Raw genomic sequence first — 55765 nt, forward strand, 5'->3', positions numbered from 1 at the left:
CTGGGGCAGCGGGTGCCGGTCTCGGCGGTGCTGCGGCGCGTGGCCCGGCCGCTGCTGACCGACCTGTTCGCCGCCACCAGGGCGACCATCCACCTCGCGGTCCTGGACGGCGCCCATGTGCTGTACGTCGAGAAGGTCGCCGGTGAGGCGAACATCCACACGCACTCCCGGGTGGGCGGACGGCTGCCCGCGGCGTGCACGGCCACGGGGAAGGTGCTGCTCGCGACCTGCGCCGACGGGGAGGAACGCCTGCGCGGGCTCGCGGCCACCGGCTGGCCCCGCCTGACGCCGCGCACGGTCGGCACCCTCGACGAGCTGCGGCGTCAGCTCACGGTCATCAGGGACCGCGGCTACGCCGTCGAGAAGGAGGAGATCCTGCTGGGGTTCAGCAGCATCGCCGTGCCCGTCATGGGCGTCGAGGGCGCGGTCATCGCGTCCGTGTCGGTCACCGTGCCGCTGTCGCGCCTGGTGGAGCGCAAGCTGCTGCCCGACCTGCACGCGACCGCCGCGGCCATCTCCCGCGCCGTCGGGCGCCGGGCCGCCGAACCGGGCCGCTGACCTCACCCCGCACCCGCCTCAGGCGCCGGCGACAGGTGCGCGAGCAGCTCCGCCACCCGGCCGGCGATCGCCTCGGCGCGCTGGGGCGAGCCGTACAGGGCGTGCTGCAGGGCCAGGCCGTCGAGGGCCGCGCAGACGAGCGCGGCCCAGTGCCCGCCCGGGTCCTCGATCCGAAGGCCGCTCAGGGTGGCGGCGATCTCCCGCATGCGGTGGTCGTACACGGTGAGGGCCGCGCCCCGGCCGTCGCCGCCGCGGATCGCGTCGAGCACGAGGTCGAACCGGAGCAGCCGGTCCCCGTCCAGGCTCTCGACCAGCCCGCGGGCGACGTCGCCCGCGCACCCGGCGGTGAGCGGGCCGCGGCGGGCCTCGCGCAGGGCCGCCAGCTCCAGCGCCTCGGCCAGCATCGCCTCCCGGGTGCCGAAATGGTGGCGGACGAGGCCGTGCGACACCGAGGCCCGCGCCGCCACCGCGCGGTAGGTGACCATGTGCGGCCCCTCACTGCAGGCGATGTCGATGGCGGCTTCGAGCAGCCGGGCGCGTGCGGACGTGTCCGGCGAGGGCTCCGCCGATCGGGTGCCGTTCACCCGCTCTCCCTTCGTGCGCCTGACACCGGCCGGGCCGGCGTGTGCGTCGTGGGACAGGCCACTATGCGGACGCGCCGGCACCGGCGGCAACGGGCGGGTTCGGTCAGCGGACCGCGTCACCGGCGAGCTGGATCGGCGTTCCGGTGGCGTACGCCTCCAGGAGCGCGGCCGCCGCCCTCTCCACAGTCGTCATGGTCAGAACGCGCCGCGCATCCAGCGGGCCGACACCTGCGCGCTCTCGTACGGGTCCGCGATGTCGGGACGGTCCACCTCCACCATCAGCCAGCCGTCGAACCCGCCGGGCAGGTTACCGAGGATGCCGGTCAGGTCGAGCTCACCCCGGCCCGGCTCGGTCCAGAGCCCGGCGAGCACGGTCCTGCGGTAGTCCCAGCCCTTCTCGCGGCCTTCGGCGGCCACGCTGAGCCTGCAGTCCTTCACGTGCACGAACGGGATCCGCTCGGCGTAGTCCCTGACGAACCGGCCGACGTCGGCGCCCGCCCACGCCAGGTGCCCCGTGTCGGGCAGGAACCCGAGCCGCGCCGGCTCGATGGCGTCGAGCACCGCCCGCCCCTCCTCCTCGCTCTCGATCCACGTGCCGACGTGCGGGTGCAGGCACGGCCTGACGCCCTCGGCGAGCATGGCGTCGGAGATCCGCCCGATGAGCGCCGTCAGCGCCTCGACGCGGGACGGGTCGGCGTCGTGGGCCTGCCCGGGGTTGAGCACGCGCGGCGCCTCCTTGGTCATGCCCAGGCCGAGCCCGATCTCGGTCAGGCCCAGCTCGGCCTGCCGGTGGGCGACCTCGGCGGCCGCGGCCACGACGGTGTCCTCGTTGCCGTCCCTGCCGTCCGACCGGCAGGGAAAGTAGCCGGGCGCGAGCGACAGGCCCACCTCGCCGAGCAGCGCCTGATAGCGCTCCACGCTCCATCCGGCGGGAACCTCGGACATGACCACGTCGAACCCGGCCTCCTTGATCTGCGACAGCAGCTCCTTCGGCTCGGGGGCCTTGGACGGGTCCAGCCAGCCGTCGTCACTGGCCATCCACTGGATCGGGTTGAGCGCGAGCTTCGGCATGGGGAAATCCTTTCGGTAGGTGATCTCAGGACGTGAGGGCCGGCTCACCGGCGAAGTGACACGCCGCCCGCTGGCCGGCGGCCGTGGGCATGAGCCGCGGGTCGACCTCGGCGCAGATCGTGCGCTCCGGGTTCGCCAGCGGGCCGACCGGGCACCGGGTGCGGAAGCGGCAACCGGACGGCGGGTTCGCGGGGCTCGGCAGGTCACCCGTCAGGACGATGCGCTCGCGTGTACGCGCGGACACCGAGGGGACGGGGGACGACGACAGCAGGGCGGCGGTGTAGGGGTGCTGGGGGTCGCCGTAGACGTCGGCCGCGTCGCCGTACTCGACGATCCGGCCCAGGTACATCACGGCGACGGTGTCGCTGAGGTGCCGGACGACCGACAGGTCGTGCGCGATGAACAGGTACCCGAGCCCGAGGTCGTGCTGCAGCCGCTCCAGCAGGTTGATGATCTGCGCCTGGATCGACATGTCCAGGGCGGAGACCGGCTCGTCGAGGATGAGCGCGCGCGGCTGCCGGGCCAGCGCGCGGGCGATGCCGATCCGCTGGCGCTGGCCGCCCGAGAACGCGTGCGGGTAGCGGTCGAGGTGCTCGGCGCGCAGCCCGACCTGCTCCATCAGGGAGCGCGCCGCCTCCTCGCGCTCCCGCCCGCCGACGCCCCGGAACGCGAGCGCCTCGGTCAGCGACTGCCGGATGGTGCGGCGCGGGTTCAGCGACGCGTACGGATCCTGGAACAGGTACTGCACCGAGGCCCGCACCCGCCCCAGCTCCTGCTCGCGCATCGCGCTCACGTCGGCCCCGTCGACCAGGACGGACCCGTCCGAGACCCGGTTGATGCCGACGATGCTGCGCGACAGCGTCGACTTGCCGCAGCCGCTCTCGCCCACGAGCCCGAGCGTGCGGCCGGCGTGCACCGACAGGCTCACCGAGTCGACCGCGTACACCGGGGGATCGCGGCGGAGCAGCCCGCGCCGCCGCGACCCCACGTCGACCCGCAGGTCGCGCACCTCGAGGACGGGTGCGGTGGCGGGGACGTCCGCCCGTTCGGCACGGGCCGGCGGGGCCGCGCCGGTCGCGCGGACCGACACGTCGGTGGTGCCGCGCTGGGCGACGAAGCAGGCCGCCGCGTGACCGGCGGCGCCGATCTGGAGCAGCTCCGGCGGCTCGTGGTCGCAGCCCGGCTCGGTGAAGGCGCACCGGGGGGCGAAGGGGCAGCCGGGAGGCAGCGCGGCGGGGTCCGGGGGAGCCCCCGGGATCGCCGGCAGCGGCTGCCCGATCCGGTCGTCGTCGATGCGCGGCATCGCGGCCAGCAGCGCCGCGGTGTAGGGGTGGCGCGGACGCTCGAAGACCTGTTCGACGGTGCCCTTCTCGACCGTGCGGCCGCCGTACATGACCACGACGTCCGTGCAGAGCTCGGCGACCACGCCCATGTCGTGGGTGATGATCGCGACGGCGATGCCCAGCTCGGTGCGGAGCCTGGCGAGCAGGCGCAGGATCTGGGCCTGGATGGTCACGTCGAGGGCGGTGGTCGGCTCGTCCGCGATCAGCAGCGCGGGGTCGTTGGCCAGGGCGATCGCGATGACCACGCGCTGGCGCATGCCTCCGGAGAACTGGTGCGGGTAGTGGTCGATCTTCGTCCGGACGTCGGGGATGCCGACCTGGTCGAGCAACTCGATCGCGCGCCTGCGCGCCGCCTGCCGGCCGGTGCCGTGCACGGTCATGGCCTCGACGATCTGGTCGCCGACCGTCATGACGGGGTTGAGCGCGGCCTGCGGGTCCTGGAAGACCATCGCCACCTCGCTGCCGCGGCGGCGTCTCATCTCGCGCTCGGGCAGCGCGAGCAGGTCCTCCCCGCCGAGCAGCACGGACCCGCCGACGACCTCGCCCGGTGGGCGCAGCATGCGCATGATGGAGCGCGCCGTCACCGACTTCCCCGAGCCGGACTCGCCGACGATGCCCAGCACGTCGCCCGGATGGATGTCGAAGCTGACGTCGTTGACGGCCTTGACGCCGCCGTTCCGCAGCCGGAACTCGGTACGCAGGCCCTCGACGCGCAGCAGCGGCGCGCCCTTGCCCGTCGTCGGTTCCGGCGACTCGGTGGCCGTGGTCATAGGTGGTTCACCGTCTTGTCGGGCGTGTCCGGCATTGATGGAGGTCACCGGCGGTTCACCGCCTCGTTGAGCGCGTCCGACACCAGGCTGAAGCCGATCGCGACCAGCAGCAGGAGCAGGGCGGGGCCGATGATGTAGGTCGGCGACTGGGTGACGAACCGCAGGCCGTTGTTGAGCAGCACGCCCAGCGAGGGCGTCGGCGGCTGCACGCCGAGCCCGACGATGCTCAGCCCCGCCTCGATGTAGACGCCGACGACCATCCAGACGGCGGCGTTGACGACGGCCGCGTCCATCGCGTTGGGCAGGACGTGGCGGACGAGCAGGTGTCCTCGTGAGACACCGAGCACGCGGGCGGCCAGGACGTACTCGCGGTTCTGCTGGGCCAGCCAGGCGCCGCGGGCCAGGCGACCGGCGGTGGGCAGGCCGCTGATCAGGATCGTGAGGAAGAGGGCGTTCCAGCCCGGCTCGAGGATCGTGACCAGGCAGATCCCCAGCACCAGGCCGGGAAAGCCGATGATCACGTCGAGCAGCCGCTGCACCCCGTCGCCCAGCCGTTCGGAGATCGCGCCGCTCAGGCCGAGCAGGGTCCCGATGGCCATGCTGAGGGGGACCGCGGTGAGGATGAGGCTGAGGTCGATGCGCAGGCCGTAGACGCTGCGGACGAAGATGTCCCGGCCGAACTCGTCCACGCCGAAGATGTGCGCGCCCGAGATCCCGGTCAGCGCCTCGCGGCCCTGCTGGTCGTAGCCGCCGGGAAACAGCACGGGAGCGAGCAGGGCGGCCGCCGTCATGATGACGAGGATCGCCGACCCGATCACGCCCTTCGGCGTGCGGAACGCCGACAGGTAGCGCGCCAGGGTCGGATTCAGCCGCCGGCGCGCCCCGACGGCGGCCAGTGGAACGTCTGCCATGCCTACTCTCCCAACTTGATCCGTGGGTCAAGTGCCGCCAGCACGACCTCGGTGAGGATCTGGCAGATCACCGCCACGAAGACGACGCCGAGGATGAGCACCTGCAACACGGTGAAGTCACGCGTCTGCACACTGGACACGGCGAGCTGGCCGAGCCCGTTGCGGTTGAAGATGGCCTCGATGATGACCGCGCCGGCGAGCAGGTTCCCGATCTGGAGCCCGACGGCGACGACCGCGGTGCCGATGCTGTTCCTCAGCACGTGCCGGACGGTGATCCGGGCCGGCGACGCGCCCTTGCTCAGGGCGAGGTCCACGTAGTCCTCGTTCCTGGCGGTGAGCATCTCGGCCTGGAGCAGCCGGGCGACGACCCCCGCCGGGGGCAGCGCCAGCGCGATCGCCGGCAGGATGAGGAACTGGAAGCCGATCACCGGATCCTCCAGGAAGCCGACCTCGCCGCTGACCGGCAGCCAGCGGTTCAGCACCCCGAACGCGAGGATCAGCGCCAGCGCGGTGAGGAAGGACGGCACGGCGATGAAGAAGCTGTTGACCAGGTCGAGCACGGCCCGCACCCACCGGCGCCCGGTCGAGCTGACCAGGATGCCCATGACCGTCCCGAACACGATGACCAGCAGCGTCGCGAGCACGGCGAGCTCGACGGTGCTCATCAGCCGGTCGCCGATGAGGCTCGCGACGCTGCGGCGCAGCAGGTACGACTGGCCGAGGTCGCCCTGGAGCAGACCGGTGATCCAGTCCCAGTACTGGAGCACCAGCGGCCGGTCCAGACCGAGCTGTTCCCGGATCGCGGCGATGTTGGCCTCGGTCGGGTCCGTGCCGGCCAGGGTGACGGCGACGTCCCCCGGCGCCAGGCGAGGCAGGGCGAAGGCCACGACCGAGCTGGCGACGAGCACGAACACCAGCGAGGGGACCTTGCGTATCAGGAACCGGACCATCGTTCTTGCCTACCGTTCGCTCACTTGGACAGCCCGGCCTGGCCGAGATCGAGGAAGCCCATCTGGGTCGAGGTGATGCCGCTCACGGCCTCCGCGCGGACCGTCAGGGTGGGCCGCGTGACCAGCGGGAGCACGAACGCCTGGTCGGCGAAGTACGCGCTGTGCGCCTTCAGCGCCTTCTCCTGGTCGGCCGCGGTGCTGGCGCGGGTGACCGCGGTGACGAGCTCGCTGTACTCGGGGCTCTTGAAGTGCGAGAGGTTGTCCTCCGCCAGCAGCTCCGGCCGGCTCACCACGGCGCTCGCCGGTGACAGGCCGTTGCTGTTCTGCATCAGGAACGCGGGCGCGCCCATGTCCCTCTTGGCGATCCGCGCGTCGTAGTCGGCCGCGGTCAGGACCACCGGCTTGGCGTCCAGCCCGATGGCCGCCAGGTTGTTCTTGACGATCTGGAAGACGCCGGTGGCCTCGGGCGTGTTCAGCGTGACCATGTCGAACGAGGTGTTCTTCACGCCCGCCTCGGCCAGCAGTTGCTTGGCCTTGTCCGCCTGGAAGGTGTACTGCTTGGCCTGCGCGGCGTCGTACCCGATCGTGGAGGTGCGCCACGGGAGGTTGGTCGCGTCTGCCTGGCCGCCCTCGACCTGCTGTTTGATGCGCTCGCGGTCGATCGCGTAGTGGACCGCCTGGCGCACGGCCTTGTTGTCGAACGGCGGCTTGGTCACGTCGAACCCGAGCGCGATCGCCGCCCCGCCCGACGTCACGAGCTCGAAGCCGGGCTGCTGGCTCAGGGTCCTGGCGTCCAGCGCCGCCATGCCGACGCCGTAGTGGACGCGGCCGCTGCGGATGGCGGCGACCATGGCCGTCGGGTCCTTGATGAGGGTGATCTCGATGGTGTCGACGTGGGTGTTCTGCGCGTCGCGGTGGCCGGCGTACTTGGCGAGCTGCAGTTTGCCGCCCGGTGTCCACGACTTCCAGGTGAAGCGTCCCGTGCCGTCCACCTTCGTGCCCGCCGCGTAGTCGGCGTAGGTGTCCTTGTTCTGGATCGGCATCGTCTCGAAGAGGTCGAAGATGTTCGGCAGCGGACGCTTGAAGGTGAGCGACAGCTCGTGGTCGCCCTTGGCCGCCATGTCGGTGATCTGCGCGGCGATCGACTGGTTCGCCGCGCCCGTCTTCGGGTCCTGGACCTGCTTGATGACGAAGATGACGTCGTCGGCGGTCATCTTGCGGCCGCTGTGGAACGTCACGTCGTCCCGGAGTTGGAGGTCCATGCTCCTGCCGTCGGGAGCCAGCGTCCACGACCTGGCCAGCACGCCCTCCGGCCGGCCGGTCTTGCCGTCGATGAGGGTGAGCGTCTCGAAGATCGCGTACTCGGAGGCGATGTTGCCGATCGAGGTCTTGAGGAACGAGCCCGGGTCGGCGTCACTGGTCTGCGCGACGACGAGGGTGCCCCCGTCCTTCACCGGGCCCGCGCTCTGGGCACTTCCCGCGACGCCCTGGGTGGCGGCACTGCATGCGGCGGAGGCGAGCATCGCCGCGCCGGTGGCGCCCGCGGCGACCCTGCGGCGCCAGGCTGACTTGGTGACTGACATGGACACTCCTCGAAGGCGATGAGCATGGGGGGTGATGAGCATGGGAATAGTGAGGCTTTTTTCGTGATAAATCCGGATTTATGCCCTTATGATGATCAATCGAGGTCATCGGTGTCATTCGGGGGTGATCCCACACCCTAGAACTGAAGGGTTCCGCCAGCCCTCACGCCGGTTCGCTGACCGGAACAGCGCCGGGACCCCGCCTCCGGTTCGCTGACCGGTACGCCGAGGCCCGCTCTTTACCGGGCGATGGGTAGCGTCCGGAGCCATGTCTCTCGCCTATGGGTTCGCCGCGTACGGCGGACCGGAGCTCCAGCGATTCCTCGACCTCCCCGTGCCCGACCCGCGGCCGGGCGAAGTGCTCGTCGAGGTGCGCGCGGCCGGCGTCAACCCGGTGGACTGGAAGGTCCGCGCGGGCATGCAGCGCGCCTTCCTCCCCCTGACCCTGCCCGCCGTCCTGGGGCGTGAGGTCGCGGGCACGGTGCTGCGTACCGGCCCCGGAGTCACGGGCCTCGCCGCCGGGGACCGGGTGTTCGGCAGCACCGTCGGTGGGAGCGGCGGGTACGCCGAACGCGCGCTGCTGCCGGTGGAGCGGGCGGCGTCCATGCCCGAGGGGCTGTCGTTCACCGACGCGGCGGCGCTGCCGATCGCGGCGGCGACCGCCCACGACGCGCTCGCCGCGCTGGCCCTCACCGCCGGGGAGACCCTGCTGATCCTGGGCGCCGGCGGGGGAGTGGGCACGGCCGCGGTCCAGCTCGCGCTCGTCGGCGGGGCCCGCGTCGTGGGCCTCTCGAGCGCGGCCAAACAGGCGCCGGTCGAGGCGCTGGGCGCCGCGGCGGTGGCCTACGACCGCGACGACGCCCCTTCCCGCCTGCGGGAGCTGCTGCCCGACGGGGCCCGCGCGGTGCTCGACCTGGTCGGCGGGGACGCGCTGCACGGGCTCACCGGCCTGCTGACCGCGCGGACACGGGTGATCAGCGTGGCCGCCGAGGAGACGAGGGCCCGGTACGGCGCGCTCCCGCTGTCGCGCACCGGCGACACGGCGACGCTCTCCCGCCTGGCCGGGCTGGTGGCCGGCGGGAGGCTCGACCCCTGCGTACGCCGGGTGTTCCCGTTCGCCGCGGCGGGGGAGGCGCTCGCGCTCGTCGAGGACGGCCACGCCACCGGCAAGGTCGTGATCGACGTCACCGCCCGTGCCGAGGGACCGGACGTGTGATCACCAGTCGGCGCACAGCCGTTCGGCGGCACGGTACGCCAGCGCCATGATCGTCAGCACCGGGTTGACCGCGCCGTTGGTGACGTGCACCGACGCGTCCATGACGTACAGGTTGTCGTGGCCGTGCACGCGGCCCCATCGATCGACGACCGAGGTGCGCTCGTCGTCGCCCATCCGGCACGTGCCCGACTGGTGCTGCCCGGCGTGCAGGGCCAAGGGGGTCTCGGCCGTCCAGGCCCGGCGCGCGCCCGAGGCCAGCAGCCATTCGCGGGCACGGTCCGTCAGGTGGGCGGACGTGCGCAGGGTCTCGGGGTGGGTCGTGCCGGACAGCCGCGCGACGGGGATGCCCCAGCGGTCGCGTACGTCGCGGTCGAGCCGCGTCCTGGCGTGCGGGCTGGGGATCTCCTGGACCGGCCCACCCACCCGCATGACGCGACGGTAGTTCTCGCGCATGTACCGCTTGTTCTCCGCGCCCCAGCGGGGCAGGCCCGGCGGCAGATTACGGGCCCAGAAGGCGATCGGCAGCACCGTGAACTCGTCGGCCAGCATCGCCCCGCCCACCACGCCGTCGTTGTGGTGGGCGAAGTCGAGCGTGGCGATCGAGACGCCGGGGCCCAGCCCGTCGTGCACGGGCTCGTCCATCTCGCCCAGCGCCCACACGTAGGCGTGACCCTGGAGGTGCCGGCCCACCTGGTCGTGGTTGTTGCCCAGCCCGTCCGGCTCGCGCCGGGTCGGCGAGTTCTGCAGCAGGCGCGCGGTCTCGATCGCCCCGGCCGCGCAGATCACGACGTCGGTCTCGACGGTGTGGCGCGCCCCTGACCGGTCCACCCAGCGGACGCCGGTGACGCGGCCGTCCGGGTCGCACTCGACGCGCTCGGCGACCGCCTCGGGCAGCAGCCGGGCGCGGCCGGTGGCGAGCGCGCGGCGCAGGACGGTGTTGTGCGAGCCGTTCTTCGCCTCCGCCGGGCAGGCGAACCCGACGCAGTGCAGGCACCGGGTGCAGGCGGCCCTCCCGTCGTACGGGACCGAGTTGATCAGCAACGGCACCGGCACCACGTCCCAGCCGAGGGCGTCCGCGCCCCGCCGCAGCGCTCTGGCCTGCCGGCCCTCGGGCAGCGGCGGCATCGGGTACGGCTTGGCGCGCCTCCAGTGACGGCCGGCGGCCGTGTGGTCGCCGCACACGCCGATCTCCCACTCGGCACGCTCGTAGAAGGGCTCGAGGTCGTCGTAGCCGATGGGCCAGTCGGCCAGGCTGCTGGCCGCGGGGACGCCGTACGTGCTCGCCATGGCGAAGTCGGCCGGCAGGAACCGCCACGCCTGCGCCCCGTAGAGCCGCGTGCCCCCGCCCACCAGGGTGGCGTTGCCGTGGAAGCCGGGCTCGTGCGGGCGTACCAGGCGCTCATGTCCCGTCGGCTCGACGACGACCCGGGGGCCGTCCTCGTAGTCGGGCCCGGAGCGGTGCGCGTAACGGGAGATCCGGTGGTTGCGCAGATGATCGCGCCCGATCTGCGCGAAATCGAGGTCGCGCCCACGCTCCAGAACGAGCACCTGCCTGCCCGCCCGCGCCAGCACCCAGGCGGCCACCCCGCCGCCGGCCCCCGACCCGATCACCACGGCGTCCACCCGCGCCCCGGCGTCCGGCCCCATCAGTCGCGCACCTCGAACCCGATCATCCGCCAGGAGACGGCGTCGCGATTGCCCCCGTTGCCCGGATCGGCGTAGAAGCCCTCCATGACGTGCCCCACCAGCGTGCTCACGAACACCGCCGCGTCGAACGGCCAGGTCGTGCGGGTGCCACCGGCCTCGAGAGCACGCAGCAGCTCCTCCCGCCGCGCGGGCTCCAGCAGGTCGAAGCTCGTGCCGTGGACCTGGCCCGCCTCGGCGTCGACGGCGTCCAGGCCGGCCGCGTAGTAGGCGCGCATCCCGGCCAGATCCCGGCCGAACTGCCCTCCGAGATAGTCGAGGACCCCGGCCGCCGTGCCGCTCGGGTATTCGTCGGCGGGGACGACCGTGTCGACCAGCGCGCTCAGCGTCGCGGCCTGCCGGGGGGTCACTCCGCGAAGCGCGGGGCCGGGCGTTCGCATGTGCTCTCCAGGTGGACGACCTGCCCGGGCCCGTCGATCGCGGTGAGCGCCTCCAGCACGTGGAAGGCGAACGCGGAGTTGGCGCGGTGCGGGCCGCCCTCGATCGCGTCGGCCAGATCGCGTACGCCGAGCCCGCGGCGGGTCTGCTCCTTGGTGCCGACCGCGCCGAACAGCTCGACGACCGGCGGCAGCACGGACCAGTCCGCGTCGCCGTGCCGTCGTACGCGGACGTCGCCGTCGAAGTGGTTGGGGTTGGGCAGCGTGAGAGTCCCCTCTGTGCCGTAGACCTCGACGGCGGGCAGGTCGCTGTCCCAGACGTCGAAGCTCATGATGGTCGTGCCGATGACGCCCGAGTCGAAGGCGAGGACGGCCGAGGCGTGGGTCGGCACCTCGACCTCGATGCGGTCCACGGCGCGGCCGGGCGCGGTCACCGTACGGACGGGAGCGCCGACGCGGCCGGCGCCCGCCACGGATCTGATCGGGCCGAGCATGTTCACCAGTATGGCGAGATAGTACGGCCCCATGTCCAGGACGGGCCCGCCGCCCGGCTGGAAGAGGAAGCGCGGGTCCGGATGCCACGTCTCGGCCTTGCTGTGCCGGATGAACGCCGACGCGCCGATGGGCTCGCCGATCAGCCCGTCGTCGAGCGCCTTGCGCGCGGTCTGGCTCGCGCTGCCGAGGAAGGTGTCGGGGGCGGAGCCGAGCACGCGCCCGCCGGCCTCGGCCGCCGCCAGCACCTTCCGCGCCTCGGCGACCGTCGCGGCCAGGGGCTTCTCGACGTAGACGTGCTTGCCGGACTCGAGCGCCCGGATGGCGGTGCTCGCGTGATGCGCCGGCGGGGTCAGGTTCACCACGATGTCGATCGAGTCGTCGCCGTAGAGCTCCTCCCCGTCGCCCCACATGGGGATGCCGTGCTCCTCGGCGGCGCGCCTGGCCCGGTCCGCATCGATGTCGCCGACCCGGACGATCTCGAGCTCCGGATAGCGGGCCAGGCCGGTCACGTACCGGCCGAAGATGTTGCCGCTGCCGAGGATGCCGATGCGATGGTGCACGTCTCTTCGCGTCCTTCCGAGAGTGGTCGCCAGGGGGCGACCGGATACGACTTGCCAGTGAATGGCCGCCGCGCCCGCCTCTCAAGCCCGGCAGTCCGATCAGCGGACCGCCGTCCTGACTGCGGACTTGACTTTGGGCCTTGCGAAGGGCTCCGCCGCGTGCCACCATCCTCCTAACTTTTAGGAAACTTTCTTAAGAGATTTCGCGAAAGGACGTGATCGGGTGCGACGACGCCTGACCCTGCTCGCCGCCTTACTCCTGGCGGCGGCCACTTTCTCGTTCGGCCTCCCGACGTCTCCGGCCATCGCGGCCGACTGCCAGGCGGCATGGAACGCCTCCACCGCCTACCAGGGCGGCGCCGTGGTGTCTCACAACGGGCATAACTGGTCGGCGAAGTGGTGGACGCAGAACGAGACTCCCGGCAACGCCGCCGTCTGGGCCGACCAGGGAAGCTGCGGCGGGACGTCCGGCCCGGCCTGCAACCACCCGAACTGGGTGGCCGGGCAGTGGTACCCGGTGGGCAGCATCGTGAGGTACACCGACGGCAACTACTACATCGCCGTCAACGAGAACCCCGGCTACGACCCGGTGATCAGCCACTGGTACTGGGACCCGTACGCCTGCGGCCCCACGGACCCGCCGCCCACCGGGGGCTTCGTGGTGAGCGAGGCGCAGTTCAACCAGATGTTCCCGAGCCGGAACTCCTTCTACAGCTACAGCGGCCTGACGGCGGCCATGACCGCCTTCCCCGCGTTCGCGAAGACCGGCAGCGACACGATCAAGAAGCAGGAGGCCGCGGCCTTCCTCGCGAACGTCAACCATGAGACCGGCGGCCTGGTCCACATCGTCGAGCAGAACACGGCGAACTACCCGCACTACTGCGACGCCGGCCAGCCGTACGGCTGCCCCGCGGGCCAGGCGGCCTACTACGGCCGCGGTCCCATCCAGTTGAGCTGGAACTTCAACTACAAGGCGGCGGGCGACGCCCTCGGGATCAACCTCCTGAACGATCCCTGGCAGGTCGAGCGGAACTCGTCCGTGTCGTGGAAGACCGCGCTGTGGTACTGGATGACGCAGAGCGGTCCGGGCAGCATGACCGGGCACAACGCGATGGTCAACAGCCGTGGTTTCGGCGAGTCGATCCGCAGCATCAACGGCAGCCTGGAATGCGATGGCAGGAACCCCGCGCAGGTGCAGAGCCGGGTGACCGCCTACCAGCGGTTCGCCCAGATCCTCGGCGTCAGCCCTGGCGGCAACCTGTACTGCTGACCGGTCAGGTGACCGGCGGGCGCACCCCGCCCGCCGGTCGCCCTTACGCCGATGTGCGCTACGGCTTGCGCGCGACCCCGCCGTACGCGTCGATGAAGGGCTCCTGGCCGCCCTCGTCCGAGCCCCACCGCGAGATCGGCGCCAGTCCCGGCTCCACCAGCTCCAGCCCCGCGAAGAAGCCGCCCAGTTCCTCGAGCGAGCGCAGGTAGTACGGGATCGCACCGCTCTGGGCCAGTTTCTCGCTGCCCTCGGCCACCGCCTCGCCGGTGGCGGTGCCGTCCCACAGCACCATGTGGCTTCCGGCGGGCACCTCGTCCATGACCCGGCCGATGATCGAGCGCACGACCTCGAGGTCTTCCACGTAGCCGAGCACGCCCATGAACATCACCGCGATCGGCTGACCGAAGTCGAGCACCTTGGCCGCCTCGGCGATGATCCGCTCCGGCTCGTGGTAGTCGCCGTCCACGTACGCGGTGACGCCCTCGTCGGTGGTGTTTCTGAGCAGCGCCCGGGCGTGCACGAGTACCAGCGGGTCGTTGTCGACGTAGACGATGCGCGCCGCCGGGTTGATCGACTGGGCGACCTCGTGCGTGTTCTGCATGGTCGGCAGGCCGGTGCCGATGTCGAGGAACTGGGATATCCCGGCCTGCCCGGCGAGGTGGCGCACGGCGCGGGTGAGGAACACGCGCGACTGCACGGCCATGGTGACGATCTCCGGATAGACCTGGGCCACGGCGTCTCCGGCGGCCCGATCGGCCTCGAAATTGTCCTTGCCGCCCATCCAGTAGTTCCAGATGCGGGCGGCGTGCGGAATCTCCGGCTTGATCTTCGCGGCGAGATCGGCACGATCGTTGCTCATGGCAGGAGCTTCCTGTACGAAAAGGTGCGGCGTTACCAGAACGGAAAAATCATACTTCTCCGCCATATGCCCGGATGACACCCTCGATGGGGGACCCGTGGCTCAGCTCTGATGCTGCTCCGGCAGCCGACTCTCGGGGTGCGCCCACACCAGCACGTTCGGCACGCCCTCCTTCTCGAAGAAGGCGAGCACCTCCTGGTCGGAGTAGCGCAGGCTGAAATGGGTCAGGACGAAGAGGGTGTCCGGGTGCGCCTCGACGAACGGCCTCAGCCGGCTCCACACCGTGTGCCCGACGCGCTGGGCCCGATCGAGCTCGGCGTCGTCGAGGTAGGTGCACTCCGTGATGATCACCGGGTAGCCGGACAGCTCGGGATCGCGTTCGAGGGCGCTCGCGTGCGTGTCGCCCAGGTAGGCGAACAACGGCCGGCGTACCTGCCGGTCGACCGTGTTGCCCCGCCTGCGCTCGCCGGCGATGAGCCGCCCGAACTCGGCGCCGTCGAGCGTCGCCTTGAGCCGCTCGAACTCCGGGGTGAGGGCACGCCGCCACTCCGCGACGCCGTAGCCGGCGCTGGGCACCTTGTGCTCGGTCTCGAGGACGCGTACGACGTGGGAGCCGTTCCTGCCGAGCGGGAACTCCTCGCCCGGCCGTACGCCGTGCAGCCGGGCGGACGCCGCGAGCGCGGGGTCGTAGGCGGCCACCTGGTTCAGCTCGGTCGTGGCGCGCAGGTAGGCGCGCACGTACGGCAGCGCCTCGTCCGGCACGTAGATGTCGACCCCGGTCGATCGGGTGGCCAGGAAGTCCAGGTCCTTGGAGTGGTCGAGGTGGGTGTGCGTCAGCAGCACCGTGTCGACCTGGCGGCCCTCGACCAGCCCGGCGTCGAGCGCCAGCTTCAGCTCGGGGACGTGGAAGAACGTCTTGTCGTTGGCCCGCGAATAGCCGGTCAGGGTCCATCGGCCGCCCGGCGGCTGCCACGTCTTCCACTGCCGGAACGGATGCCGGCGCTCCAGCCGCTCGGGGTGCGCGATCATGGCGAGGAGGATATCCGGCGCGATCGATCCCGCCCCAGTCGATTTTCACCGCCGGCCACGGCCTGCCGGGATCAGCTCTCGCGGGAGCCCGGCCGTCTCGTCGGCACGTGCCCTGCGGGCGCGCGCGACGTGGATGAGGACGTGGATGAGGCCGAGGAAGAACCCGATCGGCAGCACGTACGGGACCAGCCGCACGATCGGCCGCCAGGCCGCCTGGCCCGCGCGGCGTCCGGCCCAGCGGCGGGCCCGGCGGACCCCCAGCAGGCCGAGCCCGAGGTTGAGCACGGTCAGTGCGGCCAGCCAGGGGTCCGCGGTCATGGTGAAGGGTGCCGCTCCGGCGTCGGGGCGGCCCTCGATGAGGTCCACGAGGCCGTCGGCGATGAGGAGCGCGTCGTCACCGGAGATCATCCCCGTGTTGGTGACGACGGCGATGCCGTACCCGCTCGCGGGGAGGAGCACCTGCGCGGAGTCGTGGGTGAGCAGCCAGCCGGTGTGCTGGAGCCGGGGCGCGCCGCCGGCGGTCCTGCCGACCTCCCACCCCATGCCGTACGTGCTGCCGGCCACGCCGGACGCGGTCTGGGCGGTCTCCAGGGTCCTCCTGGGCGGGAACCGCCCGGCCCCGCTCTGCGCGATCAGCCATTTGGCCAGGTCGTCGGCGGTGCTGACGACCCCGAACGAGCCGTTGAGGAACCACTTCGGATGAGAACGCGCTACCAGCCGTCCGTAGGCCCGGACATACCCGGCGCCTCCGCCGGGGAGCTCCTCACTGGTGTCCACGGTCCTGCTGGACGTCATGCCGAGCGGCCGGAACACGGCGGCGTTCAGGTAGTCCGCGAACGGCACCCCGGCCACCACCTCCACCAGCCGCGCCGCGACCGCGTAGTTGGGGTTGTGGTAGGCCATCCGGGTGCCGGGCTCGGTGGCGAGCGGAGCGGCGCGCAGCATCGCGACGGCCTCGCGGAGGGTGCCCGGCGCGGGCAGCGTCAGCTCCGGGAAGCTCAGGTCGCTCATCCCCGAGGTCTGCTGGAGCACCTGGCGCACGGTGATCTTCGCCGCGCGCGGGTCGGCCATGGTGAACCCCGGCAGATAGCTCCGTACGGGGGCGTCCAGGTCGATCTTGTGCTGGTCGGCGAGCCGGAGCACCGCCAGGGCCGTGAAGGACTTGGAGAGCGAGGCGAGCGGCATCGGCGTGGTCTTCGTGATCACCTCGTCACCGGCCGTACGGCCGTAACCCGCGACGTGCACGACCTGGTCGCCCTTGGTGACGGCGACCAGGGCGTCGGGCAGCCGGGTGCGTTCGACATAGTCCCGCAGGTGGTCGTCGACCGCGCCCGCACTCAACTCCCCGGCCTGCGGCGCACTCTCAATCTTCGTCTCGGTCGGCACGGAAGGCGCGGTAAGCACGGTAGGCACGCAGTTCGCGGCGCGCCCGGTGGCGGCTGCGGCGGCGCGCTTCACGCCGGAGGCGGTACCACTCGCGGCCCCCCTCGCCGTACCCGAACAGGTGGTAGGCGTAGCCCGTGGCACTCCAGTGGCAGCCGCTCGTGCGGTGGCTGAGGGACGCGCTGCCGGTGGTGATCTCGGGCGGCAGCGTGCACGGCCCGAAGCGGTGGTCGTGCACCGGCAGGCAGGTCACCATCGGCGCATCGGCCATCCGCACCCACCAGGGCCGGGTCTTGTCGGTCTTGCTCATACGGTCACCTTTCGGCTCCGTGACACCCCGGGACGGGGCCGTCACAAGACCGGATGCACCGTGATCACCTCCGACTTCACCCACGCGTACGCGGAAAATCCCGCTCGCCACGCTACCGCGCGCCGCGAGACCCCGTGAAACACACATGTCTTGGCGGGGCCGGGCGCGCGAAGAATGGCCGCCCGATTATCGGATCGCCGCCCATTCCGCGAGACCGGGCAGCGCCGACTTCGCCACCTTCCAAAAGTCAGTTGCACGCCCAGAATTCCTCAAAATTCCTTGAGCCGAAAACTGCGGCGCGGTTCGCGACGCACCTCTATCGGAGAGCTTAATTTCAGCTGCGGATCGTTTCTGCACGTCATGGAAAGGAACCCTCTATGTTCCGTAGCACCCTCGCGGGCGCCCTGGTGCTGGCCGCCAGCGGCCTCATCCTGGCCGCCAGCCCCGCCGCACATGCCGACCTCAGGGCGCCGTACGCCCGGGCCGGGGCCATCGTCGACGCGGACGGGAAACTGAACAACGGCAAGAACGTCATCGACTCCTGGCGCGCCGGCGTCGGAAGGTACTGCGTCCGGGTCGCCTACGACGTGGACGTGACGGAGGCGCTGATCCAGATCACGCCGCGCAACGCGAGGCGACTGCCGCACATCGCGTACCGGAACCCGTCGTCGACCTGTAAGCACGACAACACCATCACCGTCAACGTCTATGACACGAACACCGGGCGGCTCGCCGACTCCGGTTTCGACCTGGCCATCTCCTGAACGGGACCATAGGGACACAGATATGAAGAACATCAAGCGCATCGCGGCAGGGGTACTCGCCGCAGCCGCCGTCCTGGTTCCGTCCACCGCCCGTGCGGACACCCCGTACGCCCAGGCCTCGGCCAAGGTGGAGGCGGACGGGTCCGTTTCGCACAGCAAGCACATCACCGACGCGTGGCACCCGTCGAAGGGCACGTACTGTCTCGCCGTCGACGACCACGTCGACCTCGACGGTGAGGTGGCGGTGCACGTCACGCCGGTGGGCCTGTACCACACCCCGCGTTCGCTGTCGGTCGAGGTCGGCGGGCACCCGTGCGGCTGGGGGCACGGCAGCACCATCACCGTTTACAGCACGACCACCTACAGGGGTCCGGCTGACACGGCGTTCTACCTGACCGTCTCCTGACGTTCACGGACGATCGATGAAAGGCCGCGCGGCGAGGAACGCGCGGCCTCCCTCATGCCCGGCCCTGCCCTGGCGTCGGCCCTTCTCCGGCCCTGGCCTCGGGGGTTGGGGTGGCCTGCTCACGGGTTTCCGAGAGGGCAGAATTCGCCTATGGACGCCACATTGCGAAAGATCATCGCAGAGCTCAACGAGGCCGCCGCCGAGCACGACGCCACCCGGCCGGACCGGCTGGACCGGTGGCGGGTGCTGGAGCCCGACGCGGGAGAGTTCCTCTGGTTCCTGGCCCAGAGCGTCGCGGCGCGGATCGTCGTGGAGGTCGGCACCTCGCGTGGCGTGTCCACGTTGTGGCTGGCCGACGCGGCCCGCGCGGTCGGTGGTCACGTGCTCAGCCTTGACTCCGACGCCGAGGCCCAGCGGCTCGCCCGGCGCACGGTCACCGACGCGGGACTGGCCGACCGGGTCGAGTTCCGCGTCGAGGACGGCGGCGCCGCGCTCGCCCGCATGCCGGACGGCTCGGTCGACCTGCTCTTCCTCGACGCCGAACGGGTCGAATACCCCTCCTGGTGGCCGCACCCCTTGCGGGTGCTGCGGCAGGGCGGCGTACTCGTGGCCGACAACGCCCTGTCCCACCCCGAGGAGATCGCCCCGTTGCGCGACCTCCTGCTGCGGGATCCGCGCCTGACCGTCACCACGATCAACGTGGGCAAAGGCGAGCTGGTCGCGCTGCGCCGCTGAGAGACGGCGATCCCGGACTCCCGCCGACGATTGACACGAACGTCGCTCCCCGAAAAGATACGGTTATCCGTACAACTTTGAGGCAAAGGCCACCGGATGAGCGAAATCGACTGGGCGCGACGGCTGTCTCTCGAGTCCGGCGCCGCCGTGCCGCTCTACTACCAGCTCCGCGAGCGCCTGCGCGTGGTGATCGGCGAGTGCGAGCCCAACACCCCGATCCCGGCGGAGAAGGACCTGATGGTGTTCGCCGGGGTGAGCCGGGCGACCGCGCGGAGGGCGATCGGCGACCTGGTCCAGGAGGGGCTGCTGGTGGCCCGGCAGGGCAGCGGCACCTACACGGCGCCGCTGGGGGTGGCCTCCGAACTGGGCTCCCGGCCGGCCGGGTTCACCGAGACGATGGTCAGGCTCGGACGCAGGCCGACCACGCAGGTGCTGGAGGCGCGTACGCAGCCGTGCGGCGCCGACGTCGCCCTCGCGCTCGGCCTGGAGACCGGCGCCGAGATCGTCTTCCTGGAACGCCTCCGGCTGCTCGACGGCGAACCCTGCATGATCGAGAGCGCTCATCTCCCCACCGAGCTGGTCCCCGGCCTCCTCCAGGAGGACCTCACCGGGTCCCTCTACGGCCTGCTGCGGCTCAAGTACGGGCTGAGCCCCGCCTCCGGCAGGGAGACCATCGGCGCGGTCAACGCCGACTACCGCCTGGCCGGGCTGCTCCACGTGCCCATGGCCGCGGCCCTCCTGGCCACCGCGCGATCCACGGTCACCGAGGGCGGGCTGCCGCTGGAGTACACGATCCGCCACGCCAGAGGCGACCTCGCCGTCTTCTCCGTCGAGCTCAACGACGCCAAGAACGCCCTGATGAGCCAGGAGGCGCGATGAACCGCCTGTCCAGACGCCGATTACTCGCCGCCGCCGTACTCGCTCCAGCGCTCGCTCCCATACTCGCCGCCTGCGGCGGCAGGGCGGAGCCCGAGGTGCCCGCCGACGGTGTCCCGCGCGGCAAGCTGTCGGTCTGGCTGCACCAGACCCGGGCCTACGACGCGGTGTTCACCCCGCTGCTCCACCAGTACATCCAGGAGTTCGGCGGCGTGGACATCACCCCGCTCTACGTCCCCGTCAACCAGCTCGACACCAAGCTGCTCACGGCGTTCGCCGGCGGCGCCGCGCCCGACCTGTTCAGGATCGGCGGCTGGACCATCCCCGGCCACGCCCGCAAGGGCCGGCTCGCGCCCGCCGGCGAGAAGACCGTCATGGGCGCGTACGACCAGACGGCCCTCGACTCGCTCTCCTACGACGGCAAGGTGTACGGCGTCCCCACCGACTACACCCTCTGCTACCTCTACTACCGCCGCGACCGCTTCGCCGAGGCCGGCCTCGACCCCGACAAGCCGCCCACCACCTGGGAAGAGGTCGCCGAATACAGCAAGAAGCTGACCTCGGCCGACGGCAGGAAGGTCGGCCTGCAGTGGATCCTCGGCAACCCGCAGTGGACCGTCATGCAGCTCCTCGCCCTGGTCAAGGGGAAGGGCGGCACCATACTCAGCCCCGACGGGGCCAAGGCCACGCTGGCCACCGACGCGGGCGTCGAGGCGCTGCGCTTCTACGGTGGCCTGGGCAACGCCAAGCTCTCCAACCCGCTGTCCGGATTCGGGCTGTTCGCCACCGGTGAGGCGGCGATGCTCGTCTCCGGCCTGTTCGCGATGGACCTGTTCCCGACGCTCGACAAGAGGCTGGAGTTCGGCAAGGTCTTCGACATCGCGCCGCTGCCGCGGTTCGACGCCGGGCAGCCGGTGGTGCCCGCGTACACCTGGGGGTGGGCGGTGTCGGCCAAGACGGCGATCCCGTACACGGCCTGGCACTTCATCGACTACCTGCAGCGGCCCGACGTGGCGGCCAGGCAGCTCCGCGACGCGGGGTCGCTCACGCCGGTCAAAGGCTGGGAGAAGCTCACGGGCGCCGACCAGAAGGCCATCGACATCATGGTGGCCTCCGCCCCGCACGCCGACTTCGGCCCGCGTACACCGGTGTGGAACGAGATGGCCAAGGCACTCACCGACGCTGGCGACGCCGTGGCCCACGGCAAGAAGTCCCCCGAACAGGCCGCACTCGACTTCGACCAGGCAATGCGACTCGCGCTATGACGCTCGCCTCAGACCCGACCCGCGCTATGACGCTCGCCCCAGACACGACCCGCGTGGTGACGGCCCCGTCAGATGTGGCCCGCGTTGCGGTGGCCCTCCCCGTGGGGCCCGTGCGGTGACCGCGGTCCAGATGCGGCTCGCGCGGCCGGCCGTGATGTCGGGTGGAGGGCAGCGGCGGGCCGAGGAGCGGGTCGGCGGGATGCTGGCACTGCCCGCGATGCTCTTCTTCGGCGTGTTCTGGCTGCTGCCGTTCCTGTCGGCCTGCTACCTGAGCTTCACCCGCTACGACCTGGCCGGGACACCGGAATGGGTCGGCCTGGAGAACTACCGGCGCATGCTGGAGGACCCCGGCTTCTGGAACTCGGCCCAGGTCACCGCACTCTACACGGCGGCCTCGGTGCTCCCGGCGATCGTGCTGGCGCTGGCGATCGCCGTACCGCTGGCCAGGCCGGGACGGCTCAACGGCGTGCTGCGCGGCCTGATCATGATCCCGGCGGTGATGCCGCTCGTGGCCACCTCGGTGGTGTGGCGGATCATCTACGCCGACGGCGGCCCGGCCAACACGGTGCTCGGCCTGGCAGGGCTGGGGCCGGTGTCCTGGCTGACCGACGAACGGGTGGCGATGTGGGCCCTGGTCGTCATGGTCACGTGGAAGCACCTCGGGCTCTTCGTGATCATCCTGACGGCCGGGCTCCAGGGGCTGCCCCGCGACGTGTACGAGGCGGCGTCGCTGGACGGCGCCGGACCCGTACGCGCCTTCTTCTCGATCACCCTCCCGCTGCTGCGCAGGACCCTGCTGTTCGTCCTGGTCATCGCCGTGGTGGGGTCGATGCAGGCGTTCATCCCCGCGTTCCTGCTGACCGGGGGCGGGCCGGCGGGGGCCACCGAGGTGCTGCCGTACTACATGTGGTCGACCGCCTTCTCCTTCGAACGCATGGGCTACGCGTCGGCCATGGCGATGGTGCTGCTCGCCGGGCTGATCGTGCTGTCGCTGGTGCAGTTTCGCTTCCTGCGGGGCGGCGCCGATGACTAGGGTCGTGCTCCCGCTGGTGGTGGCGATCATGCTGCTGCCGATCGGCGTCATGGTCGTCGTGGCGTCCGCGCCCGCCGGGAGCGGACTGGACGGCGCCGGCGGTTTGGGCGGCGGCTCCGGGTTCGGCCTGTTCGCCAACATCGCCGAGATGTTCGCGAGCGGCGACTTCCCCGTCTACTTCCGCAACAGTCTCATCCTCTCCTCCGGCATCGCCGTCCTCGACGTGATCTTCGCCGGCGCGGCGGGCTACGCGCTGGCCCGGTTACGCTTCCCCGGAAGCAGAGCGCTGTTCGTGCTGGTCGTCGGCACGCTGGCCCTCTCGCCGACCGTCGTGATGGTCCCCGTGTACGTGATCGTCCACCAGCTCGGCTGGATCGACACCTTCCAGGGCATGATCGTGCCGAGCATGATGAGCGCGTTCGGCGTGTTCCTCGTCAGGCAGTTCGCGCTCGGCCTGCCCGAGGAGCTCCTGCTCGCGGCGCGCATCGACGGGGCCGGCGAGTTCCGGATCTTCGCCACGATCGCGCTTCCGCTGCTCCGGCCCGCGCTGCTCACGCTGTTCCTGCTGCAGTTCCTCGCCCAGTGGGACAACCTGCTCTGGCCGCTGCTCGTCGCCAACGACCCCGCGCTGTGGCCGTTGCCGGTCGGGATCTCCCAGCTCCAGACCCAGATCGGCTACGACATCCGGCTGATGACGACCGCCGCGCTGGTCACCGCGGTGCCGCCGATCGTGCTCATGTTCCTCCTCCAGCGCTACTACGTCGCCGGACTGACCCTCGGGGGTGTCAAGAAGTGAACGCCTTCGGCGAGTGGACCCTCGTACACGGGCTGCCCGCGTTCTCGTACACGATGAACCAGGACGCCGACCCACGGGCACTGTGGGACCCGATCCTCGATCCGCCGACCCGGCGGCACTTCGTCCACCTCGGGAACCGGCGGATCACGCTGGTCGCCGACAACTACGGCCTCTGCGACCTGTTCGACGAGCACACGGGGCTGCGCTGGCTGACCCGCGGCACCGGCGTCACCAGGATCGGCGGCCTGTGCACGGCGGGCCCGGCGACGGAGCGCCTGTTCGGGCCGACGTTCGTGCGCGTGCGGGTGGCGGGGGAGGGGCTGTCGCTGGAACGCACCGTGCTCTGCCCGGAGGGGGAGCAGCCCTGGGTCCTGATCCGACTACGGGTCCACAACCAGACCAACGATCCGGTACGGCGAACACTGATCGAGGAATGGAAACCCCGCCCCGCCGAGATCAAGCTCATCAGCGGCGCACCACCACCCCCCGACCCCGCATCCGAACTGATCGACAAGACAGCGGCCACTCCGGCCCCCGGACCCGATTCGGCCGTTGGTGCGGCGGAGGCTATGGAGCCTGGTCTGGACTCGATGGGTGGGGGTTCGGGGCCTGAGGTTGAGCTGGGCGGTGGTGGGACGCGGGGTGTGGGACCCGGGCCGGGTTCGAGCGGGGGTGGGGTGCCGGTTTCCGGTTCTGGGCTCGGCTTGAGTGGTGGGTTCGTGGCTGTTCCCGAGTCGGGTCTCGAACTGGAGTTGCTCGGTGGTGGGGAGCGGAGCCGGTCGGGGCGGATCGTCGTTCCGCTCGATCTTGAGCCGGGCGCGGAGCAGGTCATCGAGTTGCGCTACGGCTTGTTGGGCGAGGGCTCGACGGACACCGACGACCTCGTCGAGCGCAGTATCGCCGGGCTCGCCGCCCGGTTGCCCCGGGCGAGCGCCGTACAGGCTCCCGAGGCCGAGCGGGACGTCCCCTGGCACGCGGCGCTGCTGTCGGGCGGTGCCTGTGCCGACGGTGTGCTCGGTGGGCACACCCTGGACCAGGGATCGTGTTACTCCTTCAGGCACGGCTTCAACGGGGCCGCGCGCGATCCGCTGCAGCACGCCCTGCCCCTCGTGTACACCGAACCCGACCTGGCGCTCTCCGTCCTGCGCAACACCTGTGCGTGGGGGAGCCCCGACGGCGACCTGCCGTACGCGCTGCGACCCGACAAATCACCGTGGACCGAGCTGTTCCGGCCGTCCGACCAGAACCTGTGGGCGCTGTGGCTCGCCGCCGAGTACCTGGCCGCGACCGGGGACGTAGGGGCATTCGGCGCGGACGTGCCGTACCACCCGGCGCACGACGCCCCGCCCGTGCCGCTGGGCGAGAACCTGCGGCGGCAGTTCCGCTTCTTCGCCGATGTCGTCGGCCGGGGCGAGCACGGGCACGTACGGATCCTCAACGCCGACTGGAACGACCTGGCGATCTCCAGGAGCGGCGTACCCGCGGCGGACATGATCGAGCACGGGGAGTCGGTGCTCAACTCGGCGATGGCGGCCTGGGTGCTGCCCCGGTACGCGGCGGTGGCCGAACGGCTCGGTGATCACGCGACGGCGGCCGAGGCGCGCAAGCTCGGCGACACGCTGCGCGAGCTCGTGGCGGGCGAGTGGAACGGGCGCTGGTTCCGCCGTGCCCATGGCCCTGGGGCGGTGGTCGGGGAGGACGACCTGTGGCTGGAGGTCCAGCCGTGGGCGATCCTGTGCGGGGCCGCCTCGCCCGAGCAGGCCCGCGCGCTGCTGGACAGGATCGAGGCCACGGCCGCCGCCGGCTCCCCTCTGGGCGCCCGCGTACGGTGGCCGGTCCTGCCGGGCAGCGGGGCCGGGGACAGCGCGATCTGGTACGCGATCAACATGACCCTCATCTGGGCCGCCGCCGAGCACGCGCCCGACCTGGGATGGGCCTGGTGGCGGCGAATGTCGCCGGCCGCCCACGCGGCGGCCTACCCGGACGTCTGGGAGGGCACCCTGTCCGGTCCCGACGCCTATCTGCCGCCCGAGTCGGCGCGTCCGGGCCGCACCTGGGACCTGGCGGACGTCGGCGTCGCCATGCAGGCCTACCCGGTGGCCAACCTGCACGCGCACGCCCAGCCGCTGCTCGCCTACCTGCGCCTGCTGGGCGTCGCCCCCGACCCCGAAGGCCGCCTGCACGTCGGTGGCACCCCTGAAGGCCGCCTGCTCGGGTCCGGTCAAGGGCGTCCGCACGTCGGGGACGGTATCGATGGTCGTCGGCGTGGCGGAGGTGGGGCGTCGTTCGAGAGCCGGGTGCTGACCGTCGCATCGGACGGGAGCGGGCGCCTATCGACCCTGGGCCCGGTCGAGGTGGTCACTGCGTCCGGTGTCGTCTCCGGCGCCGGCTCCCTCACATGGTGAGCCCCGGCGTCGGAGGCACCACCGTGATGAGGCTCGGCGTGGATGCGGGGGCACCACCGTGATGAGGCTCGGCGTGGATGCGGGGGGCGCGGCCGGCATGAGGCTCGGGGTCGATGTCGGGGGCAGCACCGTGAAGTGGGTGATCCTCGGCGAGACCTCGGAGGTGATCGACTCCGGGGCCGTCCCCACGCCGTCCGGCCCGGACGAGGTGGTGGAGCTGGTCGGCGGGCTGGTACGGCAGGGCGTGGGGAGCATCGGGATCGGGCTGCCCGGTCACGTGGACCGGGCCGCCGGGATCGCGCTGTTCGTGCCCAACCCACCGGGCGAGTGGACCGGCCACCCCATCGGCCTCGCGCTCGGCGAGCGCACCGGGCTGCCGGTGGCCGTGGTCAACGACGCCCGCGCGTTCGCCCTGGCCGAGCTCCGTACGGGCGCCGCCCGCGAGCTGTCCGACGTGCTCTTCGCCGTGCTCGGGACCGGGATCGGCGGGGCCGTGGCGCTCGGCGGCCGGATCCTCGCCGGGCCCCGCGACAACCTGGGCGAGGTCGGCCACATCACGGTCGACGCCGACGGCCCACCGTGCTGCTGCGGCAACCGCGGCTGCGTCGAGACCTACGCCGCGGGCCCCGGGATCGTACGGGGGCTCGACGGTTTCGCCACCGCGGCGGCCGTCGCGGCGGCGGCGCGGGCGGGGCACCCGGCGGCCAGGGAGGCGATGAGCCGGGCCGGCCGGGCGCTGGGGGTGGCGCTGGGGGACGCGATGGCGCTGCTCGGGATCGGGACGGTCGTCGTCGGGGGCGGTGTGGCGGGGTCGCTCGACCTCATGCTGACCGCCATGCGGGAGGAGTTCGAGCGGCGGCGTCCGCTCATCGGTGACGTGGCGGTGCTGCCTGCCGCGCTCGGCTCCCGGGCCGGGGCGATCGGCGCCGCACTCTATGGAGGTGAACCGTAATGAAGTGGATCAAGCGGGCGATGGAGTTGCTCGAGGAGATCGAGCGGACCCAGGAGGAGCCGATCGCGGCCGCGGCCGAGATCGCGTCGCGGGTGATCGGCGGCGGGGGAGTGGTGCACACGTTCGGCACCGGGCACTCGCGCATGGGCGTGGAGGAGTTGTTCCCCCGGTACGGCTCCTATCCCGGTTTCCACCCCATCGTTGAGCTGTCGACGACGTTCTACACGCAGGTCGCGGGGCCGAACGGGATGCGGCAGGCGATGTTCATCGAGCGCGTCGAAGGTCTGGCGGAGCAGATCCTGGCCAACTACGAGCTGCGGCCCACGGACGCGGCGATCGTGTTCAGCGTCAGCGGCCTCAACGCGGTCCCGATCGAGCTGGCCATGGGGCTGCGCAAGGCGGGCGTGCCCGTCGTCGCGGTGACGTCGAGCCGGGAGACGATGGCGGCCGAGCCCGGCCATCCGAGCGGGACGCGGCTCTGCGACCACGCCGACGTGGTGATCGACCTCCGCACACCCGTGGGCGACGCGTTGTGCCAGGTCGACGGCCTGGCCGAGCCCGTCGGGCCGGGCAGCACGGTCGCGGTCGTCGCCGTGGTCAACGAGATCAAGGTCCGTACGGCGGAGCGGCTCGCCCGCGACGGCCTGGTCCCCCCGGTCATCTCCAGCGCCAAGCTCGTCGGCCGGCAGCGCTCCGACGAGCTGTTCGAGGCCGCCTACCTGGAGCACGCGCGCCGGGCCGCCGAGGTGCTGAGAAAGCCCGGCGCATGACCGTCGTGGTGGCCGGATCGAGCGGCGGCATCGGCCGGGCCTGCATGGAGGCGGTGACGGAGGCGGGCGGCACGACGTTCGGCGCCGACCTGGCCGACGGCATCGACATCACCGCGCCGGGCGGCGCCGAGCAGGCCATCGCCCGGGCGTCGGCGGCCCACGGGGCGATCAGCGGGGTCGTCCACGCGGTCGGCATGTCCGGGAGAAGGCTGGGCGACGGCGGCATCACCGCATGCAGTGACGAGGCCTGGAATGAGGTGCACAGGGTCAATCACGCCTCGGTGTTCCGGCTGCTGCGCGCGGCGATCCCGGCCATGGGGGAGGGCGGGTCGATCGTGGTGATCGGCTCCGCGCTCGGGACCTCGCTCGACGACGACTTCCACACCGTGGCCTACGCCTCCTCCAAGGGGGCCCTGATCCCGCTGATCAGATCGGCCGCCCGCGAGGCGGCCCCGCGCGGAGTGCGGATCAACCTGATCTCGGCCGGGCTGGTGGCCACCCCCATGAGCCGCCGCGCCCAGACCGACCACGCCATCCAGGCCAGGCTCCCCGAGCTCATGCCCCTGGGAGCCCGGCTCTGCACCCCGGAGGACATCGCCGCCGCCGTCCTCTGGCTGCTCTCGCCGGCCGCCGGCCGTACGACGGGGGCGGTCATCCCCGTCGACGGCGGCTGGCACCTTCGATGAGAGGAACCCCCGTGAACGTGTTGTGGGAAGGCGACGTGATCGTCGCAGGAGGCGGCAGCGCGGGCTGCGCCGCCGCCGTGGCGGCGGCCCGCGCCGGCGCCCGCTGCCTGCTGGTGGAGAGCTCCGGATTCCTCGGCGGTACGGGCGCCGCCGTGCTCGACACCTTCTACGGCTTCTACGCGCCGGGACCCGGGTCGCCGCGTGTCGTCGGCGGCATCGGGTGGGAGGTGTGCGAGCGGCTGTTCGCCACCGGTTCGGCCTTCGAGCGGCCCAACACCTACGGCGCGGGAACGGGCGTCACCTACGAGCCGGAGGCGCTCAAGGTCGTGTGGGACGAGCTCACCGCCGGCGTCACCGTCCTGTTGCACGCCAGGGTCTGCGGCACGGGCGACGTGGTGGAGACCGTCGCCGGGCGCGTCGCGGTCAGGGCGCCGGTGGTCGTCGACGCCACCGGGGACGCGGAGGTCGCCTGGTCGGCCGGGGCCGCGCTCGAACGGCCCGGCATGCGCCTGCAGCCGATGACCACGACGTTCCGGCTCGGCGGCGTGGACCTGTCGGCCACCTCGACGGCCGAGCTGCACTCCCTGATGGCGCAGGCGGGCGACGCCTACGACCTGCCCAGGCGCGACGGGTCGGTGCACCGGACCGTGCACGACGGAATCGTGCACACCAACCTCACCCGGGTGAGCGGCCTGGACCCGACGGATCCGCTGGAGCTGTCGCGGGCCGAGCGGGAGGGGCGGCGGCAGGTGGGCGAGTACGTGCGCTTCCTGCGGGAGAAGGTCCCGGGGTACGGCTCCGCCGTCCTGCTGGGCACCTCGACCCGGATCGGGGTCCGGGAGTCCCGGCGCCTCCAGGGGCGCTATGTCCTGACCGCCGACGACGTACTGACCGGCAGGGACCACGCCGACACGATCGCCCGCTGCGGTGCGCCCATCGAGGACCACGATTCCGGGTCCGGCACCCGCTGGGAGTACGTCCGCGACTTCGGCACCTACGGCATCCCCTACCGCTGCCTGCTCCCGGCCGAGCCCCCCGAGACAGCCGAGACCCCCGCGCCCGCCGGGCTGATCGTCGCCGGGCGCTGCCTGTCGGCGACCCACGACGCGCACGCCTCCGCCCGGTCGATGGCGCAGTGCATGGCGATGGGCCAGGCGGCCGGCACCGCCGCCGCCCTCGCCGTGGAGACCTCCCGCGACCCGGCCGAGATCGACGTCGACGAGCTGCGCACCCGGTTGCGCGCGAACGGAGCCATCCTGTGAGTGTCCGGACCGTGCTGGGCGACGTCGAGGAGCTCGGCGTCACCTACGCTCACGAGCACCTGTTCATGACCGGCGACTGGGCCGTGCGCAACGAGCCCGACTACCGCCTCGACTCGCTGGAGGCCGCCGTCGAGGAGGTCTCGGCGGCGCGGCGGCTCGGGCTGTCCGCGGTCGTCGAGATGACCCCGCTGGGGTTCGGCCGCAGCCCCCGGCTGATGCGGGCGCTCGCGGAGCGGACCGGCCTGCACGTGGTGGCGGTGACCGGGTTCCACAAGAGCACCTACTACAGCGACGCCCACTGGCTGCACCACTACGACGTGGACGAGATCGCCGGCCTGCTGGTCTCCGAGATCGAGGAGGGCATGGACGACCTTGGCCTCGTCGGCCCGATCATCCGGCGCTCGCCCGCGCGGGCCGGCGCCATCAAGCTCGCCGCCGGCTACCACAGGCTGCCGGGCGACCGGCTGATCAGCGCCGTCGCGCAGGCCTCCCGGCGGACCGGGGCGCCGGTCGTCACCCACTGCGACAAGGGCACGATGGGGCACGAACTGCTGGACGCGCTCGCGGTGGACCGGGTGGTCCTCGGGCACATCGACCACAACCCCGACGTGGGGTATCTCGCCTCGCTGGCGGAGCGGGGCGCGTACCTGGCCTTCGACCGGCCGGGGCGGATCAAGTACGGGCCCGACAGCGACGTCGTGGCGCTCGTCGAGGCGCTGGCCGCGCGGGGGCTGGGGCACCGGCTGCTGTTCGGCATGGACCTCGCCCGCCGGTCGTACTGGCCGAGTCTGGGGGGTGGGCCCGGCCTGTCGTACCTGCTGGACCGGTTCGTCCCGCGGCTGACGGCGGCAGGGCTGGGCGAGGTGGCGACGGCGGCGCTGACCGCCAACGCCACCGCCGCCTTCGCGCTGCGTTAGGGGAGGTTCTTCTGGGCGGTGTCCTGCCAGGAGGAGTTGGTGCCGATCTCCGGCGCGGAGCCGGCGAAGGCGCCGCGGGCGTAGGAGTCGCCCTGGAGCGTGTACATGAGCCAGGCGGTCAGGTAGCCGAGGAAGCCGCCGCCCGTGCCCTGGATCGTGTTGTGCCCGGCGCCCTTGAGCATGGCCTTCGCGGCGGCGCCGGGGACGGCGTTGTAGTAGGCCAGGACGGCGGAGTGCGGGGAGATCAGCCCGTCGGCGGTGCCGCTGAGGAACAGGACGGGGCAGGCGATCTGGTCCACGAAGAACTTGTCGCCCGAGCCCACCCAGATCGGGGCGGGCAGCGCGATCGGCACCACCGACGTGATCAGGCCGCCCGACTTGGTGGCCGTGTTGACGGCGCCGCCCGCGCCCTGGGAATGCCCGACGGCGCCGACCTTGGTCACGTCGAGCCTGCCGTGGAAGACGCTCGAGGCGTCGGTGTTCCGGCCCACCATGTACGTCGCGGCCGCGATCATCTCCGAGCCGGTGCCCGTCGTCGTGTCGGTCGACGCGACCACCACGAACCCCCAGGACGCGAGCTGGTTGAGCACGCCCGGATACTGCGTGGGGACCGCGTTCGTGCCGTTGCCCCAGGTGATGATCGGATGCTTGAAGCCCCCGGCGCCGAGGTCGGTCGGGTAGTAGAGCTTGTACGCGGTGCCGGCGTCCGCCGTGGTGACCGCCCACGGACCGGCGACCTCGTAGTGGGACTCGATCGTGTCGGCGGCCCGCGCGGGGGAGACCATGACCCCCAACAGCAGCACCACGGCGACCAGAAGCTTCATACGGCCTCCAGATTTGTACGGATGACCGTATCTTTAGCTTCACTGGAGACGCTGTCAATGGTTAGATCCGGTTCATGGAACATGTGCCCACGGCGGCCGAGATGCTCGCCTGGATCGAGACGATCACCGCCCGCGGCGTCCGGCGGCCCGGCTACCCGGCGGACGCGTGGACCGAGCGCTGGCTCGCCGACCGCTTCGCCGAGTTCGGGCTGCGGGTCGAGCTCGAGCCGGTCGAGACCCCCCGCTGGCGGCCCGGCACGGGGTCGCTCCGGCTCGACTCCGGCGAGGAGTTCACCGGCTTCCCGCTGCCGTTCACGGCCCCGGCCGCCGGGCTGCGGGCCAGGATCGCCCCGCTGGCCGACGCCGGGCCGGGGGACATCGCGGTGGACGAGCTGGCCTTCACCGAGCTGCCGCAGTCGTACGTCAAGACGATCGCCACCTCGTTCCACGACCCCGAAGGCATCTTCGACTCGCTCGTCCAGACCCTGCCGTTCGGGCCGCGCATGATGGCGGTCGTCGAGCCCGCCCTGGAGGCGGGCGCCGCCGGCTATGTGGGGGCGCTGACCGGCCTGCCGTGGGACACGCGCGACTACTACGTCCCCTACGACGCGGTCCAGCGGCCCATCCCCGGCCTGTGGCTGTCGGGGCGGGACTCACGGCGGCTCATCGAGCGGCTCCCGTGCACCGGCGAGCTGGTCGCCGAGTCGGTCACCGACCGCGTGACCACGCACAACGTCGTCGCGACGCTGCCGGGCGACTCGCCGCACTGGGTGATCGTGGCCTCGCACCACGACGGGCCGTGGGCCTCGGCGGTCGAGGACGCCTCCGGCATCGCGCTCGTGCTCGCCGCGGCCCGGCACTGGTCACGGGTGCCGCGGGAGGAGCGCCCGCACAACCTGCTCTTCCTGGTCACCTCCGGGCACATGGCGCACGCGGCCGGGACCAGGGCGTTCATCGAACGGCACCGCGCCATGCTCGCCGACGTCGTCCTTCAGGTGCATCTTGAACACGCGGCGCTGCGCTGCGAAGGCGTCGATGGCCGGCTCGTGCCGACCGCGGATCCCGAGGTCCGCTGGTGGTTCACCAGCCGGCTGCCCGAACTGGAGGACCTGGTGGCCCGGACGCTGGAGGCCGAGGGGCTGCGCAGGTCGTTCGTGCTGCCGCCGGACGCGTTCTCCCCGATGCCGCCCACCGACGGCGCGTTCTTCCACCCCGAGGGCGTGCCCCTGGTCCACTTCCTGTCGGCACCGATGTACCTGTTCGACTCGGCCGACACCATCGACAAGATCGACGTGGCGGGCCTCGAACCCCTGGCCCGCGCCGCCGTCCGCATCGTGGCCGGCACCGCTGGGTGGACCCGGCCCGGCCTCACTCCGTGATCAGGAAGCGCTTGGACAGGCCGGTGATGCGCAACATCGTGGCCAGGCGGGGCGAGGGCGCGTTCAGCACGAGCGTGATGCCCATCTGCCGGGCGCGGCGCTGCACGCCGACCAGGACGGCCAGCCCGGTGACGTCGCCGAACACCAGGCCGGACATGTCAAGGACGAGGACGCCCTGGCTGCGGTCCAGCACGTCCATCAACTGTGCGCGCAGGGCCTTGCTGGTGAAGATGTCGATCTCGCCGGACAGCCGGACCGTGGTGGACGGATCCAGCGTGCCGGGAGGTGTGGTGTCGAGAACGGTCATGGATGCTCCGATCGTTGAGGTGGAAGCCGGACGGAAGACCGGACCGGCGGCGGGAACGGCCCGCTGCCGGCTGGTCCCACCTCTGCCCTGAGCCCGTCCCGTCAGGCCACCTTGTGGTGGTGGGCCTCCGGACGGTGAGAAGGCGGGCCGTGTGAGCCCGCTCTCGGGAAGGCTGAGACGCTCAGCGGTCTCAGCGGCTGCGCCGGGGGCGCAGGGCCACCAGGTGCCGCCCGGTGCGGCAGGCACGCCGGGGGAGAGACTCCATGGTTCACGAGAGGTACGAGATGCCGGCGTCATGATCGCCCGCCCCGTCCAGACCCGTCACCGGGTCGAATCCGTGTATCGCCGGGGGCGACGCCAACCTGAATGCCAACGCACGAAGTGTCCTCGGTATCTCCAGTCTACCTCGCCGCATGCGCCACCGCCTGCCCGTGAACTCCGCGTTTCCCGAAGCCGGCGCCGCCGATTTCGCTATACGGCGAAACGTGTGCTAGGCTGATGAATGTTGCAGTTGTGGTACCCATAAAAAGACTTTGTGTGCGCCCCGATTGATCATGATCGTTGGGGCGCATTTTTGTTTGCCGGTCATTTCCGGATGGGCTCATCGTGGCGACACGGGTTTCGCACAGTGCGGATCCGTTTTTCTACCTATCTGAAGGAGATCGACATGGCTACTGGCACCGTGAAGTGGTTCAACTCCGAAAAGGGCTTCGGCTTCATCGCCCAGGACGGCGGCGGCGCCGACGTCTTCGCCCACTACTCCAACATCGTCGCCAACGGCGGCTACCGCGAGCTGACCGAGGGACAGAAGGTGTCCTTCGACGTCGTTCAGGGCCAGAAGGGCCCCCAGGCGGAGAACATCGTCGCCGCCTGATCCGGCGCGCGACCCGAGTCCGGGCCCGTACCCCACGTGGGTGCGGGCCCGGACCCGTTCCCGGGCCGAATGCCCCATTCCACGGGGCTGATCGGGCGGCGTAGGCTGGTCTCACCTGGGACACTCCGCATGTCGACAACAGCGTCGGCGTCGCCTCAGGCCAACCGGCCCTGCATGCCGGAGACAGGCGGCACGTCAGATGCCGAACCACCACCTACCTGTCACACCCATTGCTCTGCAATCGGCCAGGGTGTTCCTGGAGCCGACGCTGACCCGGGACGGAGCCCTCGACGGGGCCTGGTGGCCGTACTCCACCGACCTCCAGCGCGAACTGCCCGCCCTCATCCGCCTCCTGCAGGATCGGCTCGGCCCCATCCTCAGGGTCCGGCTCGACGTGGCCGCCTGGGACGCCATCCCCGTCCACCTCTTCGTCGACGGGCGGTTCCTGCGCGTCAGCGGCCTGTCCGCGACGCCCAACACGATCCGGATGATCCGCGGCAACCAGGACGGTTTCCTGCTCCTGGTGATCCCGCCGGACACCACCGATCCCGTCGCCACCGCCGCGATGCGAACCGCCGCCCGCACGGGCAACACCTTGTCCGCGGGCGAGATCCTCGCCCACTGTCATCCGGCCTCGCTGCGTGACTCGCCGGGCACCAGGATGCGCCGCTACCGTGACTCCGACCAGGCGGCCGTGCTCTCGCTGGTCGACGCCGACCGCCTGCCCGGGCAGCCCGCGTGCACGCCCGCCGAGCTCGACCAGGCCATCGCCGGAACGTGCCGCCGTGACCCGGCGTCCTGGGCGGACCTGCGCCGCCCCGGCACCGACGTCATGGTCGACCCGGACGGCCGCGTCATCGGCGCGGTGTCCCACGCGCTGCACCGCAACGACAGCTCCGGGCACATCCTGTGGCTGCACGGGCTGGAGATCGTGTCCGTGGTGGAGGCGCTCGTCTCCCATGCCCTGCGCGAACTCGGCGGCCGGCCCACCGTCCACGCCTTCACCGCCGCGCTCGGCCTGGGGCTCGCCGCCCTGCCGACGAGCCACCGGCCCGTCACCAAGAAGGTCCTCGAACACGCCGGGTTCTCCGGGCGGGACACCTGGCGATACCTGCACCGCGTCGTGTCACGCGACCTCGGCCGGACGGAGTCCCCGCCGATCGAGGTGGTGCGGAGCGAGGCTCCGCCAGGGTGGTGGCTCAAGGCCAAGGACGACGACGGCTCCCCGGAACTCGTCGCCCAGGAGCCGCTGGACGGCCTCGGCGTCCTGTGGTGGTTCGGCGCGGACGCCCGTCACACCGACGAGACGCTGGAACGGGCCCTCCTCCAGGAGGCCGACCGCCTCCTGCGCGACCACGGCGCGTCGGAGACCATCCTGTACGCGGCCGGCGACCCCGCCGGGCCCCTGTTCGGCGCCGCCGGCTTCACCCCGGTCGACCATCTCGTCTCCTACGTCCGGCGAGCCGCCGCCACGAGCTGACCGGCGCGCCACCCGGGCACGATCGTGCGCGAGGCGCGGATCACGGATGGACGGCGCGGATCTCCGTGACGACGAACTCGTCCACGATGTGCCGGTTCTGCAGCAGGAACCCGATGACGCCCGCCACCGCCTCCGCCGCGGCGGCCGCTCTCACCTGGCCGCTCAGCAGGTAGACGAGCGGGGTCGACGGCTGGGTGAGGGCGAAGTTGCGGTCGTGCCGGTGGATGTCCTGCAAGGCCCTGATCGGGATCGGCCGCATGGTGGTGAACCATGCCGCGACCTCCCACAGCGGCAGCGCCGAATCGGCGTCGGCGGAGGCGTGGTAGCAGGGGACGCAGCCCTGTCCGGCGTGCCGGCCGTGCGGGCAGGTCCACTGGGCGATGTGGGCCTGGCTGCGGTCGCGGGTGTTCAGGACCGCCGATTCGATGACGCGCCGGCGCACCGGGCGCGCCGGCTCCGGCGACGGAGGGAAGGAGCCGCTGATGGTTGATCGGATCCCTTCGCGCTGACGTTCCGGATGGTCACCCTAGTCTCGCACGGGACGCCCTGCCGAACGCTCATCGCATCGCCTGAACATGCGCGGTGACCTTGGCTCCCGGCCGGTCCGTGGATGTGCGGTCCCCGTCGAGACATCGGATGAAGAGTCTCATGGAAAGCGGGTATGGCCGCTCTGAGGAAGATGTCCCCGGGGATAGGTCCGATCTAAGGATTGACGGCCAAGCTCTCGGGTGGTCATGTCGTTTGTAACACCTATGAGAGGCGGGTGGACCTGTATGTCCCAGCCGAAGGACCAGGGCACGAAGCGACCACGCAGGATTCACGAGAAGAAGGTCAGGACCCGCGGCGAGGAGACGACCTGGCACAAGCCCGACTACCAGGTGGTCGAAGCGTCGATGGAGATGTCCGCGTACTTCCTGGCCACCAGGTAACCCGGGCGACGCCATGCGACTGCAGGTGCTCGGCACCGCGGCCGGTGGCGGCGTGCCCCAGTGGAACTGCGCGTGCCCCGGATGCTCCGGGGCGCGCGACCACCCGGGCCGCCGGCGGCGCCACGCCAGCCTCGCGGTGCAGGCGGCCGACGGCTGCTACGTCGTCAACGCCACGCCCGACATCGCCGACCAGATCGAGGCGTGCGCGTGGCTGCGCCCCGGCCCCGGCCCGCGGCAGTCACCGCTGAAGGGGGTGATCCTCACCGACGCCGAGCTCGACCACACGATCGGCCTGCTGCGGCTGAGAGAGGCCGACCGGCTGGAGGTGCGCTCGACCCCCGTCGTACGCCAGGCGCTGCGCCCCTTCGCCGACATCCTCCGGCCCTACCTGCAGATCACCTGGGCCGACGCCGACACCATCCCCATCTCCGGCAAACGACCCCGCTACGCCGAGCTCCCGGCGCCCCCCGACTCCACGGGCTGGGTGTCCGCGTCGCGCCTCACCGACGGCGCCGCCACGCTGATCTACGCTCCCGCCATGGGCGTCTGGCCGGACGAGCTGGACGAGGCCTTCGCCACGGCCGACTGCGTGATCGTCGACGGCACCTTCTGGGACGACGACGAGCCCCGGCGCACCGGGATCTCCGCCAAGACCGCCACCCAGATGGGCCACCTGCCGATCACGGCCACCATGGAGCGCCTCTCCCGGCTCCCGGGCCGCCGCCTCTACACCCACTTCAACAACACCAACCCCCTCCTGGACCCGTCCGCCGACCAGCACAAGACGCTGGCCGAGCTGGGCGTCGAGCTGGCCGCCGAAGGGATGGTGATCGACCTGTGAACGGTTTCGAGGCGGAGCTGCGCGCCGTACCGGAGAAGCGCTACCACCACCTGCACCCGTTCAACCAGCGCATGCACGCGGGCGAGCTGACCCACGACGAGCTGCGGGGGTGGATACTCAACCGATTCCACTACCAGCGGCACATCCCGATCAAGGACGCGTTCATCCTGGGCAAGCTGACCACGCCCGAGCTGCGCCGGATGTGGCTGCGCCGGATCCAGGACCACGACGGCACCAGGCCGGGAGAGGGCGGCATCGAGCGGTGGCTGCGCCTCGGCGAGGCCGCCGGCCTGAAGCGCGAGCTGTTGCTGTCGGGCGAGGGCGTGCTGCCGGGGGTACGGCTGGCGGTCGACGGATACGTGAACCTGTGCCGCAACGGCTCCGTGCTGGAGGCCGTGGCGGCCTCGCTGACCGAGTTGTTCGCGCCCGACCTGATGCGTACCAGGATCGCCGCCTTCGAACGGCACTATCCGTGGATCGACCCCGAAGGGCTGCGTTACTTCCAGATCCGCGTCTCCCAGGGCCGCCAGGACAGCGGCGAGGCCCTGGACCTGGTGCTCGGCTGGGCGCGGAGCCGTACCGACCGGGAGAAGGCCGTCGCGGCGCTCGCCTACAAGTGCGACGTGCTCTGGGCGCTGCTCGACGCGGTGGACGGGGCGTACCGATGAGCGGGCCGGCGGGCTGGCGGCCCGCCCTGTCGCGCTCGGCCGTGCTCCGCCACGATCCGGTACGGCAGGCGGAGCTGCTCATCGTGCCCGAGCGGATCGTCGTGCTGAACGAGGAGGCGGCGGCCATCGTCGCGCTCTGCGACGGGCAGCGGACGGTGGCCGACATCGTGGCGGGCATCGTGGCGGAGTTTCCCGAGGGCGACGAGGCCGACGTCGTGGAGTTCCTCGACCGGGTGCGCGCCGAGGGGTGGCTGCGGTGAACCCGCCGTGGGCCATGCTGGCCGAGCTCACGCACGCGTGCCCGCTGCGCTGCCCGTACTGCTCCAACCCGGCCGAGCTGGCGGCCAGGTCGAGTGAGCTGGGCACCGGGGAGTGGCAGCGGATCATCGAGGAGGCGGCGGCGCTCGGTGTGGTGCACGCCCACCTGTCCGGCGGCGAGCCGCTGCTCCGGCGTGACCTGGCGCGGATCGTGGCGACGGCCGAGCGGGAGGGCGTCTACACGCAGCTCGTCACCAGCGGCGTCGGGCTGACGGAGCGCCGGCTCGGCGAACTGGCCGGGGCGGGGCTGCGCAGCGTGCAGTTGTCGGTCCAGTCGGCCACGCAGGGGGACTCGGACCGGATCGCGGGGGTGGCCTCGTTCGCGCGCAAGGAGCGGGCGGCCGCCGTCGTGACGGCCGGCGGGCTGCCGTTCGGGCTGAACGTGGTGCTGCACCGGGCGAACCTCGACGCCGTGGGCGAGATCATCGAGCTGGGGCTGGCATGGGGCGCGGAGCGCATTGAGCTGGCCAACACCCAGTTCTACGGGTGGGGCCTGCTCAACAGGGCGGCGTTGCTGCCGACCAGGGAGCAGCTCGCTCGGGCGGAGGCTGTTGTACAGAAATATCGCGAAAATTCGGCGATTGAGCTTATCTGGGTGGTTCCTGATTACTTCGACGGTGTGCCCAAGCCCTGCATGGGCGGGTGGGGGGCGATCTCGATCACCGTCGCGCCCGACGGCCGGGTGCTGCCCTGCCCGGCCGCGTACGGTCTGCCGCTGGAGCTGCCCAGCGCCCGTGAGCGCTCGCTCGGCTGGATCTGGGAGCATTCGCCCGCCTTCAACGCCTACAGGGGCACCGCCTGGATGAGCGGGCCCTGCGCCGGCTGCCCGCGCCGGGAGGTCGACTTCGGCGGCTGCCGCTGCCAGGCGTACGCGATCACCGGCGACGCCGGGCGTACCGATCCGGCCTGCGCGCTGTCGCCGGACCATCACCTGATCTCCGAGCTCGCCGGCGGCGGCGCCTGGACGTACCGGCGTCCGGCCCCCAGGTGAGCGGCCGGACGCGCTCGCGCCGCCGCTACAGCCGGCGCAGCACCTGCATGGCCTCCTTCTCGATGCGTGACAGGTCGTGGAGGATGACGCCGGCCCGCTCCAGATGCGCCACGTCGCCGCTCTCCCCGGCCTGGGCGATCAGCGCGGCCACGTCCGTCCACATGACGGCGGCCTCGCCGTACAGCTTGTGGCCGGTGCGCAGGCCGCCGTTGTCGATCAGCTCGGCGCACTCGCCGAGGAAGTCGCGGTAGAGGGCCCGGAACAGGGCGCCGCCGGTGCCGGCCCGCTCCATGAGGAGGGCGGCCTGCGGCAGGTCGCGCCGCGGCTGCTCCGCGCGGAGCAGCCAGGTGGGCACCTGGCGGGCGGTCTTCTCGATGCCGCGATGGCCCAGGTTCGCGATGGGGGCGGCGAGGAAGGCGTCGGCGCAGGCCTCGATGGCGGGGATGAGCCGGTCCTGCCAGCGGAGCGGGCCGTCCGGCAGCGTGATGGTGAAGGAGCGGTGCCTGGCGGTCATCGGGCCGCGTTCGGCCCTCGCCCTGGCCAGGCCGGTACGGCTGGTGCGCACCGCGCCGCCCTGCTGGTCGGTGTCCACGAGGTAGGCCTGGTCGTCGTCGTAGCCGTACATGGCGACGACGTGACCGCCGAAGTGCACCTGGGACTGAAAGTAGTCCAGGTGGTAGCTGTCGAGCTGGAGCCCCACCGGCCGGCCGGCGTCGATCTGGGCGGCCACGTTCTCCCACGCCCTGCGTGGCGAAGTGGTCTCCTGGGTCCGCAGCCTCAGCCCCAGCCGGCCGGCCAGGTTCTGGGTGAGGACGAACGGCTTGACGCGGCCACCGAGAAAGGGGAAGGGCATGCCCTTGCCGTCCCAATAGACGAAGGACAGGCCCGAGCCGAGCCCGAACAGCATGGGCTCCGACAGATCGAGCCCCTCGTGCCGCAGCAGCACCCCCAGCGCCGTCGTCTCGCAGTGCCGCAGCCCCCGGGCCTCGACGTCCTTCACGATCGTCATGCGCGCGTCGCTCTCCTCGATGAGTGGCCATCCTGGTGTACGGAGCCGCCGCCCGGCCCGCACGCGGCCCCGGTCAACGGTCACGGGTAGAGCATGAGGTCTCCCCCAGGGGGAGAGTCCAGCCCGGCCCGCCTGGCCGGTTCAACAGTTCGGGGCTCCCGTCCGGTCTATAGGGAGACGGACGAGGAAAGGTTTGCACATTGGAGGAGGACTCCCGCTTCGAGAGCTTTGTCGCGGAGCGAGCCGACGCGTTGCTGCGCTACGGCTACGTGCTCAGCGGCAACGCGCATGACGCGGCGGACCTGACGCAGGAAGCGCTGATCCGGTTGCACCGCACCTGGTCACGCGTACGGCGCAAGCACAACCCGGAGGCGTACACCCGAACGATCATGGCCAGGCTGCACATGAACGCCTGGCGGCGGCGCAGCCGCGAGCACCTGAGCTGGGACCTGCCGGACACCGACCACCACGACCTGCTGCCCTCCGACATGGAGCAGGGGTTGTGGCAGGAGCTCGGGGGACTGCCACGCAAGCAGCGCGCGGTGCTCGTCCTGCGCTACTACGAGGATCTGCCGGACGAGGAGATCGCCGAGGTGCTGGGCATCTCGCGGGGCACCGTCCGCAGCCATGCCTCTCTGGGCCTGAGCAAGCTCCGCTCCGCCCTTCCCCAACCCGCGGCCGTCGAGGAGGGCCTGTCATGACCGACGACCTGGAGACGTACCTGCGCAGCACGCTCGGACACGCCTCCGAGCGGGCCCCGCTCGCGCCCGCCGGGCTCCCCGGGCGGATCGTCGCGCGCTCGCGGCGCCGCAGGATGCGCCTGCACGCCATGCTCGCGGGCGTGGCCGCGGCGGCGGTCGCCGTGCCGCTCGCCGTGATCCAGCCCGCCGGAACCGGCCCCGGCGTCGGCACCGGAACGATGGACCCCGCCCGGTACGGCGAGCGGGACCTGCAGAAGCGGCCGCCGGTCGGCGAGCGGCTGGTCATCGACAACCCCTCGGAAGGCAGGCCGATCGAGTTCTGGTTCACCCGGGCGGAGAGCGGGTCCGTGCACCTGTGCGTACGGACGCAGATCCGGGAGGGCGGGAGCCGCTCCTTCTGCGGGAACGATCCGGCGGCCGGGTCCGCCTCCCTGAAGGGCTCCACGGAGTCCTGGCCGCCGCGCGACTCGGTGCTGTACTACGGCGCCTCGGGCGAGGGGGTGAGCGCGGTCACGGCCGTGACCGCGCAGGGGGTCAGGACACAGGGGACGATCCGGCGCCCGGCGGGCGCTCCGCAGTCCATCTGGACCGTGACGCTCCCGTCCACGGCCAAGGTGTCCTCCTTCGAGTTCGCCGACGCCGGGGGCGCGGTGCGGGCCTCGGTCGAGAACCGGCGCCTCACCGTGCCGGAGGCGACGGCGGCGCCGGCCGGCAAGGAGCGCAGGCTGGGCGGCGGCCTGACGGCCAACGTGTACAGGACGCCCGACAGGACGCTGATCTGGAAGCTGGACGGCAAGCCGGTCGGCACCCATCTGGTCCGGGAGAAGGGCCTCATGACGGACCTGGGCGGCCACACGTACCCGGTCGAGCTGCGCGAGCGGGACCATCGGTGGTTCGGCATCGCCAGTGCCGAAACGGCCGAGGTCGAGCTGGTCTTCGCCGACGGGAGCACCGTCTCGGCGCGCGCCCGCCGCGACCCCTGGGACATCGGCGTACGCCTGTTCGCCGGCACCCACGATCGGGACGGGGACATCTATGAGGAGGGGTTCCAGATCGTCGGTCACGACGCCGACGGCAAGGAGATCTGGCGTCAGCCGCACTAGGTGATCCAAGGCCGTTCGGCGGGCTCCGCGATCGCGACGCGGAGCCCTCTGGCCTGTGATCCATCGGTGACGAACGCACGGCATCCTGGGCACGGCCGAGAACGAGACCCGCCCCGGAGAGAACCCTTGGACACCCACCGCTGCACCCGCCCAGAGACGGCCGCCGCCGCGGAATCGTGGCGTTGTCTCGACTGCGGGTCGCTGTGGGAGCCCCTGCCCGCGAAACCCGTCAGACGCGACAGGAAGCGGAGAACCAGGGCCGATCGGGTCGACCTCTACGACCGTGTGACAGTCGTCGCCCAGATCGTGGGTGCGCTCGGCGTCCTCTGGTGGCTGGGGCTGCGAACGGTCTTCTTCGGAGCGTGCTTGAGCCTGCTGGCGGTCGGCTTCTTGCTGTGGGTCTGGTGGACGCTCAGAAGATGGGCCGGGTCCTGGCTGACCCGTCGCCGGAAGGGTGACGGTGCGTCGCTCGACGGGGGCTGAGCGGCGCTCGGCGCGGGTGGCGGCTGATCGTCTTCCACGTGGGTGAAATCGTATGCCGGCATCATGATGCGATAACCTTGGCTCGATGTCAGAAGACCAGTCGGCCAGGCGGCCCGTGCCCACCATGCGTGACATCGCCGCTGCGGCGGGCGTCTCGCAGAGCACCGTCTCCCGTGTCCTCAGCGGTGCGCCCACCGCCGTGCCCATCGCCCCCGAGACCCGCCAGCGGGTGCTGCGCACGGCCCGGGAGCTGGGCTACCGGCCCAACCCGCTGGCTCGCGGGCTGCGCGGCGCCTCGACGAACCTCATCGGCGCCGTGGTGCGCGACTTCAGCGACCCCTTCTTCGCCGGGGCGATCGAGGCGCTCGTGGTCGAGTCGATGACGCACGGCTACAACGTCGTGCTGGGCCACGCGCCGGTCCGGGCGGGTGAGGAGGCGGTCTCGCTGACCACCGTGCTGGAGACCCGGCACACCGACGCGGTGGTGCTGCTCGGTGACATGCAGGAGCATCCGCAGGTGCTGGCCGACCTGCGTGACTCGATCGTGCCGGTGGTCGCGCTCTGGCCGGGCACGAGCCCGCGCGAGTTCCCGACCGTCGACGCCGACGACCGGGCCGGCATCCAGGCCGGGCTGAGCCATCTGGTGGCCCTGGGCCACACGAGGATCGCGTTCGTCAACGCGGAACTGCCCAATGAATACCGCGCCCGCGAGGACGCCTATCTCGACTTCATGGGCGAGCGGTTCGGCGCGGTGCCGCCGGGCTACGCCGAGCGCTGCCCGAGCACCCTGGCCGGGGGCGATGCCGCGCTCCGGCGCCTGATGGACCGGCCCGACCCGCCCACGGCGGTGGTCGCCTCGACCGACGTGGTGGCCGTGGGCGTGCTGCACGCGGCGCACAGCCTGGGCGTGACCGTCCCGGATCGCCTGTCGGTCGTCGGCTTCGACGACATCCTCATGGCCGCGCACACCGTGCCGGCGCTGACCACCGTGCGGATGCCGATCTCCGAGATCGTCGGCTACGCGGTCACGCAGGCGGTCAGGCTGGCCCGGGAGCCGGCCGGCGCCCAGCGCCCGCCGGTGCTCGAGGTCTTCAAGCCGGCCCTGGTCGTGCGAGACTCGACCGCGCCGCCGGCTTCGAGGTGACCGGGCGGCCCGCTCCGCGACGCCGGCCGCGTTCATTTGATGGCGCCGCTCATCAGGCCCGACACGTAATACCGCTGCAGCGAGAAGTAGACCAGGACGCACGGGATGATCGAGATGGTGACCCCCGCCTGCAGCATGCCCCAGTCCGTGCCGCCGAGGCTGGTCTCCGTCCGCGACGTGGCGAGGATCAGCGGCAGCGTGAACGCGGAGCCGCGGCTCATCATCACCAGCGCGCCGAGGAACTCGTTCCACGAGGTGATGAAGGCGAAGAGCGCGGTGGTGACGATCGCGGGCACGGCCGAGGGGATGAAGACCCAGCGCAGCGCCTCCCAGGACGAGGAGCCGTCCATGATGGCCGCTTCCTCCAGTTCGCGGGGTATGGCGCTGAAGCTGTTGCGCAGCACGTACAGGCTGAACGGCAACTGGACGGCGGTGTGCAGGATCGCCAGGCCGAGCAGCGAGTTGGTCAGGCCGATCTTCGCGAACATGAGGAACATCGGCGTGAGCAGCGCCTGGTACGGAATGATCAGCGCGAGCAGCAGCACCACGAAGATGGCCTCTTTGGCCGGCACGGGGAAACGCGCCAGCGCGTACGCCGCGGGCACGGCCAGCAGCAGCGTGAGCACGATGGCCAGCAGCGCCGTGCCCAGGCTGTTGGCCAGGTAGACCGGCAGCCCCTGCTGGTAGTCCCACAGCCGCGCGTAGCCGTCGAGGCTGAGCCCGTGCGGGACGTAGGTCGGGGGAGAGGCGGCCGCCTCCTGGGTCGGCTTGACCGAGGCGAGGACCGACATCACCAGCGGCATCAGCATGACGGTGCAGACGGTGAGACAACCCGCCGCCACCAGGTGTTTCCCGCGCCCCTTCACGGGTGGCTCCGGCGGGTCAGCAGGAGCTGGACCACGGTGAGGACCAGGATCATGAACGCGAGGATCATCGACAGCGCGGCGCCGTACCCGAGCTTCAGGTACGGGAACGAGTTCAGGTAGATGTAGAACACCGACGTCGCCGTCTCGTTGCCCGGCTGCCCGGCGGTCATGATGTAGAACTGGTCGAAGGCGAGCAGCGAGCCGATCACACTGACCAGGGTGACCAGCAGGACGGTCCGCAGGGTCAGCGGCAGGATCACCCGGGTCACCCGCTGCCGCCGGCTCGCCCCGTCGACGAGGGCGGCCTCGACCACGTCCGACGGCACGGCCTGGATCGCGGCGACGAACAGGATCATCCCGAAGCCGATCACCTTCCAGACCACGGAGGCGCTGATCGCGAGGTTGGACAGGCCGGCGTCCACGCCCAGCCACAGCACGGGCTCGTCGATGAGCCCCAGATCGAGCAGCGCCCGGTTCACCAGGCCGAAATCGGAGCTGAACAGCCAGTACCAGAGCAGGCTCGACACCCCGAGACCGATCACGACCGGGATGAAGACCACCGTGCGGGTGAGCCGGCGCAGGGCGGTGTTCTGGGCGGTGAGCAGCGCCAGCAGGTATCCGCCGACGATGAGGACCGGGGTGATGAGCGCGGTGTAGAGCAGGGTGAAGCGGAAGGAGACCCAGAACTGGGTGTCGGTGAAGGCGCGCTCGTAGTTCGCCGATCCGACGAATCGCGGCGGGGACAGCAGGGACCAGTCGTGCAGCGACATCCAGGCCATCTGCGCCAGGGGATAGGCGGTGAAGACGAGCACGAAGAGCAGGGCGGGGGCCAGGTAGGCGAATCCGACCAGGCGGCTGCGGCGGCCGTGGCGCATGACGGCTCCTCCGGACGGGTACGGTGTCCGCCGGACGTCGGGGCCCGCCCGGCGGACACGATGAGGATCGGTCTACGACCGACTCGCGATGGCCTTCATCTCCTTCTTGGCGTCGGCGATGACGGTGCCGAGATCGTCGTCGCTGTAGTAGGCCCGCTGCAGCATCTTCAGCCACGGCCCCTGTGGCGAGTTGATCTGCTCGAAGAACGTGACCGTGTACGGCGTGCGGCCCACCGTGAGCGCCTTGGCCACGTCGCGCACCAGCGGCTCGGCCTGGAAGTACCTGTTGTCCACCAGGTCGGTCCGCGTGGTCAGGTTGAGCGCCTTCGCGTAGACCTCGACCTGCACCTCGTCGGAGAGCAGGAACTTCATCACGTTCACCGCGTCGTCGACCCGCCTGCTGCCCTTGGGCACCACGACCAGGTCACCGCCGATGAACGAGGCCGAGGAGTTCGGCGCCGTCCCGGGCAGCAGGGCGATGCCGAACCTCAGCTTCGGATTCTGCTGGCGCGCCAGCGTGATGTTGAAGTTGCCGGTGCCCATCATGCCGACCTTGCCGGAGCCGAACTGGAGGTGGAACGTCTCGCCGTTCTCCGTGCGGCCGCCCTCGGGCACGTTGCCCGCCTCGACCATGTCGCGGGTGAACTGCAGCACCTGCCTGACGCCGTCGCCGACCAGCGGCTCGGCCCCCGCGCCGGCCGCTTCGATCGTCGCCCCTGAGGCCCACATCAGCGGGCCGACGGTGAAGATGTTGCAGCCCGCGCAGTTGCCGGGCAGGTAGTAGCCCTTGACGCCGCCACCCAGCGCGGTGATCTTGTCGGCGTACGCGCGCAGCTCGGCCAGGCTCGTGGGCGGCCTGTCCGGGTCGAGCCCGGCCCGGGTGAAGAGGTCCTTGTTGTAGAAGAGGGCGGACACGTCCGCGTAGAGGGGCACGCCGAAGAGCCGGTCCTCGAAGGTCGCCACCGTCATGTGCCCTTTGCTGACGGTCCTCAGCTCCGGCCAGTCCTTGATCCGGTCGGTGAGGTCGACCAGTTGCCGCTCCTTCTCGAACTGCGGGGCGTAGATCAGGTCCATGCCCATCAGGTCGGGCACGTCGCCCGCGGCGACGCCCTGGGCGATCTTGCCCACCATCTCGGTGTGGGGGATGTAAGTCAGATTGATCCTGCAGTCGGGATTCTTGGCGTTCCAGGCCTCGACCAGCAGGTCCACCATCTGCTTGTTGCCGCCTGAGCGCTCCCACATCGTCAGCGCGCCCTTGCTCGCGCACGTCGTCGTCGCGGTCTGCGCTCGAGTGGCTGCGGGCGGCGGCTCCTCCTGGGCGCAGGCGGACGCCGCGAGCATCAGCGCCACCGCGGCCGCCCGGACAGGCCACCTGGGATGGGTCCTCATGTACCAGGCTCCTCTCGTCGGAGTGGACCGGTGTTGACATGACCCCCTGCTGATGGGAACGTAACCGATGGTGAATACGATTGCATACAATCGTTTTCATTTCGTGATTCAGGAGCCGCCGGCTTGCCGAGTGGACCGAAGCTGTTGCTCGCAGCCGTTGTAAGGCGCACTGTTAGCGCAACCACAAACCCTCTCCAGGTGACATACATAGGGCGCGGCCCCGTCGAGGGCCGGTCCCCGACGTGTCGACGATGACGTTGATCAGCGCATCGAAGGGAGATCGTCCATGCCCAGCAGCACCCCCCTCAGAAACAGCCTCGCCACTGCCTTCAGGGTCGCCGTCGTGGCCGCGGTCGCCCTGGCGCTGGGCCTGGTGGCCGTGTCGCCGGCGCAGGCCGCGGGCGGCCGGCCGAGCGTCACCAAGAAGCAGTTCGGGGCCCTGTCCAACGGCCAGAAGATCGACGTCTACACGTTGCGGAACGCGGGCGGGATGCGGGTGAGGATCCTCACCTACGGAGGCATCCTCCAGTCGATCGAGGTCCCCGACAGCCGGGGCAGGTTCGCGAACGTGACGCTCGGGTTCGGCAACCTGTCCGACTACGTCACGAAGAGCCCGTACTTCGGCTGCATCACCGGCCGGTACGCCAACCGCGTCGCCAAGGGACGTTTCACCCTGGACGGCAGGACGTACCGGCTGGCCACCAACGACGGCCCCAACCACCTGCACGGTGGCACCAAGGGCTTCGACAAGCGGGTCTGGAAGGCCGACCCCTTCAAGCGGGGCCGCAGCGTGGGGCTCGTGCTGACCTACACCAGCCCGAACGGCGAGGAAGGGTATCCGGGGACGCTGCGCACCAGGGTCGTCTACACCCTGACCGACGACAACCGGATCCGGATGGACTACCGCGCCACCACCAGCAGGCCCACGATCGTCAACCTCACCAACCACGCGTACTTCAACCTGCGCGGTGAGGGCAACGGCCGGATCCTCGGACACGAGCTGCAGATCAACGCCTCCCGCTACACGCCGGTCGACAGGACGCTCATTCCCACAGGCAGGATCGCCCGGCTCGGCGGGACCCCGCTGGACTTCCGCGAGCCCACCGCCATCGGCGAGCGCATCAACATCGGGAACCAGCAGATCGTGCGCGGCGGCGGGTACGACCACAACTACGTCGTCGACGGCCGGGGCCTCCGGACGGCGGCCAGGGTCGTCGAGCCGGACAGCGGGCGCGTGCTCGAGGTCATCACCGACCAGCCGGGCCTGCAGTTCTACTCGGGCAACTTCCTCGACGGCACGCTGCGCGGCACCGGCGGGCGCCTCTACCCGAAGCGGTCCGGCTTCGCCCTGGAGTCGCAGCACTTCCCCGACTCGCCGAACCACAGGAACTTCCCCTCGACCGTCCTGCGGCCCGGCGACGTCTACCGGACCACGACGATCTACGCGTTCTCCACGGTGTGACCACCGCCGCGCGACAGGAACCCGTCCATCCCCGCCGATCCCATGAGGCACGATCATGAAAGAGATCCATCCGAAGGTCGAGGAGGCCCTCGACACCCTCAGCCTGAACCGCGTCGCGCGCCGTCGCCTCCTGACCGGGGCGGGCCTCGTCAGCGCCACGGCCGCCGCCTCCGCGCTGCTCAGCGCGTGCACCGGGGACTCGGGCGGCACCAGGCCCGCCGCCTCGGGCGGCACCGCGGCGGCCGCCGGTCCCGGTGACTTCCCGTCCACGCCGAAGTGGAAGTTCGTGATGGTCTGTCACGTCACGACGAACCCGTTCTTCACCCCCACCCAGTACGGCGCCCAGGACGCGTGCGCGCTGCTCGGCACCGAGTTCCAGTGGACCGGGTCCAAGGACTCGATCGTGGCCGAGATGGTCAACGCGACCAACACCGCGATCTCGGCCAAGGCCGACGGGCTGGCGGTGGCGGTCGTGGACAAGGCGGCCTTCAAGGAGCCCGTCAACCGTGCCCTGGACGCGGGCATCCCGGTGGTGTCGTACAACGCCGACGGGGCCCGTGAGGACAAGGGGACCAACCGGCTGGCGTACATCGGGCAGGGGCTCTACGAGTCGGGATACGCTCTTGGCCAGCGGGCGCTGCAGCAGGTGGACTCCGGTGAGGTGGTGGGGTTCATCGCCACCCCGGGCGCGCTGAACATCCAGCCCAGGATCGACGGCGCCGCGCAGGCGATCAAGGACTCGGGCAAGTCGATCACCTTCCAGTCGGTCGGGACGAACGCCGACATCACCAAGGGCCTGTCGATCATCGACGCGTACGCCCAGGGGCACGCCGGCCTGGCCGGGATGCTCGCCGTCGACGCCGGGTCGACGCAGTCGATCGGGCAGGTGGTCAGGAAGTACAACATGCGCTCGAAGGGGCTCAAGGTGGCCGGCGGCTTCGACCTGGTGCCCGAGACGCTGACGGCCATCAAGAACGGCGACCTGGACTACACCATCGACCAGCAGCCGTACCTGCAGGGATTCCTGCCGGTGCTCTACCTCTACCTCTACAAGCTCTCCGGCGGGCTGCTCTTCCCGTCGGAGACCAACACCGGTCTGCTCTTCGTGACCAAGGACAACGTGGGGCCGTACCAGACCACCAAGACCCGCTTCGAGGGCTCGGACACCGCCCAGAAGCTGGTCGAACGGTCCGGGGCCATCGCCCACGCCTCCTAGAGGCGTCGATCGGGGATCGAGGCGTACGGCTCGCGCTCGCGGTGGGGGCGAGGTGCGAGCCGTACCTCCCCATCGTCCATCCGTTCGTCCACGAAGAGGAGAGTGGTGTGCCCGACATCAGCGATGACCTCCGCGAGTCGTCGGCGCGCGGGGACGCGGCCGGACGGCCCGGACCCGGCGGGGCGCGGCGCGGGGCGAGCCGGCTGCTGCCGCGGGTCAGGGACGAGTTCCTGCGGCGGCGCGAGGCGAGCGTGCTGGTCGTGGCCCTGGCGCTGGGGGCCTATTTCGCCTCGGCCTCCGAGGCGTTCCTGACCGGCGACAACATGGTCAACATCACCCAGGCGGCCGCCCCCGCCGCCATCGTCGCCTGCGGCATCGTGCTGCTGCTGGTCAGCGGCGAGATCGATCTGTCGGTCGGGGTGGTGGCGGCGCTGGCGCCGTTCATGATGCACTACGCGATCGACTTCTGGGGGATCCCGGCCGTCCCGGCGATCCTGCTCGCCCTGCTGACCGGCGCGGTCATCGGGCTGGGGAACGGGTTGGTCACGGTCGTGCTGAAGGTGCCCTCGTTCATCACCACGCTGGGCACCTTCTACCTGGTGACCGGGATCGTGCTGACGACCTCCGGCGCCTATCCGGCCGAGATCCCCGCGTCCGTGGACAACCAGATCGGGCAGTGGCTGGGGGCGGCGCCCTGGGCGCATCTCACGTGGGCCCTGGTGATCGTGGCGTTCTTCCACGTGCTGTTCACGCGTACGCGGTGGGGGCTGCACACGATCGCGGTGGGCGGGAACCTGCTGGGGGCGCAGGAGGCGGGCGTCCGCGCGGGGCGCATCAAGATCGGAAATTTCATGATCGCGGGAGTTTTGGGGGCTTTTGCTGGGATCATGGAGGCGTTTCGGATTCATACGATCGACCCCAACCTGGGCGGCGGCACCGGCCTGATGTTCACCGCGGTCTCGGCGGCGGTCATCGGCGGCACGGCCCTCGCCGGCGGCTCCGGGACGATCATCGGCGGCGCCCTGGGCGCGCTGGTGCTGGCCGAGCTCCAGAACGGCTTCAACCTGATCGGCATCTCCGCCAACCCGTACTTCCTGATCCTCGGAGGCTCGATCCTCCTCGCGATGATCGCCAACGTGTACCTGAGCCGGCTGAGAAGGGCGGGCAAGACGACGTGACCTCTCCGACCGCCGACGTGCTCCGGGTGGAGCACGTCTCCAAGCGCTTCGGCACGGTGACCGCGCTCCGCGACGTCAACATCCACCTGGCCCGAGGCGAGGTGCTCGGCCTGATCGGCGACAACGGGGCCGGCAAGTCCACCCTCATGAAGATCATCTGCGGCTTCCACCAGCCCGACAGCGGCCGCATCCTGCTCGACGGGGCGGAGGTGTCGTTCAGGTCCGTCGACCACGCCCGCTCACTCGGCATCGACACCGTCTACCAGGACCTGGCGTTGATCAACGAGCTGAGCGTCTATCACAACATGTTCCTCAACCGCGAGCCCGTCAGGTTCGGCCTCCTGAACAACCGCAAGATGCGCAAACTGGCCCGCGAACACCTCGACGACATGGGCGTCAACATCCCGTCGGTGGAGGTGGAGGTGGCCAAACTGTCGGGCGGCCAGCGCCAGGCCATCGCCGTGGCCCGGTCGGTCTACTCCCGCTCCAGGATCCTCCTGCTGGACGAGCCACTCGCCGCAATGGGCGCGAAGGAGGGCGTGCAGATCCTCGACCTGGTCCGCGATCTCAAGGCGCGGGGCGAGGTCTCCATCATGATGATCGTCCACAACTACGCCCACGTCCTGGAGGTCTGCGACCGCGTCAACCTCCTCCAGCACGGCAGCATCACCTTCGACCGGCCCACCGCCCAGACCTCCGTGAAGGAGCTCACCGACCTGGTCGTGGAGGAATATCGCGCCGCGCGCGGCGGGGCCCGGCCGGCCCCGCCGGCGGACCCCCCTTGAGCGGGGCGGCCGTTGTTACGATCCTCCGCATGCGCAGCACAGACACCTCAGCCGCCGGAACGGACGTGCGCAAGGCCGTCACCCTGGCCCTCGACGCCCTGAAGGACGCGGACCCCCAAGGATGGGAGGCCAAGGCGGGCACGCTCGAGTGGACGTGCTGGGAGACGATCGAGCACCTGGCCGACGACCTGTTCACCTATGCCGCGAGGTTCGGGCTCACGAAGCCGCCGATGTCCGCGATGCTGCCGTTCCGGACGAGCAGCGACCGGAGCGGCGGGCCGGCGAACGTCATCTCCGTCGAGCGGGCCTCGGGGCCCGAGGGCCTGATGACCATTCTGGAGGCGTGCGGTGGGCTGTTCGCGTCCGTCCTGGACGCCGCCCCCTCGACCACCGTCGCCTACCACGTCTTCGGGCCCTCCGACCCGGCGGGCTTCGCCGCGATGGGCGTGGTCGAGACCCTCGTGCACACCCATGACGCCGCCCAGGGGCTGAACCTGGAGTGGTCGCCGCCGGGAGAGCTGTGCGAACGGGCCCTCCAGAGGCTCTTCCCCCACGTCGCCCTCGACGGTGACGCCTGGGAGACCCTGCTCTGGGCGACCGGCCGCACCGCCCTACCCGACCGCCCCCGCCTCACCGAGTGGCGCTGGTACGGCACGCAGGGCGGGTGAGCCACGTCAATGGCCCGCCACGCAGGCTGGTAGCGCGTTACCGGCCCACCACGCCGTCGATCTGCTCGCGGAGGTGGTCGGCGTGGCCGTTGCGGCGGGGCGTTCGGTCGCGGCCGGGGCTCGTCCTGCACTTGCTGGTCAGCGCGTCGCCGGGCCTCGGGTGTCACGTCAGGCGCTCCCGTACCAGGCGTAGCATCCGGATGAATTCCGTGGATTCGGTCGGCGAGAGGCCGATGGTTCTGGGGGCGTTGAACTTCGTGACGGCTGGTTGTGCGCGGTAGAGGAGTTCGCGTCCGGCTGCGGTGATGCGTACGCCTGTGCGCCGGCCGCGTCCGCCTGGGCCCTCACGCTCCACCAGGCCGCGCTCCAGCAGGGAACGGAAGAGTTCGTTCATGCTCTGCGGTCGTACCATGATCGCGCGGGCGAGTTCGGCCTGGGTGAGGTCGTCACGGTCGGCCAGCGAGGCCAGGACGCCGAACTGGGTCGGGGTCAGGCCGACGGTGGCGAAGACCTCGGTGAAGCGCCGCGCTACGACATGGGAGGTCTGGATCAGCTCCCACAGTGGTAGGTCAGGCTCCCCCTCACTCCACGGCTCGGCATTCGGCCCAGCACTCGGGTCGGCCCCCGGACCAGTGTCCGGCTCGGCACTCGGCCCGGCGTTCGGCTCAGTGCCCGGCCCAGTGCCCGGCCCAGTGTTCGGTACGGGGGCCGCCCTGGTGCTCAGCCCGGTGAGTGGTTCGGGGTTTGGGTGGGGGTCTGGTTCGGGGTTCGGGTGGGTGGCTGGTGTGGGGGTTGGGTTGAGGTCAGGCAACGGGGGCTCCGGTGACGTGGCGGCCGAGGCGGGCGGCTGTGGCGACGATGGGAAGCGTCACCTGGGCGAGCCGGGTGCCGACCGGTCCGGCCAGTCGGTGCACCCAGCCCAGAGGCTGCATCGACGTGCGGACGGCCTCAGGGGCGTAGGCGGACATCCTGCTCTGGTAGCGGTGCACCGCCATCGGGATCGTGGACCGTCCGGCGAGCACCTGGGCCAGCTCCTCGGCCAGGATGTCGGCGTCGCGGACGGCGGTGGCGGCGGCCATGCCACCGGTGGGGGGCATGGCGTGGACGGCATCGCCTAGCGCCGTGACGGCTCCCGCGGGCCAGGGCGTCAGGTCGGTGCCGGGGTCGGTGGTGTGGAAGCGGAAGTAGGCCGTGGAGCTGGGGTCACCGGCGCGTACGAGCGCGCGTACGGACTCGTCCCAGCCGCGTAGCAGGGCGTCCGTGAGCCCGATGAGCGCCGCACCGTCCAGGGTGCGCGGATCGCCCGGGTAGAGGCCGTCGGGCGCGAGAGCGCCCCAGATGAGCGTGGGCGGCTCGATGACGGCCGGTACGTCGGCGCAGGACGCGGGGTCGACCAGCGTGCCCGCGGCCGGATCGTGCACGGTGACGAACAGCCCGACGCCGCGCGGCCCGAACGCCAGCGCGGGACCCTCCCGGAGCAGCTCCGGCACGAGAGTCCGGGTGCGGGAGGTCAGCGGCGTACGGCCGGCGATGCCGCTCACCCCCGCCGGCACGGTGGTGGGGCGGCCGGCCAGCGCCGCCGCGACGCGTGATCCCGCCCCGTCCGCCCCGACGAGGAGGTCTCCCCGGTCGGTACGGCCATCGGCGAAGTGCGCGGTGACCGTGCCGCCGGGACCGGCCCGGTGCCCGGTGTAGGTGGCGTCGAACGTCAGCACGTCGTCCAGGCCGTACGCCAGCAGCCTGCGCAGCGGGATGCGCCCGATCATCAGGGTTTCCGAGGAGGGAGGGCGGGGCTCCGCGAAGAGCAGCCGCATGCGGTGGTCGGCGACGGCGAACCGGCGAAAGGCCCGCCATCCCGGCGAACTGGCGAGCAGCGCCTGGTAGTGGGCCGGCGTCAGGTGGCGGCGGAGCGCCGAGCAGGCTCGCTCGTCGAGATGCAGACGGTATCCGCCGGTCGCCTCCACCCTGGGGTCCCGGTCGTAGACCGCCACGTCGATCCCGCCGCGCCGCAGGGCCTGGGCCAGCGTCAGCCCGCCGATGCCCGCTCCGATGATCAGCACCCTCATGCTCGCCTCCAGAATCAGGGACCTGAATCTCGACTATAAGGCACCTGATATGAGAGCGCGAGGGGGCCGGCATCCCTGGACGGGACACCGACCCGAGAGTTGGCGGGCGCGCCTACATGGCCGCTCCCACGGGTACCCTCTCCAGCCAGGCTGCGTCCCAGGTGTCGTGGTCGATCTTGCCGGTGATCGGCAGACCCTTGAACTCCTGCAGCTCCTTGCAGATCTTCTCTGTCTGGTCGCCGAAGTCACCGTCGACCTTGAGCTCGGGCCAGCCGCGGTTGTTGACCTGCCGCTGCCACTTCCGGACGTGCTCGTTGTCCATGTCACCCTTCTGCAGGATGCGGTCCGGTCCCTTCGGAGGCTTCGTGCTGGAAGCCGTCCAGGTGGCCTCCCAGGTCTTCGGGCCGACGATGCCGTCCACTTCCAGCGGCTTGTGCTCCATCTGGAAGTTGGCGCAGAGGCGCTTGCTCTCCTGGCCGTAGATGCTGTCGACCTTGATGTGCCAACCGCGGTCCAGCATCTGCTGTTGCCACATCTTGACTTTCTCGCCCCTGGTGGGCGGTGGGAATGTCAGCGGCGGTGGTTGGTATTGCGGTGCCGTCATGGTCGCCTCCTCGTATGGGAGTGGTGGCGGACCCCGCTGGCGGGCGGCTTCGCGCTGCCCGCGGACGCGGGCTTATCCCTTTCCTGCGAGCTCTCGAAGAGAGGCCCGCACTTCCAGTTGAGCACAGAACGGTGGGAAAGGGCGGTGGTCGCGATGCTTTTTGGAGAATCCCTTAATGTGCTCGGCCGGCCTTTCCAGAAGCGGCAGAATAAGCGGCGGATGGCAATTCATTAATCCCTTGGAGGTCGATCGCGCTCAAAGTCGAAATTGTGGCGGCGAGTAAGGGAATAATTTGCCGGAGTGGTTCGTCGACCGAGCATTTGCGCGCTCTTTGCGTTCGGCGTCTGCCTGGCAGGGTCTACTATGTTCCTTAGTAGTGACGTGCCGAGCGGCGGGGGCGGTGGAACCTGTGCGGTTGCTCCTGCTCCTCGCTCTCGCCCTGGGCATAGGCGGCATGCACACCCTCGGGCATCTGGACGGGCGGCACGGCGGCTCCTCCACGCACGCCGTGGAGGTCGTCGCCCAACCGGTCGTCGCCCAACCGGTCGTTCCCGCCGGGCTCCAGGGCTTCGTTCCCGAGCGGGAACCGCCCGGGTTCGATCCGACGGACGTGTGCCTGGCCGTTCAACAGCAAGATGTCCATCGCCATGGCCGCAGGAGCCCTCGCTCTGGTGAGCGCGTGCGGTGCGGAAAGCGACTCCACGACCGGGCACGAGGCGATGAGCGGCGCGCCCGCCGCCGCCACCACCGCGAGCGCACAGCCGTCGGTCACCTTCAACGACGCGGACGTCATATTCGCGCAGATGATGATCCCGCACCATGAGCAGGCGGTCGAGACGGCCGAACTGGCTGCCTCGCGGGCGGCCGACCCCGAGGTCAAGGAGCTCGCGGCGAGGATCGAGGCGGCCCAGGACCCGGAGATCCAGACCCTGAAGGGCTGGCTGGCCGAGTGGGGCAAGCCCGTGCCGTCGGGCGGCATGGGGCACGACATGCCCGGCGTCATGACGGAGGAGGAGATGGCGGAGCTGGAGGCGGCCAAGGGCACGGCGTTCGACAGGCTGTTCGCGCGGCTGATGGTCGTCCATCATGAGGGCGCGATCGAGATGGCCCGTACCGAGCAGGCCGATGGTGCGAACGCCCAGGCCAAGGAGCTGGCGAAGACCATCGAGAGCACGCAGCGGGCCGAGGTGAAGGAGCTGCGGACGATCCTCGACCGGCTCTGACCCCGGCACCCGTCCGGGCGGATGACCCCGGCACCCGTCCGGGCGGGTTCTCGCCCGCTCAGACGGGTTCTCGCTCGTCCTTCAGACGGGTTCTCGCCCGTCGGGCGGGCGAGAACCCGCCCGGAGGGGCTACAGCGAGGGCTCTCGGAGGAGCAGCTTGTCCGGGGTGATGGGGAGGTCGCGGATGCGTTCCCCGGTGGCGTGGTAGATCGCGTTGGCGATCGCCGCCGCCACCCCCACGATGCCCAGCTCGCCGATGCCCTTGGCGCCGAGGGGCGTCTGCGGGTCGGGCAGGTCCACGAAGCGCACCTCGATGTCGGGCACGTCGGCATGTGTCGGGACGTGGTACTCGGCCAGGCCGGCGTTGACGATCCGGCCGGAGCGCTCGTCGAGCAGCGTCTCCTCCATCAGCGCCATGCCGATGCCCTGGATGATGCCGCCGCGCATCTGGCCGGCGGCCTGCTTGGGGGAGACGATCCGGCCGCCGTCGAACGCGCCGGTCCAGCGGGTGACGCGTACCTCGCCGGTGTCCGCGTCGACCC

General features: G+C 71.1%; 59 protein-coding genes (2 of these 59 cut by a window edge). 34 read left to right on the forward strand and 25 right to left on the reverse strand.

All coding sequences use genetic code 11. From position 1 onward, the window contains the following. Nucleotides 1–558: the 3' portion of an IclR family transcriptional regulator gene (locus AB0I15_RS32980; RefSeq protein ID WP_358103891.1), read on the forward strand. The gene continues 255 nt to the left of window position 1, outside the view; only the last 558 of its 813 coding nucleotides appear in the window; its start codon lies beyond the left edge, outside the window; its stop codon occupies nucleotides 556–558. A gap of 2 nt (nucleotides 559–560) precedes the next feature. Here AB0I15_RS32980 and AB0I15_RS32985 read toward each other — a convergent pair whose 3' ends face one another. From AB0I15_RS32985 to AB0I15_RS33010, 6 genes are all read right to left on the reverse strand, one after another. Then, nucleotides 561–1142 (reverse strand): TetR family transcriptional regulator, encoded by a 582-nt coding sequence (locus AB0I15_RS32985; protein ID WP_358103894.1) that lies wholly within the window; start codon nucleotides 1140–1142, stop codon nucleotides 561–563. Between the two features lie 195 nt (nucleotides 1143–1337). Further along, nucleotides 1338–2213, reverse strand: a complete 876-nt coding sequence (locus AB0I15_RS32990; protein WP_358103897.1) for a sugar phosphate isomerase/epimerase — start codon at nucleotides 2211–2213, stop codon at nucleotides 1338–1340. 25 nt (nucleotides 2214–2238) lie between these two features. Further along, complete coding sequence (locus AB0I15_RS32995; protein ID WP_358103900.1) at nucleotides 2239–4326, reverse strand: ABC transporter ATP-binding protein; 2088 nt, start codon at nucleotides 4324–4326, stop codon at nucleotides 2239–2241. Nucleotides 4327–4370: 44 nt separating this feature from the next. Next, nucleotides 4371–5237, reverse strand: coding sequence for an ABC transporter permease (locus tag AB0I15_RS33000; RefSeq protein WP_358103903.1), 867 nt, complete (start codon nucleotides 5235–5237; stop codon nucleotides 4371–4373). 2 nt (nucleotides 5238–5239) lie between these two features. Then, complete coding sequence (locus AB0I15_RS33005) at nucleotides 5240–6187, reverse strand: ABC transporter permease (RefSeq protein WP_358103906.1); 948 nt, start codon at nucleotides 6185–6187, stop codon at nucleotides 5240–5242. A 20-nt stretch (nucleotides 6188–6207) separates the two neighbouring features. Further along, entirely contained in the window at nucleotides 6208–7770 is a 1563-nt protein-coding gene (locus AB0I15_RS33010; RefSeq protein ID WP_358103909.1) for an ABC transporter substrate-binding protein, read from the reverse strand. A 268-nt stretch (nucleotides 7771–8038) separates the two neighbouring features. Here AB0I15_RS33010 and AB0I15_RS33015 point away from each other — a divergent pair, with 268 nt between their 5' ends. Next, a complete protein-coding gene (locus AB0I15_RS33015) occupies nucleotides 8039–8986 on the forward strand; it encodes an NADP-dependent oxidoreductase (RefSeq protein ID WP_358103912.1) in 948 nt (315 codons plus the stop codon). On the opposite strand, the gene AB0I15_RS33020 is transcribed toward AB0I15_RS33015, so the two are convergent. From AB0I15_RS33020 to AB0I15_RS33030, 3 genes are read right to left on the reverse strand one after another with little or no spacing between them, the layout of a single operon-like run. Continuing rightward, nucleotides 8987–10633 (reverse strand): GMC family oxidoreductase, encoded by a 1647-nt coding sequence (locus AB0I15_RS33020; RefSeq protein ID WP_358103915.1) that lies wholly within the window; start codon nucleotides 10631–10633, stop codon nucleotides 8987–8989. Beyond that, a complete protein-coding gene (locus AB0I15_RS33025; protein WP_358103916.1) occupies nucleotides 10633–11040 on the reverse strand; it encodes a gluconate 2-dehydrogenase subunit 3 family protein in 408 nt (135 codons plus the stop codon). Before AB0I15_RS33025 ends, AB0I15_RS33020 begins: the two co-directional genes overlap by 1 nt. Beyond that, nucleotides 11037–12122, reverse strand: a complete 1086-nt coding sequence (locus AB0I15_RS33030) for a Gfo/Idh/MocA family oxidoreductase (protein WP_358103919.1) — start codon at nucleotides 12120–12122, stop codon at nucleotides 11037–11039. Before AB0I15_RS33030 ends, AB0I15_RS33025 begins: the two co-directional genes overlap by 4 nt. A 223-nt stretch (nucleotides 12123–12345) precedes the next feature. On the opposite strand from AB0I15_RS33030, the gene AB0I15_RS33035 reads away from it, so the two are divergent. Beyond that, nucleotides 12346–13392 carry a glycoside hydrolase family 19 protein gene (locus tag AB0I15_RS33035; protein ID WP_358103921.1) on the forward strand — a complete coding sequence of 349 codons (1047 nt, stop codon included), beginning with the start codon at nucleotides 12346–12348 and terminating at the stop codon, nucleotides 13390–13392. A gap of 58 nt (nucleotides 13393–13450) precedes the next feature. Here the strand turns inward: AB0I15_RS33035 and AB0I15_RS33040 are convergent, their stop codons facing one another. The 4 genes from AB0I15_RS33040 to AB0I15_RS33055 form a co-directional block, all read right to left on the reverse strand. Beyond that, nucleotides 13451–14251, reverse strand: a complete 801-nt coding sequence (locus tag AB0I15_RS33040) for an SAM-dependent methyltransferase (protein WP_358103924.1) — start codon at nucleotides 14249–14251, stop codon at nucleotides 13451–13453. Between the two features lie 102 nt (nucleotides 14252–14353). Further along, nucleotides 14354–15280 (reverse strand): MBL fold metallo-hydrolase, encoded by a 927-nt coding sequence (locus tag AB0I15_RS33045; protein WP_358103926.1) that lies wholly within the window; start codon nucleotides 15278–15280, stop codon nucleotides 14354–14356. 45 nt (nucleotides 15281–15325) lie between these two features. Continuing rightward, nucleotides 15326–16666, reverse strand: a complete 1341-nt coding sequence (locus tag AB0I15_RS33050) for a serine hydrolase domain-containing protein (RefSeq protein WP_358103929.1) — start codon at nucleotides 16664–16666, stop codon at nucleotides 15326–15328. Next, entirely contained in the window at nucleotides 16644–16973 is a 330-nt protein-coding gene (locus AB0I15_RS33055) for a hypothetical protein (protein WP_358103932.1), read from the reverse strand. Before AB0I15_RS33055 ends, AB0I15_RS33050 begins: the two co-directional genes overlap by 23 nt. Nucleotides 16974–17350: 377 nt before the next feature. Between AB0I15_RS33055 and AB0I15_RS33060 the strand changes: the two genes are divergently transcribed. The 13 genes from AB0I15_RS33060 to AB0I15_RS33120 all read left to right on the forward strand — a co-directional run bounded on the left by AB0I15_RS33060 (nucleotide 17351) and on the right by AB0I15_RS33120 (nucleotide 29840). After that, nucleotides 17351–17737: a hypothetical protein gene (locus AB0I15_RS33060; protein ID WP_358103935.1), complete on the forward strand. Its 387-nt coding sequence runs from the start codon at nucleotides 17351–17353 to the stop codon at nucleotides 17735–17737. Nucleotides 17738–17759: 22 nt separating this feature from the next. Beyond that, entirely contained in the window at nucleotides 17760–18143 is a 384-nt protein-coding gene (locus tag AB0I15_RS33065; protein ID WP_358103938.1) for a hypothetical protein, read from the forward strand. A 150-nt stretch (nucleotides 18144–18293) separates the two neighbouring features. Further along, nucleotides 18294–18878: a class I SAM-dependent methyltransferase gene (locus AB0I15_RS33070; protein WP_358103941.1), complete on the forward strand. Its 585-nt coding sequence runs from the start codon at nucleotides 18294–18296 to the stop codon at nucleotides 18876–18878. Nucleotides 18879–18974: 96 nt separating this feature from the next. Further along, complete coding sequence (locus AB0I15_RS33075; protein ID WP_358103944.1) at nucleotides 18975–19757, forward strand: GntR family transcriptional regulator; 783 nt, start codon at nucleotides 18975–18977, stop codon at nucleotides 19755–19757. After that, nucleotides 19754–21019, forward strand: a complete 1266-nt coding sequence (locus tag AB0I15_RS33080; RefSeq protein ID WP_358103947.1) for an ABC transporter substrate-binding protein — start codon at nucleotides 19754–19756, stop codon at nucleotides 21017–21019. Before AB0I15_RS33075 ends, AB0I15_RS33080 begins: the two co-directional genes overlap by 4 nt. Before the next feature lie 115 nt (nucleotides 21020–21134). Next, a complete protein-coding gene (locus tag AB0I15_RS33085) occupies nucleotides 21135–22052 on the forward strand; it encodes a sugar ABC transporter permease (RefSeq protein WP_358103950.1) in 918 nt (305 codons plus the stop codon). Next, nucleotides 22045–22848, forward strand: a complete 804-nt coding sequence (locus tag AB0I15_RS33090) for a carbohydrate ABC transporter permease (protein WP_358103953.1) — start codon at nucleotides 22045–22047, stop codon at nucleotides 22846–22848. Before AB0I15_RS33085 ends, AB0I15_RS33090 begins: the two co-directional genes overlap by 8 nt. Continuing rightward, complete coding sequence (locus AB0I15_RS33095; protein WP_358103956.1) at nucleotides 22845–25253, forward strand: hypothetical protein; 2409 nt, start codon at nucleotides 22845–22847, stop codon at nucleotides 25251–25253. Before AB0I15_RS33090 ends, AB0I15_RS33095 begins: the two co-directional genes overlap by 4 nt. Nucleotides 25254–25326: 73 nt before the next feature. Then, on the forward strand, nucleotides 25327–26205 hold the full coding sequence (locus AB0I15_RS33100) for an ROK family protein (protein ID WP_358103959.1): 879 nt from the start codon (nucleotides 25327–25329) through the stop codon (nucleotides 26203–26205). Then, entirely contained in the window at nucleotides 26205–26975 is a 771-nt protein-coding gene (locus AB0I15_RS33105) for a sugar isomerase domain-containing protein (protein WP_358103962.1), read from the forward strand. The genes AB0I15_RS33100 and AB0I15_RS33105 overlap by 1 nt, the downstream gene beginning before the upstream one ends. Next, nucleotides 26972–27661, forward strand: a complete 690-nt coding sequence (locus tag AB0I15_RS33110) for an SDR family oxidoreductase (RefSeq protein ID WP_358103965.1) — start codon at nucleotides 26972–26974, stop codon at nucleotides 27659–27661. The genes AB0I15_RS33105 and AB0I15_RS33110 overlap by 4 nt, the downstream gene beginning before the upstream one ends. An 11-nt stretch (nucleotides 27662–27672) precedes the next feature. Continuing rightward, nucleotides 27673–28923, forward strand: coding sequence for an FAD-dependent oxidoreductase (locus AB0I15_RS33115; RefSeq protein ID WP_358103968.1), 1251 nt, complete (start codon nucleotides 27673–27675; stop codon nucleotides 28921–28923). Next, nucleotides 28920–29840 (forward strand): hypothetical protein, encoded by a 921-nt coding sequence (locus tag AB0I15_RS33120; RefSeq protein WP_358103970.1) that lies wholly within the window; start codon nucleotides 28920–28922, stop codon nucleotides 29838–29840. The genes AB0I15_RS33115 and AB0I15_RS33120 overlap by 4 nt, the downstream gene beginning before the upstream one ends. Here AB0I15_RS33120 and AB0I15_RS33125 read toward each other — a convergent pair. Next, nucleotides 29837–30664, reverse strand: a complete 828-nt coding sequence (locus AB0I15_RS33125; protein ID WP_358103973.1) for an alpha/beta hydrolase — start codon at nucleotides 30662–30664, stop codon at nucleotides 29837–29839. The genes AB0I15_RS33120 and AB0I15_RS33125 overlap by 4 nt on opposite strands. A gap of 74 nt (nucleotides 30665–30738) precedes the next feature. Between AB0I15_RS33125 and AB0I15_RS33130 the strand changes: the two genes are divergently transcribed. Continuing rightward, entirely contained in the window at nucleotides 30739–32043 is a 1305-nt protein-coding gene (locus AB0I15_RS33130) for a M28 family peptidase (protein WP_358103976.1), read from the forward strand. Here the strand turns inward: AB0I15_RS33130 and AB0I15_RS33135 are convergent. After that, a complete protein-coding gene (locus AB0I15_RS33135; RefSeq protein ID WP_358103979.1) occupies nucleotides 32033–32350 on the reverse strand; it encodes an STAS domain-containing protein in 318 nt (105 codons plus the stop codon). The two genes, AB0I15_RS33130 and AB0I15_RS33135, sit on opposite strands and share 11 nt — an antisense overlap. A 667-nt stretch (nucleotides 32351–33017) precedes the next feature. Between AB0I15_RS33135 and AB0I15_RS33140 the strand changes: the two genes are divergently transcribed. Together AB0I15_RS33140 and AB0I15_RS33145 are read left to right on the forward strand one after the other, a co-directional pair. Next, the gene (locus AB0I15_RS33140; RefSeq protein WP_139637865.1) at nucleotides 33018–33224 is read left to right on the forward strand and encodes a cold-shock protein; all 207 of its coding nucleotides are present in this window, start codon (nucleotides 33018–33020) and stop codon (nucleotides 33222–33224) included. A 250-nt stretch (nucleotides 33225–33474) separates the two neighbouring features. Beyond that, complete coding sequence (locus AB0I15_RS33145; protein ID WP_358103982.1) at nucleotides 33475–34704, forward strand: DUF5994 family protein; 1230 nt, start codon at nucleotides 33475–33477, stop codon at nucleotides 34702–34704. Between the two features lie 40 nt (nucleotides 34705–34744). On the opposite strand, the gene AB0I15_RS33150 is transcribed toward AB0I15_RS33145, so the two are convergent. Continuing rightward, nucleotides 34745–35146, reverse strand: coding sequence for a hypothetical protein (locus AB0I15_RS33150; protein WP_358103985.1), 402 nt, complete (start codon nucleotides 35144–35146; stop codon nucleotides 34745–34747). Between the two features lie 331 nt (nucleotides 35147–35477). On the opposite strand from AB0I15_RS33150, the gene AB0I15_RS33155 reads away from it, so the two are divergent. Genes AB0I15_RS33155 through pqqE form a run of 5 tightly spaced genes read left to right on the forward strand, consistent with a single transcriptional unit; the run spans nucleotide 35478 to nucleotide 38451 of the window. Beyond that, entirely contained in the window at nucleotides 35478–35633 is a 156-nt protein-coding gene (locus AB0I15_RS33155) for a hypothetical protein (RefSeq protein WP_358103988.1), read from the forward strand. A gap of 13 nt (nucleotides 35634–35646) precedes the next feature. Beyond that, nucleotides 35647–36474: an MBL fold metallo-hydrolase gene (locus AB0I15_RS33160; protein ID WP_358103991.1), complete on the forward strand. Its 828-nt coding sequence runs from the start codon at nucleotides 35647–35649 to the stop codon at nucleotides 36472–36474. Continuing rightward, nucleotides 36471–37142: a pyrroloquinoline-quinone synthase PqqC gene (pqqC, locus tag AB0I15_RS33165; RefSeq protein WP_358103993.1), complete on the forward strand. Its 672-nt coding sequence runs from the start codon at nucleotides 36471–36473 to the stop codon at nucleotides 37140–37142. The genes AB0I15_RS33160 and pqqC overlap by 4 nt, the downstream gene beginning before the upstream one ends. Continuing rightward, the gene (pqqD, locus tag AB0I15_RS33170; protein ID WP_358103996.1) at nucleotides 37139–37402 is read left to right on the forward strand and encodes a pyrroloquinoline quinone biosynthesis peptide chaperone PqqD; all 264 of its coding nucleotides are present in this window, start codon (nucleotides 37139–37141) and stop codon (nucleotides 37400–37402) included. Before pqqC ends, pqqD begins: the two co-directional genes overlap by 4 nt. After that, on the forward strand, nucleotides 37399–38451 hold the full coding sequence (pqqE, locus tag AB0I15_RS33175) for a pyrroloquinoline quinone biosynthesis protein PqqE (RefSeq protein ID WP_358103998.1): 1053 nt from the start codon (nucleotides 37399–37401) through the stop codon (nucleotides 38449–38451). Before pqqD ends, pqqE begins: the two co-directional genes overlap by 4 nt. Nucleotides 38452–38476: 25 nt before the next feature. On the opposite strand, the gene AB0I15_RS33180 is transcribed toward pqqE, so the two are convergent. Beyond that, nucleotides 38477–39544, reverse strand: coding sequence for a BtrH N-terminal domain-containing protein (locus AB0I15_RS33180; RefSeq protein ID WP_358104001.1), 1068 nt, complete (start codon nucleotides 39542–39544; stop codon nucleotides 38477–38479). A gap of 116 nt (nucleotides 39545–39660) precedes the next feature. Here AB0I15_RS33180 and AB0I15_RS33185 point away from each other — a divergent pair, with 116 nt between their 5' ends. From AB0I15_RS33185 to AB0I15_RS33200, 4 genes are all read left to right on the forward strand, one after another. Beyond that, nucleotides 39661–40161, forward strand: a complete 501-nt coding sequence (locus tag AB0I15_RS33185) for a SigE family RNA polymerase sigma factor (RefSeq protein WP_358104004.1) — start codon at nucleotides 39661–39663, stop codon at nucleotides 40159–40161. Continuing rightward, nucleotides 40158–41264 (forward strand): hypothetical protein, encoded by a 1107-nt coding sequence (locus AB0I15_RS33190; protein ID WP_358104007.1) that lies wholly within the window; start codon nucleotides 40158–40160, stop codon nucleotides 41262–41264. The genes AB0I15_RS33185 and AB0I15_RS33190 overlap by 4 nt, the downstream gene beginning before the upstream one ends. Nucleotides 41265–41390: 126 nt before the next feature. Then, nucleotides 41391–41747, forward strand: a complete 357-nt coding sequence (locus AB0I15_RS33195; protein WP_358104010.1) for a hypothetical protein — start codon at nucleotides 41391–41393, stop codon at nucleotides 41745–41747. Nucleotides 41748–41832: 85 nt separating this feature from the next. Beyond that, the gene (locus tag AB0I15_RS33200) at nucleotides 41833–42891 is read left to right on the forward strand and encodes a LacI family DNA-binding transcriptional regulator (RefSeq protein ID WP_358104013.1); all 1059 of its coding nucleotides are present in this window, start codon (nucleotides 41833–41835) and stop codon (nucleotides 42889–42891) included. Nucleotides 42892–42923: 32 nt separating this feature from the next. Here AB0I15_RS33200 and AB0I15_RS33205 read toward each other — a convergent pair whose 3' ends face one another. The 3 genes from AB0I15_RS33205 to AB0I15_RS33215 form a co-directional block, all read right to left on the reverse strand. After that, complete coding sequence (locus AB0I15_RS33205; protein WP_358104016.1) at nucleotides 42924–43757, reverse strand: carbohydrate ABC transporter permease; 834 nt, start codon at nucleotides 43755–43757, stop codon at nucleotides 42924–42926. Then, nucleotides 43754–44632 carry a sugar ABC transporter permease gene (locus tag AB0I15_RS33210; protein WP_358104019.1) on the reverse strand — a complete coding sequence of 293 codons (879 nt, stop codon included), beginning with the start codon at nucleotides 44630–44632 and terminating at the stop codon, nucleotides 43754–43756. Before AB0I15_RS33210 ends, AB0I15_RS33205 begins: the two co-directional genes overlap by 4 nt. 72 nt (nucleotides 44633–44704) lie before the next feature. Continuing rightward, nucleotides 44705–46021, reverse strand: coding sequence for a sugar ABC transporter substrate-binding protein (locus tag AB0I15_RS33215; protein ID WP_358104022.1), 1317 nt, complete (start codon nucleotides 46019–46021; stop codon nucleotides 44705–44707). Between the two features lie 286 nt (nucleotides 46022–46307). Between AB0I15_RS33215 and AB0I15_RS33220 the strand changes: the two genes are divergently transcribed. From AB0I15_RS33220 to AB0I15_RS33240, 5 genes are all read left to right on the forward strand, one after another. Continuing rightward, nucleotides 46308–47483 (forward strand): aldose epimerase family protein, encoded by a 1176-nt coding sequence (locus AB0I15_RS33220; protein ID WP_358104025.1) that lies wholly within the window; start codon nucleotides 46308–46310, stop codon nucleotides 47481–47483. 55 nt (nucleotides 47484–47538) lie between these two features. Next, nucleotides 47539–48699, forward strand: coding sequence for a sugar ABC transporter substrate-binding protein (locus AB0I15_RS33225; RefSeq protein ID WP_358104028.1), 1161 nt, complete (start codon nucleotides 47539–47541; stop codon nucleotides 48697–48699). A 107-nt stretch (nucleotides 48700–48806) separates the two neighbouring features. Beyond that, nucleotides 48807–49877, forward strand: a complete 1071-nt coding sequence (locus tag AB0I15_RS33230) for an ABC transporter permease (protein ID WP_358104031.1) — start codon at nucleotides 48807–48809, stop codon at nucleotides 49875–49877. Then, nucleotides 49874–50662, forward strand: coding sequence for an ATP-binding cassette domain-containing protein (locus tag AB0I15_RS33235; protein ID WP_358104034.1), 789 nt, complete (start codon nucleotides 49874–49876; stop codon nucleotides 50660–50662). The genes AB0I15_RS33230 and AB0I15_RS33235 overlap by 4 nt, the downstream gene beginning before the upstream one ends. Before the next feature lie 29 nt (nucleotides 50663–50691). Further along, a complete protein-coding gene (locus AB0I15_RS33240) occupies nucleotides 50692–51330 on the forward strand; it encodes a maleylpyruvate isomerase N-terminal domain-containing protein (protein ID WP_358104037.1) in 639 nt (212 codons plus the stop codon). A gap of 163 nt (nucleotides 51331–51493) precedes the next feature. Here the strand turns inward: AB0I15_RS33240 and AB0I15_RS33245 are convergent, their stop codons facing one another. The 4 genes from AB0I15_RS33245 to AB0I15_RS33260 form a co-directional block, all read right to left on the reverse strand. After that, nucleotides 51494–52141, reverse strand: coding sequence for a MarR family transcriptional regulator (locus AB0I15_RS33245; RefSeq protein WP_358104040.1), 648 nt, complete (start codon nucleotides 52139–52141; stop codon nucleotides 51494–51496). Continuing rightward, on the reverse strand, nucleotides 52134–53396 hold the full coding sequence (locus AB0I15_RS33250; RefSeq protein WP_358104044.1) for an NAD(P)/FAD-dependent oxidoreductase: 1263 nt from the start codon (nucleotides 53394–53396) through the stop codon (nucleotides 52134–52136). The genes AB0I15_RS33245 and AB0I15_RS33250 overlap by 8 nt, the downstream gene beginning before the upstream one ends. Before the next feature lie 112 nt (nucleotides 53397–53508). Next, entirely contained in the window at nucleotides 53509–54000 is a 492-nt protein-coding gene (locus tag AB0I15_RS33255; RefSeq protein WP_358104047.1) for a peptidoglycan-binding protein, read from the reverse strand. A gap of 370 nt (nucleotides 54001–54370) precedes the next feature. Further along, nucleotides 54371–54649: a hypothetical protein gene (locus AB0I15_RS33260; protein WP_358104050.1), complete on the reverse strand. Its 279-nt coding sequence runs from the start codon at nucleotides 54647–54649 to the stop codon at nucleotides 54371–54373. Between AB0I15_RS33260 and AB0I15_RS33265 the strand changes: the two genes are divergently transcribed. Continuing rightward, nucleotides 54648–55223, forward strand: a complete 576-nt coding sequence (locus tag AB0I15_RS33265; protein WP_358104053.1) for a DUF305 domain-containing protein — start codon at nucleotides 54648–54650, stop codon at nucleotides 55221–55223. The two genes, AB0I15_RS33260 and AB0I15_RS33265, sit on opposite strands and share 2 nt — an antisense overlap. A gap of 129 nt (nucleotides 55224–55352) precedes the next feature. Here AB0I15_RS33265 and AB0I15_RS33270 read toward each other — a convergent pair whose 3' ends face one another. Beyond that, on the reverse strand, nucleotides 55353–55765 hold the 3' end of the coding sequence (locus AB0I15_RS33270; RefSeq protein WP_358104056.1) for a xanthine dehydrogenase family protein molybdopterin-binding subunit. Its footprint extends 1891 nt past the window's final position; 413 of the gene's 2304 nt are visible here — the last part of the coding sequence; its start codon lies off the right edge, out of view; it ends in the stop codon at nucleotides 55353–55355.

It is taken from the genome of Nonomuraea sp. NPDC050643 (genome assembly GCF_040654715.1).
Lineage (GTDB): Bacteria > Actinomycetota > Actinomycetes > Streptosporangiales > Streptosporangiaceae > Nonomuraea.

Coding starts and splice junctions, on each gene's coding strand:
- AB0I15_RS32990 (WP_358103897.1), bottom strand. CDS start 2,213: ATGCCGAAGCTCGCGCTCAACCCGATCCAGTGGATGGCCAGTGACGAC.
- AB0I15_RS32995 (WP_358103900.1), bottom strand. CDS start 4,326: ATGACCACGGCCACCGAGTCGCCGGAACCGACGACGGGCAAGGGCGCG.
- AB0I15_RS33000 (WP_358103903.1), bottom strand. CDS start 5,237: ATGGCAGACGTTCCACTGGCCGCCGTCGGGGCGCGCCGGCGGCTGAAT.
- AB0I15_RS33005 (WP_358103906.1), bottom strand. CDS start 6,187: ATGGTCCGGTTCCTGATACGCAAGGTCCCCTCGCTGGTGTTCGTGCTC.
- AB0I15_RS33010 (WP_358103909.1), bottom strand. CDS start 7,770: ATGTCAGTCACCAAGTCAGCCTGGCGCCGCAGGGTCGCCGCGGGCGCC.
- AB0I15_RS33015 (WP_358103912.1), top strand. CDS start 8,039: ATGTCTCTCGCCTATGGGTTCGCCGCGTACGGCGGACCGGAGCTCCAG.
- AB0I15_RS33020 (WP_358103915.1), bottom strand. CDS start 10,633: ATGGGGCCGGACGCCGGGGCGCGGGTGGACGCCGTGGTGATCGGGTCG.
- AB0I15_RS33040 (WP_358103924.1), bottom strand. CDS start 14,251: ATGAGCAACGATCGTGCCGATCTCGCCGCGAAGATCAAGCCGGAGATT.
- AB0I15_RS33045 (WP_358103926.1), bottom strand. CDS start 15,280: ATGATCGCGCACCCCGAGCGGCTGGAGCGCCGGCATCCGTTCCGGCAG.
- AB0I15_RS33055 (WP_358103932.1), bottom strand. CDS start 16,973: ATGAGCAAGACCGACAAGACCCGGCCCTGGTGGGTGCGGATGGCCGAT.
- AB0I15_RS33060 (WP_358103935.1), top strand. CDS start 17,351: ATGTTCCGTAGCACCCTCGCGGGCGCCCTGGTGCTGGCCGCCAGCGGC.
- AB0I15_RS33065 (WP_358103938.1), top strand. CDS start 17,760: ATGAAGAACATCAAGCGCATCGCGGCAGGGGTACTCGCCGCAGCCGCC.
- AB0I15_RS33070 (WP_358103941.1), top strand. CDS start 18,294: ATGGACGCCACATTGCGAAAGATCATCGCAGAGCTCAACGAGGCCGCC.
- AB0I15_RS33075 (WP_358103944.1), top strand. CDS start 18,975: ATGAGCGAAATCGACTGGGCGCGACGGCTGTCTCTCGAGTCCGGCGCC.
- AB0I15_RS33080 (WP_358103947.1), top strand. CDS start 19,754: ATGAACCGCCTGTCCAGACGCCGATTACTCGCCGCCGCCGTACTCGCT.
- AB0I15_RS33090 (WP_358103953.1), top strand. CDS start 22,045: ATGACTAGGGTCGTGCTCCCGCTGGTGGTGGCGATCATGCTGCTGCCG.
- AB0I15_RS33105 (WP_358103962.1), top strand. CDS start 26,205: ATGAAGTGGATCAAGCGGGCGATGGAGTTGCTCGAGGAGATCGAGCGG.
- AB0I15_RS33110 (WP_358103965.1), top strand. CDS start 26,972: ATGACCGTCGTGGTGGCCGGATCGAGCGGCGGCATCGGCCGGGCCTGC.
- AB0I15_RS33125 (WP_358103973.1), bottom strand. CDS start 30,664: ATGAAGCTTCTGGTCGCCGTGGTGCTGCTGTTGGGGGTCATGGTCTCC.
- AB0I15_RS33130 (WP_358103976.1), top strand. CDS start 30,739: ATGGAACATGTGCCCACGGCGGCCGAGATGCTCGCCTGGATCGAGACG.
- AB0I15_RS33135 (WP_358103979.1), bottom strand. CDS start 32,350: ATGACCGTTCTCGACACCACACCTCCCGGCACGCTGGATCCGTCCACC.
- AB0I15_RS33140 (WP_139637865.1), top strand. CDS start 33,018: ATGGCTACTGGCACCGTGAAGTGGTTCAACTCCGAAAAGGGCTTCGGC.
- AB0I15_RS33155 (WP_358103988.1), top strand. CDS start 35,478: ATGTCCCAGCCGAAGGACCAGGGCACGAAGCGACCACGCAGGATTCAC.
- AB0I15_RS33160 (WP_358103991.1), top strand. CDS start 35,647: ATGCGACTGCAGGTGCTCGGCACCGCGGCCGGTGGCGGCGTGCCCCAG.
- pqqD (WP_358103996.1), top strand. CDS start 37,139: ATGAGCGGGCCGGCGGGCTGGCGGCCCGCCCTGTCGCGCTCGGCCGTG.
- AB0I15_RS33190 (WP_358104007.1), top strand. CDS start 40,158: ATGACCGACGACCTGGAGACGTACCTGCGCAGCACGCTCGGACACGCC.
- AB0I15_RS33200 (WP_358104013.1), top strand. CDS start 41,833: ATGTCAGAAGACCAGTCGGCCAGGCGGCCCGTGCCCACCATGCGTGAC.
- AB0I15_RS33210 (WP_358104019.1), bottom strand. CDS start 44,632: ATGCGCCACGGCCGCCGCAGCCGCCTGGTCGGATTCGCCTACCTGGCC.
- AB0I15_RS33215 (WP_358104022.1), bottom strand. CDS start 46,021: ATGAGGACCCATCCCAGGTGGCCTGTCCGGGCGGCCGCGGTGGCGCTG.
- AB0I15_RS33220 (WP_358104025.1), top strand. CDS start 46,308: ATGCCCAGCAGCACCCCCCTCAGAAACAGCCTCGCCACTGCCTTCAGG.
- AB0I15_RS33225 (WP_358104028.1), top strand. CDS start 47,539: ATGAAAGAGATCCATCCGAAGGTCGAGGAGGCCCTCGACACCCTCAGC.
- AB0I15_RS33240 (WP_358104037.1), top strand. CDS start 50,692: ATGCGCAGCACAGACACCTCAGCCGCCGGAACGGACGTGCGCAAGGCC.
- AB0I15_RS33250 (WP_358104044.1), bottom strand. CDS start 53,396: ATGAGGGTGCTGATCATCGGAGCGGGCATCGGCGGGCTGACGCTGGCC.
- AB0I15_RS33255 (WP_358104047.1), bottom strand. CDS start 54,000: ATGACGGCACCGCAATACCAACCACCGCCGCTGACATTCCCACCGCCC.
- AB0I15_RS33265 (WP_358104053.1), top strand. CDS start 54,648: ATGGCCGCAGGAGCCCTCGCTCTGGTGAGCGCGTGCGGTGCGGAAAGC.
- AB0I15_RS33260 (WP_358104050.1), bottom strand. CDS start 54,649: ATGGCGATGGACATCTTGCTGTTGAACGGCCAGGCACACGTCCGTCGG.